Origin of the sequence: Actinomycetospora sp. NBRC 106375 (assembly GCF_030269665.1) — a bacterium.
Classification (GTDB): Bacteria; Actinomycetota; Actinomycetes; order Mycobacteriales; family Pseudonocardiaceae; genus Actinomycetospora.
In genome coordinates this window covers 340,501-396,776 of the sequence record NZ_BSTS01000002.1, presented here as the reverse complement: position 1 = coordinate 396,776, position 56,276 = coordinate 340,501, and the positions used below count along the sequence as shown (strand labels likewise).

Below are 56,276 nucleotides of genomic sequence, written 5' to 3'. Positions count from 1 at the left end.
CCGTTGGTGATGTAGAGCTTCGAGCCATGGATCACCCAGTGGTCGCCGTCGCGGACCGCGCGAGTGCGCAGCCCGGCCACGTCCGAGCCCGCGTCGGGTTCGGTGACGGCGATGGCGGTGACGTGCTCGCCCCGGATCGCGGGCGCCAGGTACCGCTCCTTGAGCTCCTCGGACCCGAAACGGGCCAGCGACGGCGTGGCCATGTCGGTCTGGACCGCGATCGCCATCCCGACGCCCGCGGCGTCCGCGCGTCCGATCTCCTCGGCGAGCACCACCGAGAACAGGTGGTCGGCCCCGCCGCCGCCGTAGGCCGGGTCGTACTCGAGGCCCAGGAAGCCCAGCTCGCCGAGCTTGGCGAACAGCTCGTGGGTGGGCATGCGTTCGTCGCGCTCCCACTGGTCGACGTACGGGTCGATCTCCCGCTCGACGAACGTCCGGACGGTCTTGCGGAACGCCTGGTGCTCCTCGGTGAAGGCGACCATCACGAGCCTTTCTGCACACGCTGTCGGAGGACGGCTTTCTGGATCTTCCCGGCCGGTGTCAGCGGCAGCTCGTCGACGAACTCGACGACGCGCGGGACCTTGTAGTTCGCCAGCCGGTCGGCGGCGAGCGCCACGAGCTCGTCGGCGGTGACGTCGCCGTCCGGGGTGCGGACGACGAAGTAGTGGCCCACCTCGCCGTGGGTGTCGTCCGGGGCGCCGACACCCGCGACCATCGCGACGCCCGAGTGGGCGCCGAGGACGTTCTCGACCTCGACGGGATAGACGTTGTAGCCCCCGGAGATGAACATCTCCTTGAGCCGGCCGCGCAGCGCGAGGTGGTCGCCCCGTACGCGGGCGACCACGTCGCCGGTCGCCAGCCAGCCGTCGGGCCGGAAGGTCGCGACGTCGGGGACGTTGCGGTAGCCCGCCGCGACCGACGGGCCGCGCAGCCACAGCTCGCCCTCGTCGGCGTCGGTCCCCTCGACGGGGTCGACGATCCGAGCCTCGACGCCGGCGAGCGGCACCCCCAGCGTCGTCGCGACGGTGGCGGCGTCGTCGTCGAGCGCCGACATCACCGCGGCGCCCGAGGTCTCGGACAGGCCGTAGAGGTTGACGACGCGCGCGTGCGGCGCCGCGGTGGTGATCGCCGCGCACAGGGCCGGCTCGACGTTCGAGCCGCCGGCGACGGCGTAGCGCACCGTCTCGAGGGTGCCGACGCCGGCACGCGCCATCTCGGCGAGCAGCAGCGTCCACATCGTCGGGACCCCGGCGAAGACCGTGACGCCGTGGGTGGTGATGTCGCGCAGCGCCCCGGCCGGGGAGAAGCCCGGCGTCAGGACGACCTCGCTGCCCGCGACCAGCGCCGTCAGCAGCGTGCACGTCAGCCCGCCGACGTGCGTGAACGGCATCGTGGCGAGGAAGCGGTCGCTCGGGGTCAGACCGAGGTGCCCCGCCTCGGCGCGGGCCGAGGCGAGCAGGCTGCCGTGGGTCAGGACGGCGCCCTTCGGCGTCCCCGTGGTGCCGGACGTGTAGAGGATGACCGCGGGGTCGTCCTCGCCGCGCTCGTGCTCCGGGACGGGCGCGTCGCCGACGAGCGTGTCGACGTCGGTGACGACGTGCTCGAGGTCGGGCAGCCGCGGACGCAGCTCGTCGTAGAGCGCGACGAGGTCGGTGCCGCCGGACTCGGGCACCGTGACGACCAGCCGGGCACCCGAGTCGGCGAGCATGTGCTCGAGCTCGCTGCCCCGGTAGCGGACGTTGAGCGTGACGAGCACGGCGCCCAGCCGCGTCGTCGCGACGAGCAGGCCGATCCAGGCGGCGCCGTTGGGCAGGGCGACGCCCACGCGATCCCCGGCACCGACCCCGTGGGCGGCGAGACCCGCGGCCAGGCGGTCGACGTGCTCGTCGAGCTCGCGGAGGGTGACCGCGCCGGGCGCCTCCCGCAGGAACACCGCGCCGGGGCGCTCGCGGGCGGCGGCGCGCAGGACGCCGGGGATGCTCACGTCGGCAGCGCCTGGAGGTGGCGCAGCGCCGGACCCCAGCGGTCGGTCTGGGAGCCGGTGGGTGCGTACAGCGGGATGCGCTGCGCGACGCCGCCGAAGCGACGCTCGAGGGCGGGGCCGACCTGGTCGGGCTCGGCGACGATCGCGATGGTGTGCAGGACCTCGTCCTCGACGGCCTCGCCCATCGCCCCCCACTCGCCTCTCTTGGAGAGCGTGTTGAGCTCGCGGGCGAGGTCGCCCCAGCCGTGCAGCTCGAGCACCGGGTGGTACGCCGGGGTCGAGCCGTAGAAGGCGACCTGGCGGCGGACGTCGCGGATCGACTCGGCGAACTCCTCCTCGGTGTTGCCGGTGGCGATCAGTGCCGTCGCCGAGAACTCGAAGTCGCTGCCGTCCTTCCCGCCGCGCTCGAAGCCCTGGCGCAGCGCCGGCAGCGTCACCTCGTGCAGGTAGCGCTCGGTGGAGAACGCGTGCGCCATGAAGCCGTCGGCGACCTCACCGGCGACCGCCGTCATCCGCGGACCGACCCCGGCGAGGTGGATCGGCGGGGTGCCGTACGGGTTCGGGTCGGGCGAGAAGAACGGCGTCATCAGCGTGTGCGTGTAGAACTCGCCGCGGAAGTCCAGCCGCTCGCCGGTGTTCCACGCGTCCCAGATCGCGCGGACGGCGCGGATGTACTCGTGCATCCGGTCGGCGGGCCGCGACCACGGCATCGAGAAGCGCTTGGTGACGTGCGGCTTGATCTGGGTGCCGAGGCCCAGGATGTAGCGCCCGCCGGTGACCTGGTGCAGGTCGTTGGCGGTCATCGCGGTCGTCATCGGGGTGCGGGCGAACGCCACGGTGATCGCGGTGCCGAGCGTGATCGTCTGGGTGCGGGTGGCGGCCAGGGTGATCTGGACGGCGGGGTCGTGCTGGGTCTCCGAGGCCCAGACGGCGTCGTAGCCGGCCTTCTCCGCCGTGACCGCGTCGTCGGCGAACGCGTCCAGCCCACCCGTGACCACGGTGGCGTCGACCTTCATCGCAGCAGCTCCTCCGGGACGATCCCGCAGCGAACGCGCTGTTCGCTGCTTCTCTGCGCACGAACTCCCCGTTCGCGCCCGGCACGGTCGCTCACTCGGCGACGTCCAGGGTCACGAGTGTCGCGTGCGCCTCGACGTACTGGCCGACCGCGACGTGCACGGTCTCGACGACGCCGTCGGTGGCCGCGAGCGCCGGGTGCTCCATCTTCATGGCCTCGAGGACCACGAGCTTCTGCCCGGCGACGACCCGGTCGCCCTCGCGGACGAGCACCTCGACGACGGTGCCCGGCACCTCGCTGACCGGGCCCGCGCCGCCGGCCGCGGCGTCGGGCGCGGGCAGGCGCGGCACCTCCCGCCAGGCGCTGTGGCCCTCGCCGTCGTCGACGTGGGCGGTGCCGTCGTGCTGGGCGACGCGGCAGCGGTACTCGACGCCGTCGAGGGTGACGCGGACGCTCCCAGGCGACAGGTCGCGCAGCCCGAGACGGCGGCCGTCGAGGTCGATGCCGTCCGCGGTGCGGTGTGCGGTGACCGCGACCTCGCCGTCGGGACCGGCCCAGGTGACGGTCGGGCGGGGGGCGCCGCGCAGGGGACGCCAGCCGGGCGGGGCCAGCGCGGCGAGGGGGTCGTGCTCCCGCCGGGTGGCGGACGTGCACGCCACGGCTGCGGCGAGGTGCACGAGTCGCGGGGTCGCGGCCTCCGGGGTGCGCAGGTCGGGGCGCCGGTCGAGGAAGTCGGTGCGGGTCCGTCCCGCCAGGAAGTCGGGGTCGCGCAGCACGGCGACGAGCAGGTCGCGGTTGGTCGTCGGGCCGTGGATCTCGGCCTGCGCCAGCCCGGCGGCGAGCCGTCGCGCCGCGGCCGCGCGGGTCGGGGCGTGCGCGATCACCTTGGCGATCATGGGGTCGTAGAAGGCGCTGACCTCGCCCGTCGCCCCGAGCGCGTCCTCCCAGCGGAGCTCGGCGCCGTGGCGGTAGCGGTGCAGCGTCCCCGGGCCCGGACGGTCGCCGGCGGCCGGGTCCTCGGCGTAGAGCCGCACCTCGACGGCGTGCCCGCGCGGCGTGACGTCGTCCTGCCGGAACGGCAGCGGCTCCCCGTCGGCGATCGCGAGCTGGAGGGCGACGAGATCGACGCCGTACACCTCTTCGGTGACCGGGTGCTCGACCTGCAGCCGGGTGTTCATCTCGAGGAAGTAGTAGCTCGCCGGTGTCAGCTTGGCGTCCACCTGCGGCACGAAGCCCTGCGGAGCTGCCGCGCCGGAGGCGTCAACACCGTCGTCGGACGTCAGGAAATCCGCATCCTCGACCAGGAACTCCACGGTGCCGACCCCGACGTAGCCGAGCTTCTCGGCCAGCGCCACGGCCGTCGCGCCCATCTCGGCCCGCAGCTCGGCCGACACCACGGGCGACGGCGCCTCCTCCACGACCTTCTGGTGCCGGCGCTGGATCGAGCACTCACGCTCCCCGAGGTGGACGACGTGCCCCTGCGCGTCGCCGACGACCTGGATCTCGACGTGCCGCGGAGCGTCGAGGAGGCGCTCGAGGAAGACGGTGTCGTCGCCGAAACTGCGCGCGGCCTCGGCGCGGGCGGAGCGGACGGCGTCGGCGAGCGCGTCGGGCGACCGGACCTCCCGCATCCCGCTGCCCCCGCCGCCCGCGCTGGCCTTGACCAGGAGCGGGAAGCCGACCTGCTCGGCGGCGCGGGTCCAGTCGCCGGGGTCGTCGGTCTCCAGCAGCGCGTCGGGCAGCGTCGGGACCCCGGCATCGCGGGCGAGAGCCTTGGCGGTGTGCTTGACGCCCATCGCCTCGATCGACGCCGGGTCCGGGCCGACCCAGACGAGGCCCGCCTCGGCGCACGCCCGGGCGAACGACGCGTTCTCCGACAGGAAGCCGTACCCCGGGTGCACCGCGTCGGCGCCGGTCGCGCGTGCGGCGGCGAGGACCTGCTCGACGTCGAGGTACGTCTCGGCGCTCGTCGAGCCGTGCAGCGCCACGGCGCGATCGGCCTCGGCGACGTGCGGGGCGTCGGCGTCGGGCTCGGAGTAGATCGCGACCGTGCGGATGCCGAGCGTGCGCGCGCCGCGGACGACCCGTCGCGCGATCTCCCCGCGGTTGGCGACGAGCAGCGTGCTGATCACCGGCGCTCCCCTGTGATCGAAGTACCGATACGGACGCTCAGTGTCTGCATCCAGCTGAGCACGCCGATAGGGGCACTTCGCTGACACACCCGAGCACCCCGCTCACATCCTGAACGGCGCGAAGCGGGTCGCGCCGGTGACGGGGGCCGAGTGGACGGCCGAGAGCGCGAGCGCCAGCACGGTCCTCGTGTCGCGCGGGTCGATGACGCCGTCGTCCCACATCCGCCCCGAGGCGTAGATCGCGTTGGACTGCGCCTCGACGCCGTCCTCGATCGCCTTCCGCGTGGCGCGGTCGGCCTCGTCCGAGTACTCGCGACCCGCCCGCTCCGCCGACCGGCGCTGCACCATCGACATCACGCCGGCGAGCTGGGTGCCGCCCATGACCGCGATGCGGTGGTTGGGCCAGGTGAAGACGAAGCGCGGGTCGTAGGCGCGCCCGGACATGCCGTAGTTCCCGGCGCCGTAGGACGCGCCGACCATGAGCGTCAGGTGCGGGACCTCGGAGTTCGACACCGCGTTGATCAGCTTGGCGCCGTCCTTGATGATCCCGCCGCGCTCGTAGGCGGAGCCGACCATGAACCCCGTGATGTTCTGGATGAACAGCAGCGGGATCGACCGCGCGTTGGCGAGCTGGACGAACTGCGCGCCCTTCTGCGACTCCTCGCTGAACAGGATGCCGTTGTTCGCGAGCACCCCGACCGGGAAGCCGCCGATCGAGCCCCAGCCGCAGACGAGCGTCGTGCCGTAGAGCGGCTTGTGCTCGTCGAAGCGCGAGCCGTCGAGCACGCGGGCGAGCACGTCGCGCACCTCGACGCTCCTCTTCGCGTCGGATGCCGCGCACGCCAGGAGCTCGTCGGCCGGGAGACACGGGGGATCGGCCGGCAGCGACGGCCCGGGCCCCGCCTTCCGCCACCCCAGGTCGGCGACGATCCGCCGCCCGATGCGCAGGGCGTCGCGCTCGTCGGCGGCGAGGTGGTCGGCGAGCCCGGACTCGCGGGCGTGCATCTCCGCCCCGCCGAGCGTCTCGTCGTCGACGTCCTCGTTGATCGCCATCTTCACCAGCGGCGGCCCGCCGAGGTACACGGTCGCCTGGCCCCGGACGAACACCGTGTACTCGCTCATCCCCGGCATGTAGGCCCCGCCGGCGGTGGACGAACCGAAGACCACCGCGATCGTCGGGATACCGGCCGCCGAGAGCCGGGTCATCTCGCGGAACGTGCGCCCGCCGGGGACGAACAGGTCGGCCTGGCGGGGCAGGTCGGCGCCGCCGGACTCGACGAGCGCGACGACGGGCAGCCGGTTGCGCTCGGCGATCTCGAGCGCCCGCAGCTGCTTGGTGACGCCGATCGGGGTGATCGAGCCGCCCTTCACTGTCGGCTCGTTGGCGATGACCATGCACTCGACGCCGCTGACCGCCCCGATCCCGACGACGAGGCCCGCGCCGGGCGTCGTGAGGTCCGGCTCGTGGGCCCCGGCCAGGGCGCCGATCTCGAGGAACGCGGCGTCGGGGTCGAGCAGCAGGTCGACGCGCTCGCGCGCGGTCAGCCGGCCGCGGTCGTGGTGGCGGTCGACGTACTTCGCCCCACCGGCGGCGAGCACCGTCGCGGCCACCTCGTCGACCCCCGCGATCGCGTCGAGCATCGCGGCGCGGTCGGCGGCGAACTCCGGGGTCGACGGGTCGAGCCGCGACCCGAGCACCGCCGGCGGCGAGACGTCGGGTGCGCTCACGACTCCAGCCCCAGCCGGCCCGCGACGACCTCGGTCATGATCTCGTTCGCCCCGCCGCCGATGCCGAGGATGCGCGCGTCGCGGTAGTGGCGCTCGACCTCCACGCCGTGCATGTAGCCCATGCCCCCGTGCAGCTGGACGGCCCGGTCGACGACGGCGTCGCACGCCGCGACCGCGGTGTTCTTGGCCATCGCGAGCTCGGTGACGACGTCGGCGCCCGCCTGCCAGCGAGCGAGGACGTCCCGGACGTAGGTCCGCGCCACCGTCGCCTCCCGCGCCATCTCGGCGATCTGGTGGCGCACGACCTGGCGCCGGGCCAGCGGCTCGCCGAACGTGCGCCGCGACCGCGCCCAGTCGATCGTCAGGTCGACGCAGCGCTGGGCCGTCGCGTAGGCCTGCACGGCCATCGACATCCGCTCGGCCCCGAAGTTGACCATGATCTGGCGGAAGCCGGTGCCCTCGGCGCCGACGAGGTTCGCGGCCGGCACGCGCACCCCGTCGAAGCGCAGCTCGGCGGTGTCGCTGCAGTGCCACCCCATCTTGCGCAGCCGCGAGCGCGACACCCCGGGCCGGTCGGTCTCGATCACCAGCAGGGAGATGCCGCGGTGCCCGGGCCCGCCGGTGCGCACGGCGGTGGTGACGATGTCGGCCCGCGTCCCGGAGGTGATGAACGTCTTCGCGCCGTCGACGACGAACTCGTCGCCCTCGCGGCGCGCGCGGGTGCTGATCGCCGCGACGTCGGAGCCCGCCTCGGGCTCGGTGATGCCCAGCGAGGTGATCACCTGCCCGGCGAGGGCGGGCTTCACGAAGCGCTCGATCTGCTCGGGGTCGCCGGCGTTGGCGATGTGCGGGACACCGATACCGTGGGTGAACAGGCCCGCGCAGACCCCGCTCGACCCGCCGGAGAGGATCAGCTGCTCGGCGACCAGACACGCGTCGAGGTGCTCGCCGACGCCGCCCGCGGTCTCGGGGAACCCCAGCTCGAGCAGCCCGAGGGACCCGGCCCGCTCGTGCAGCGTCCGTGGCAGGGCGCCCTCGTCCTCCCACGCCGCGAGGTGGGGCACGATCTCGCGCGCCGTGAAGTCGGCGACCAGCTCGCGCAGCGCCCGCCGCTCCGGCGTCGCCCACGCGTCGTGCGCCGAGCCGGTGGAGCGAGGGTGACCCTCGCTGCCTCCCACGCACCCAGGGCGTCCTTCGCTCCTCGCACTCGCCGACCCCGTCACCGGCGGACCGCCTCGGCCTGCCCGGCGAACTGCTCGCGCAGGACCCGCTTGAGCAGCTTCCCGGTCGCGTTGCGGGGCAGCTCGTCGACGATCTCGACGCGCCGCGGCGCCTTGAAGCGCGCGATGCGCTCGCGGGCGTAGGCGATCACCTCGTCCGGGTCCAGCGACCCGGAGGCGACCACCACCGCCAGCACCGTCTCGCCCCACTGCGCGTCGCCGACGCCGACGACCGCGACGTCGGTGATCCCGGGATGGCGGTGCAGCACCTGCTCGACCTCGATCGGATAGACGTTCTCACCGCCCGTGATGATCATGTCCTTCTTGCGGTCGACCAGCGTCACGAACCCCTCGGCGTCACGGACCCCGAGGTCGCCGGAGTGGAACCAGCCGTCGCGCATGACCTCGGCGGTCGCCTCCGGGCGGTTCCAGTAGCCCGCGAACACCGTCGGTCCGCGCAGCACCAGCTCCCCGACCTCGCCGACCCCGACGTCCTCCCCGCCCTCGTCCACCAGCCGCGCGTCGACGTGCATGAACGGCCGGCCCACCGACCCGGCGTGGGTGAGCACGTCGGCGGCGTCGAGGAAGAGCGCGGCGGGCGAGAGCTCGGTCATCCCGAAGCCCTCGGTGAACGTCCAGCCGAGGCCGGTGAAGTGCTCGATGACGGTGACCGGGCACGGTGCGCCGCCCGAGATCGCCCAGCGCAGCCCGGGCAGCGGCGGCAGGGACGGCAACCGGCTCAGCGCCGCCCACATCGCCGGGACGAGGAACTGCGTGGTGACGCCCTCGCGGGCCATGAGGTCGACGAACGCCGCGGGGTCGAACGACGGCACGACGACGACGGTCCCGCCGGCGTAGATCAAGGGGAGCGCGGAGAGGCCCAACGCGCCGATGTGGAACAGGGGCGCAGCCGCGATCGTCACCTCGGTGCCGCCGATGCCGGGGCCCGCGGTGACCATGTTGATCGCGTTCCACAGCATGTTGTCGTGGGTGAGCACCGCGCCCTTCGGGACGCCGGTGGTGCCCGAGGTGTACATGATCACGCACGGGTCGTCGCCGGATACCGCGGCCGGCGCGACCTCCTCGACACCCGGCTCCGATCCCAGCTCGACGACCGACGCGACCGGCTGCTCGTCGACCGCCGCCCCGGCCAGGGTCGTGAACGCCGTCGAGCGCACCAGCACCGTCGCCCCGGAGTCGGCGAGCACGTGCGCGACCTCGGCGGGCGCGAGCCGGTGGTTCACCGGCACCGTCACCGCGCCGAGCCGGGCCGCGCCGAAGAGCCATTCGAGGTACGCCGCCGAGTTCTCGCCCAGCAGCGCCACCCGCATCCCGGCCTCGACACCCAGCGCGGCGAGCGCCGCGGCGCGGGCGCCGACGCGGCGGTCGAACGCGGCGTAGGTGTGGCGGGCGCCCGTCGCGACGTCCACGAGCGCCGTCGCGTCGGGACGGCGCTGCGCGCGCCGGGCGACCCAGTCGGCGATCCCACCGTCCACGACCGCTCTCCTCCCGCCTCGGCGCGACCTCGGCTACTCTGCCCGTACGTGCGGTCAGTCCACAAGGGAGTGCCATGAGCGAGCCGGCCGTGGCCCCCGGACGCCCGCGCGGCGGGCGGCGCGACGAGATCCTCGCGACGTTCACCCGCCACGTCGCCGAGCGCGGCTACGACCGCGCCAACTTCGGCGACGTCGCCGCCGAGCTCGGGATGAGCAAGGGCACGATCGTCCACCACTTCGGGACGAAGGACCGGATGCTCGCCGAGGTGCAGGAGCGCTACATGCGCCGCCGCCTCGACGAGGCCCACGGGTTCCTGGCCCGGCTCGCGGCGCCGGCGGAGCGGATCGCGGCGTTCGTGCACGCCGGCGTGCGCTACTCGGTCGACGAGCCCGCGACCACCGTCGCGTTCCAGCGCGAGGTCGTCCGGCTCACCGACGAGCCCGGGATGGAGACCGCGCGCGCCCAGCGCGACGCGTACCGGGACCTGGTCGTCGCGGTTCTGCACGACGGGGAGGCGGCCGGGGTGTTCGTGCCCGGCGACGCACGGCTGCGCTCCCTGCAGATGTTCGGGTCGCTGCACTGGATGTGGACGTGGTTCGACCCGCGGGGCCGGCGCTCCGCCGCCGACGTGGCCGCCGAGTTCTGCCGCACGCTGCTGCGGGGTCTCGGCGTCGACGAGCCGACCCTCGCCGCGGCCGCCGACCCCGACGGCCCCGTCGCCCGCTGCGTCGCCGAGGTGTGCGCTCCGCGCTCGTGAACAGTATGGCCGGCTATCGCCGTCCGAACTGCTCACCTGCGCGTCAGCGCACCCGGCGGTACGACGCGATCAGGGTGCCGGTCGTGGCCTGCGTGACCCCCGTCAGTTCGAGCGGACGCGCGATGCCGGTGGTCGGGAAGACGCCCTTCCCGCCGCCGAGCAGGATCGGCTCGATCATCAGCCGGTACTCGTCGACGAGGTCCGCCTCGGCGAGAGCCGCCGCCAGGGACGCGCTGCCCTGCACGAGCAGCGCGCCGCCGTTGCGGTCCCGCAGCTCCCGCACGGCGCCCACGGCGTCGCCGGCCGGCAGGAGCACCGAGCCCGACCACGTCATGTCCGCGTCGGTGAGCGCGCGGGAGGCGACGTACTTCGTGATGCCGTTGATCCGGTCGGCGAACGGATCGCCGGCCTGCTGCGGCCACGCGCTCGCCGAGACCTGCCAGGTCTTGCGGCCGAACAGCATCGCCTCGGCCTCGTCGAGCGCGCCGGCCCATGCCGCGCCCATCGTCTCGGGGTCGAAGTAGGGCATCGACCAGCCGCCGTGGGCGAAGCCGCCGTCGGTGTCCTCCTCGGGGCCGCCGGGCGCCTGGGTGACGCCGTCGAGGCTCATGAACTGGGTGACGAGGACGCGCATCGTGCTCTCCTCCCGGACCGAGGGGTGGGTGATCAGTGCCGCGTGTACGCCGGGATGAGGACGGCGGCGACGGCGAGGTGGACCAGCGTCAGCCCGACGCGGGTCGGCGTGGTCGCCTCGACGAGCACGATCGGCACGAGCGACGCGGCGGTGACCACGACGGCGAGGACGGTCCAGGCGGTGCGGCCGTGGCGCGAGACCTTCTCGGCGAGGGCCAGGACGCCCCACCCGAGCAGCCCGAGGACGACCGTCGTGCCGATCGTGGCGGTGATGTCGACGCGGGCCGAGCCCATCGAGTCGGTGATCCAGTAGTCCGCGCCGATCAGGGCGCCGATCCCCCACGCGACCAGGGCCGCGGCGACGGCGCCGACGATGCCCAGCGCGCGGGTGCGGACCCGGGATCCGGTGGTGGCGGCGGTGGCGGCGGGAGCGGTGATCGTGGACATGGTGACCTCCGGTGGGGATGCCTGGCGGGCGGTGCTGCCCTCAGGTCGAACGGTGGCCACGGTCCTCGACACGGGTCCGGAGATTTCTTCAGGACTGTGTCCGCTGTAAACAGTATCTATAGGACACAGTAAGGCCGCAAGACCCCGACACACACCCGCCCGCACCGGAGGGACCGGTGCGGGCGGGGCCGGGGAGTGGAGGGGCTCAGGCGGCGGCGCGGCTCCCGCGGTGCATCAGCAGGTACACCGCGCCGCTGACGAGGAAGCCGACCTCGAAGGCGATGTCGCCGACGCCGGGCACGGCCGCGGCGACCAGACCGGTGAACGCCACCTGGTTGGCGAACAGCACGATCGACACCACGATCCCGGCGAGCATCGCGACCGGACCGGCGACGTTGCGGTGGGTCACGTCGAAGAGCAACCCCTCGGCTTCTGAACCGCGACGCAGCCACCAATCGGCGAAGACGACCGCCAGCCACGGGCCGATCCAGTAGGCGATGATCAGTAGAAAGCTCTCGTAGGCGTGCCCGGCGTCGGCGAGGCCGAACAGCGCCACGACGAACCCGAGCACCCCGAACGCCGCGACGGCGAGCGCCCGGCGCAGGTGCAGGGGCATCCGGAGCCCCATGGCGACGAACGACATCGCGCCGGAGTAGATGTTGATCGCGTTCGCGGCGACGGCGCCGACGGCGATGCACAGCAGGGTCAGCGCGGCGAGCCAGCCGGGCAGGTGCTCCGTGAAGGCCCCGGTCGGCGTCGCGTCCGGGTCGCTGACCAGCGTCGCCGACGCCGCGCCGACGGTCTCGAGGATCACGCACGGCACGAACACCCCGAGCCCGGCGGCCCAGCCGGTCGCACGCGGGCTCGTCGTCGGCGGGAGGTAGCGGGTGTAGTCGGTGGCGTACGGGTTCCAGCCGGCGGCGTAGCCGAACGTGGCGCCGACCGTGAGCAGGAACCCCGCGACCGGCCCGGCGGGCTGGCCGTCGGTGGGGACGAACGACGGGTCGACCTGGCTGAGGATCACCACCGACGTGATCGCGAAGACCACCGCGAGCACCGGCAGCACGACCTTCTCGAACCCGTGGATGAGGTTGTGCCCGAGCAGGGCGACCCCGATCTGCACCGCCGCGACGATCAGCAGGCCGAGCCAGGCCGGCATCCCGGTCAGCGTCGCGAGCGCCAGCGCGCTGGACACGCTGTTGACCGCGAACCAGCCGATGCCGCCGACGATCGCGTTCAGCCCCGAGGGCAGCGCGTTGCCGCGGAAACCGAACCCGAGCCGCGAGAGGACCATCATCGGCACACCGGTGGCCGGACCGCGCGACGAGAGCAGCCCGTGGGTCAGCGACCCCAGGGCGGTGCCGACGACGATGCCCAGCACGGCACCCCAGAACGAGAGGCTGAACGCGCTGATCGCGAGGACCCCGACGAAGATCGTCGCGAACTCGAGGTTGGGGGAGCACCACGTCCAGAACAGCTGGCGCGGGTGCCCGTGACGCTCGGCGAGCGGGATGAACTCGGCGCCGCCGGGCTCGACGGCGACGACCTTGTCGCCGTAGACGCCCTCGCGGACGACGACGTCGGACGGATCCTGGGCGATCGACATCGCGGGGTCTCCCCTCACTGCACGGTGATCGCCGCCAACTTCGCGGCGAGGTACTCGCGGGCGCGCACCGGTGCAGCGGCCACGTGTCCGACGGGCGGGCCGAGGGCCTCGACCGTCGTGTCCGGATCCAGCTCGTAGAAGTAGACGAGCGAGACCAGGTCCTCGTCGGGCGCGACGTCCTGCGGCGGGAGCACGCGGTGCCGGGTGGAGCGCCAGCGCTCCCCGGTCCACCGCGCGAGCAGGTCGCCGATGTTGATCGTGAAGGCGCCCGGGTGGTGCGGGGCGTCGACCCACCCGAGGCCGGGCACGTCGACCTGCAGCCCGCCGGCCCCGACCTCGCGGTCGAGCACCGTCACCGTCCCGAAGTCGGTGTGCGCGCCGATGCGGAACTGGCCGTCGGCGGGCTCGCCGGTCTCGGTCAGCGGCGGGTAGCGGTTGACGTTGAGCGTGTACGACGGGTGCCGCGTGCGCCGGGTGAAGAAGTCCTCCTCGAGCCCCAGCGCGCGCGCCCCGATCACCAGCAGCTCGTCGGCCAGCGTGCGCATGTGCGCGAGGTGCTCCTCCAGCGCCGGGCGCAGCGCCGGCACCTCGTGCGGCCAGACGTTCGGGGCGAACCAGACGGCGTCCACCTCGGGGTCGCCGGTGGGCGTGTCCGCGCCGCAGGACCAGCTCTCCTTGAGGTCGGGCGGCGTCGCCACCCCCTCGGCGCCGGCGTTCGCCTCGGCACCCGGCGGGAGCCAGCCCCGCCCGCCGACGCCCACCGCGTAGGCGTCCTTGACCGCGGTGGGCATGGCGAAGAACTGCCGTGCCGCCGACCGGGCCGCCGCGCGCACCGCACCCGGCACCTCGTGTCCGGTGACGAGCAGGAAGCCCGAGGTGCACAGGGCGTCGTCGACCCGGTGCGCGACCGCGGCACGGTCGTCGGCGGTGCCGTGGATCCACGGCTGGAGGTCGACCACGGGGACGGGAGTGGTCACTCCGGCCCCCCGATGTCCTCGAGCCACGCCTCGGGGTGGTCGGCGGCGAAGCGCGCCATGAGGGACGCGCACTCCGGGTCGTCGAGCACGCTCACCTCGACGCCGAGGTCGGCGAGCCACGCGTGCTGGCCGCCGAAGTTCTCCGCCTCCCCGACGACCAGGCGCGGGATGCGGAACTGGCGGATCAGGCCGGCGCAGAACCAGCACGGCGAGAGCGTCGTGACCATCGTCGTGTCCCGGTAGTGCGGCCGTCGCCCGGCGGCGCGGAAGGCGGCGGTCTCGCCGTGCGTGGCGGGGTCGCCGTCCTGGACACGGCGGTTGTGACCGCGCCCGAGGACCTTGCCGTCGGGGCCGAAGAGGGCGGCGCCGACCGGCACGCCCCCCGCCGCCGCACCGGTCCGGGCCTCCGAGAGCGCGACGGCGAGCATCGCGGTGGGGGTGAGCACGGCCGTCACGCTGCCACCCTGCGCCTGCGCACGGGCCCGGAGGTGTCGTGGCTGTTAAGTGTCGGTCGTGCACGACCGGGCATGCTGGTGCCGTGCCCGAGCTGCCCGAGGTCGAGAACGCGCGCCAGGTCGTCGAGAAGGCCCTGGACCGGGTGATCGCACACGTCGACGACACCGACTCCTACGTGTGCCGCCCGCACCACCCCGGCGAGATCGACCAGGCGCTCAAGGGCGGTCGTCTCGTCGCCGCGCACCGCCGCGGCAAGACGATGTGGTGCGACACCGTGACCGCCGACGGCGCCGAGGGCCCGCACCTCGGCATCCACCTCGGCATGGGCGGGCGCATCTTCGTGACCGGGCCGCAGGGGGACGCGTCGAGCCTCTACGCCGGCGGCGACCCCCACGTCGGCGGCATGCCGAAGAAGCCGGGGGAGCGGCCGGACAAGCCGGAGTGGGATCGCGTCACGATCACCTTCGACGACGGCGGGGCGCTGCGGCTGTTCGACAAGCGCCGCCTCGGGCGCGTGCACCTCGAGCCCGACGTCGACGCGCTCGGCCCCGACGCCGCCGAGATCACCCGCGACGACTTCCGGGCCAGGGTCGGCAAGGGGATCGTCGCGATCAAGGCGAAGCTGCTCGACCAGTCGGTGCTCGCCGGCGTCGGCAACCTGCTGGCCGACGAGACGCTCTGGGAGGCGAAGCTCTCGCCGTCACGCCCCGCGGGGGAACTGTCGGTCGACGAGCTCGACGACCTGCGCCGCGTCCTGCGCAAGGCCACTCGTGACGCGATCAAGCGCGGCGGCGTCCACACCGGCGAGATCATCCCGCACCGCGCGAAGGACGAGACGTGCCCGCGCTGCGGCGCGCCGATGGAGCGCGGGACCGTCGGCGGCCGGACGACGTGGTGGTGCTCGGCCGAGCAGGCGGACTGAGTCCGCCGACCGGCGGGTAACAAGCCCAGCGCACCGTACGGAACAACGACGTTTCGGAGGACCGCGATGGCGCGCGCCCAGGACGACGATCTCGGTCGGCTCCGGGAGGTGTGGCGCGACGTGCTGCGCCGCGACCCGGACCAGGAGCTCTTCCACGGCGTCGTGCGCGCGGTGCTGGAGAGCATCGGGCCCGTGCTCGTCGAGCACCCCGAGTACGCCGAGGTCGTCGGGCGGCTCTGCGAACCGGAGCGGGTGATCGCGTTCCGCGTGCCGTGGGTCGACGACGCCGGGACCGTGCAGGTCAACCGCGGGTTCCGCGTCGAGTTCAACTCCGCGCTCGGGCCGTACAAGGGCGGCCTGCGGTTCGCGCCGTCGGTGACGCTCGACGTCGTCAAGTTCCTCGGCTTCGAGCAGGTGTTCAAGAACGCGCTGACCGGCCAGGACATCGGCGGCGGCAAGGGCGGCGCGGACGTCGACCCGAAGCAGCTCTCGCCCGGCGAGATGATGCGCTTCTGCCAGTCGTTCGCCACCGAGCTCGCCGGCCACGTCGGCTCGTCGACCGACGTCCCGGCCGGCGACATGGGCGTCGGGCCGCGGGAGATCGGCTGGATCCTCGGGCAGTACCAGCGCGTCGTCGGCCTCCACGAGCCCGGCGCCTTCACCGGCAAGCCGGCCGCGCTCGGCGGCTCGGCACTGCGCCCCGAGGCGACGGGCTACGGCACCGTCTACTTCACGCAGCGGATGCTCGCCGAGCAGGACCGCGACCTCGACGGCGCCCGCGTCGTCGTCTCCGGCAGCGGCAACGTCGCGCTCTTCGCGATGGACAAGGTGATCGCCTCGGGCGGCACCGTCGTCGGCTGTTCGGACTCGCGCGGCGCGGTCGCCGAGCCCGACGGCGTCGACGTCGACGCGCTGCGCGAGGTGAAGGACCAGGGCGGGTCGGTCGCGGACTACGCCGAGAAGCGCTCCGGCGCCACCGCGGGCGACGGCTCGCCGTTCACCGTCGACTGCGACGTCGCGCTGCCGTGCGCCACGCAGAACGAGATCGGCCCGGACGAGGCGCGCGCGCTCGTGGCGAACGGGTGCTGGGCGGTCGCCGAGGGCGCGAACGGCCCGGTGACCCCGGAGGCCCTCGCCGTCCTGCGCAAGGGCGGGGTCGCGTTCGGGCCGGGCAAGGCCGCCAACGCCGGCGGCGTCGCCGTGTCGGCGCTGGAGATGCAGCAGGCCGCCGGCCGTGAGCGCTGGAGCGCCGAGGTCGTCGACGAGCAGCTCGCCGCGATCATGACCGACGTCCACGCCCGGGCGCGCGACGCGGGCGAGCGCTACTGCGGCGACCCGTCCGACCTGGAGAACGGGGCCAACGCAGCGGGCTTCCTGCGGGTCGCGGAGGCGATGACCAGCCTGGGCGTGGTGTAGGACTCGGACCATGTCCCACGCCGCACCCGTCACCCCGGCCGCGTTCAGCTTCGCCGAGCTGACGCCGACGGCGTTCCTGGACCGCTCGGCCCACGCGTTCGCCACCCGCGACGCGATCGTCGACGGCGACCGCCGCTTCACCTACGCCGAGTTCGGCGCCCGGTCCCGTCGGCTGGCCGGCGCCCTGCACGCGATGGGCATCGAGCCCGGCGACCGCGTCGCGGCGCTCGCGACCAACAGCCACGTCATGCTCGAGTGCCACCACGGCGTGCCCTACGCGGGTGCGGTGCTCGTCCCGCTGAACACGCGCCTGTCGGTCGACGAGATCGTCCACATCGTCGAGCACTCCGGCGCGCGCCTGCTGATCGCGACCCGGGAGCTGGTGGAGAACGCGCGGGCCGTGGCCGAGCGGACCGGGGTCCAGCTGGTCGAGGAGGGGGAGCGCTACGAGTCGCTCGTCGACGACGCCGACGAGCGCGTTGTGCCGGTGGCCGACGAGCGGAGCCTGCTCGCGATCAACTACACCTCGGGGACCACCGGGCGGCCCAAGGGCGTGATGTACCACCACCGCGGGGCCAACCTCCAGGCGCTCGCGATGGCGTTCCACCTGCGCCTGGAGCCGGCGTCGCGCTACCTGTGGACGCTGCCCATGTTCCACTGCGACGGCTGGTGCTTCCCCTGGGCGGTCACCGCGGCGGGCGGGCTGCACGTGTGCCTGCGCGCCGTCGACGCCGAGGAGATCTGGCGGCTGATCCGCGGCGAGGGCGTCACGCACTACTGCGCCGCGCCGACGGTGCTGACGATGATCGCGCACGCCGACGCCGCGAAGGACGGCCCGGCGCCCGAGCGCGTCACGGTCGCGACCGGCGGCGCCCCGCCGTCGCCGACGCTGCTCGCGCGGATGGACGAGCTGGGGATGTCGGTGACCCACCTCTACGGGCTCACCGAGACGTATGGGCCGGCCAGCGTCAACGACTGGCACCCGGAGTGGGACGACCTGCCCGCCGACGAGCAGGCCCGGCTCAAGGCGCGCCAGGGCGTGGGCAACGTCGTGGCCCAGCGGCTGCGGGTGCTCGACTCCTCGGGCGGTGACGTGCCCTCCGACGGCGAGACCCTCGGCGAGCTCGTGCTGCGCGGCAACGACGTGATGCTCGGCTACTACCGCGACCCCGAGGCCACCGCGGAGGTCGACGCCGACGGGTGGTTCCGCACGGGCGACCTCGGCGTCGTGCACCCCGACGGGTACGTCGAGATCCGCGACCGCAGCAAGGACGTGATCATCTCGGGCGGCGAGAACATCGCGTCGGTCGAGGTCGAACGCGTGCTCGACAGCCACCCCGCGGTCATCGAGTCCGCCGTCGTCGGCGTGCCGGACGAGCGGTGGGGCGAGATCCCGGTCGCGTACGTGACGGTCGCGAAGGACGTCGACCCCGACGAGCTCGTCGAGCACGTGCGCACGCACCTGGCCCGCTTCAAGGCGCCGAAGCGGATCGTCTTCGGGGACCTGCCCAAGACGTCGACCGGGAAGATCCAGAAGAACGTGCTCCGCGAGCAGACGGAGTAGTGCGTCGTGTCAGCGAAGTGCCTTCGCAGACACTCAGCGTCCGTATCGGTACTTCGATCATGGGCGCCTACGGTGGCCGCGTGACCTCGCTGCCCTTCGGCTCCTGGCCCACAGCGATCACGTCCGAGCTCGTGGTCGCCGCCGCGGTGCGGCTCGACGGCGTCCGCCCCGACGGGCGCGGCGGCGTGGTGTGGGGCGAGGCGCGCGCGACCGAGGGCGGGCGGACCCAGCTCGTCCGTCTCGGGGAAGGGGAGCACGCCGATAGGGGCACCGTCACCGACCTGCTCGCCGACGACGCCAACGCCCGCACCGCGGTCCACGAGTACGGCGGCGGCGCCTGGTGGCTGCACGGGGACGCGGTCTTCCACGTCGACTGGTCCGACCAGCGTCTGCGCCGTCGCGAGGCGGACGGGTCCGTCACGGTCCTCACCCCCGAGCCCGCGACCCCCCGCGGTGACCGCTTCGCCGACGGCGACGTCGCCCCGGACGGCTCGTGGCTGGTCTGCGTGCGCGAGCACCACCCGCGCGAGGGCGCCCCGGCGACCGAGGTGGTCAACGAGATCGTGCGCCTCGACGCCCGGGCAGCCGGCACGCCGGAGGTCGTCGTCACCGGGACCGACTTCGTCGCCGCCCCGCGCCTCTCACCCGACGGGCAGCGGCTCGCGTGGGTCTCGTGGGACCACCCGTCGATGCCGTGGGACGACACCGTCCTCACGGTCCGCGACCTCGCCACCGGCGCCGACACCGTCGTCGCCGGCGGGCCGGGCGAGTCGGTCGGCGAGCCGGTCTGGCAGGACGACGGCACGCTGCACTTCCTGTCCGACCGCACCGGCTGGTGGAACCTCTACCGCTGGGACGGAGCCACCGTCAGCCCGCTCGTGGTGGTGGACGCCGAGATCGGCCTCCCCGCGTGGGCCCTGGCGGGCTCCCGGCACACGACGCTGCCCGACGGGCGGGTGGTGTTCGCGCGGTCCTCGCAGGGCTTCGACGCCCTGGCGGTGCGCGACGTCGACGGCACCGTCACCGAACTGGACACGCCGTTCACCGCGATCCGCTCGGTGCGCGCGGACGGCCCCGACGCCGTGGTGTGCGTCGCCGGCTCCCCGACCGCGGAGCCGGGCGTCCACCGGATCACCACAGACGGGACGATCACGACCCTCCGGGCGCCCCGGGACCTCGGCCTCGACCCCGCGACGATCTCGGTGCCCGAGCCGCTGACGTTCACCTCGACCGACGCCGACGGGGCGCCGCGTGACGCCCATGCACTGTACTACCCGCCCGCCGACGACGGGCCTGCGGACGAGCTGCCGCCCCTGCTCGTCGTCATCCACGGCGGCCCGACCGGGTCCGCGCAGCCGGTGCTGGCCATCACCACCCAGTACTGGACGAGCCGGGGCTTCGGCGTCGTCGACGTCGACCACGGCGGCTCCACCGGCTACGGCCGCGCGTACCGCGAGCAGCTCCGGGGCGCCTGGGGCGTCGTCGACGTCGCCGACTGCCTCGCCGCGGCGCGGGCGCTCGCCGACGCCGGCCGCGTCGATCCCGCGCGGATGGCCATCCGCGGGGGCTCGGCGGGCGGGTTCACCACCCTCGCCGCCCTGGCCCGGGACGACACCCCGTTCGCCGCGGGTGCCGACCACTTCGGTGTCGCCGACCTCGAGGCGCTCGCGCGGGACACGCACAAGTTCGAGTCGCGCTACCTCGACGGGCTCGTCGGGCCGTACCCGCAGGCCCGCGACGTCTACGTCGAGCGCTCCCCGATCACGCACGTCGAGCGGTTCGCGACGCCGCTGATCGTGCTGCAGGGCGACGAGGACGAGATCGTGCCGCCCAACCAGTCGGAGGCGATCGTCGAGGCCCTGCGCCGCCGCGGGGTGCCCGTGGCCTACCTGCTCTTCGCGGGCGAGCAGCACGGGTTCCGGCGCGCGGAGAACATCCGGCGGGCGCTCGACGCCGAGCTCGCCTTCTACGCGCGGATGTTCGGTTTCGCGCTGCCGCCGGGCGAGGACATCGCGCCGGTGCCGATCGAGGGGTGAACGTCGGGTCCGTCCGCTTCCGTCCGGACCCCTCCGAGGTGCACAGTGGTCGATGTCACTCCGGGTGAGGAGGGGATCGCCATGGCGGCCTCGCGACTGGGTCGGCTCTTCGGACGGGGCCGTGATGACCGGGCGGCCGACACCGCGCCGCCCGAGTACACGGGGATCGGGGCACCGCGGCCGTACGACGCGCCGCGCGGCGCGCCCGGCCACGGCCTCGCGGGGTACGGCCCGCCGCCCGGCCCGCTCCCGCCCGCATCGCCCCAGGGGCGGTACGAGGAGGCCGCACGGCACCGCCGCGACGCCGACCAGCAGGTCGGCGTCCTGGAGCGCTTCGACGCCAAGCTGAGTCACCAGATCCACGAGGCGACCCAGGAGGAGCGGTTCGACTACGTGCGCGAGCTGCTCTCCCGCCAGCGCGCGGTCCGCTCGCGGCTCGAGGAGGCCACGATGCGCCGCAACCGGCTGGTCGCCCACGAGGAGGAGCTCAACGCGGACCGGGCGGGCGGGACGACCGGCTGGGGTCGCTGAGCGTCACCGCTGGGCGGCCGGCACGACGTAGACGGCGGTGCCGTAGGCCGCGATCTCGCTGGCCGACTGGGCGATCTCGTTGCAGTCGAATCGCAGGGCGAGCACCGCGTTGGCGCCGTGGGCCATGGCCTCCTGCGAGAGCCGGCCGAGCGCCTCGTGGCGCGAGTCCGAGAGCAGCTTCGACAGGCCCTTGAGCTCGCCGCCGGCCATGGCCTTGAAGCCGGCGCCGAGGTTCGAGAACATGTTGCGGCTGCGCACGGTGAGCCCGAAGACCTCGCCGAACACGCGCACGACCTGGTAGCCGGGCAGGTCGTTCATCGTCGAGAGCAGGATCGGGTACTGCTGGCCGGGCTGCTGCGCCGGCTGCTGGGGGAGGGCCTGACCCGGGGGCTGCGAGGGCGGCTGCTGAGGCTGGTTCACGATCAGGAGAGTAGCGCCGATCACACCCCGGGTCGGCCGTGTCGACGCGGCCGGTCGGGTCAGGCGTGCTGGGCGTGCAGCGCAGCGCGGGTCATCGCGACGAGCACGGGCGCGGCCACCTCGGGACGCGTGTGCCCGGCGCTGCGCGGCGTCGAGTTCATCAGGCCGAACGCGGCGTGGGCGCCGACGCGCGCCGCCTCCCCGCCCGCGGCGAGCCCGGCCCGCTGCAGCGCGTCGACCCAGATCTCGACGTAGGCCCGCTGCAGCCCGCGGACCCGGCGCCGTGCCTCGTCGGGGAGGTTGGCGAGGTCGCGGTCCTGGACGGTGATCAGCTCGGGCTGGTGCAGCGCGAAGTCGGTGTGGAACGCGATGAGGGCGTCGAGCAGGGCCACCGGCTCGGCGTGCTCGGCCGCCCGTTCCTGACCGCCGGCGAGCAGGTGCTCGCTGATGCCGACCAGCATCTCCGCGAGCAGCCCCTCCTTGGACGGGAAGTGCCGGTAGAGCGCGGGGCCGCTGACCCCGACCGCCGCGCCGATCCCGTCGATGGACACGCCGTGGAACCCGTGGGCGGCGAACAGGCGCGCGGCCTCGGTGAGGATCTGCTCGCGACGGGACACGGTGACGGGCACCCTCGGGAGCCTACGTCTTCCTTGCCGCCGACGTGAACGCTTGCTAACGTCGTGTTAGTCATCGTTAACCCGCCGGCGAGGAGGCCGCCCGTGGCCGCGCCCAGCACCGACCACGTGAGCGAAATTCCCGGCCAGAGCCGGGAAAACCACTCACATGAGGCTCTCGTCGCCGACCTGCGCGATCGCCTCGCGACCGCGCGCCTCGGCGGCCCCGAGCGGTCGCGGCAGCGGCACGTCGAGCGGGGCAAGCTCCTGCCGCGCGACCGGGTCGACGCGCTGCTCGACCCGTCGAGCCCCTTCCTCGAGCTCTCGCCGCTCGCCGCCACCGGCATGTACGGCGACGCCGCGCCGGGTGCCGGGATCATCACCGGCATCGGGCGCATCGCCGGGCGCGAGTGCGTCGTCGTCGCCAACGACGCCACCGTCAAGGGCGGCACCTACTACCCGATGACGGTGAAGAAGCACCTGCGCGCCCAGGAGGTGGCGCTGCACAACAAGCTGCCGTGCATCTACCTCGTCGACTCCGGCGGCGCCTTCCTGCCCGAGCAGGACCAGGTCTTCCCCGACCGCGAGCACTTCGGGCGCATCTTCTACAACCAGGCCACGATGTCCGGGCTCGGCATCCCGCAGATCGCCGCGGTCCTGGGCTCCTGCACCGCCGGCGGCGCCTACGTCCCGGCCATGAGCGACGAGGCGATCATCGTCCGCGACCAGGGCACGATCTTCCTCGGCGGCCCGCCGCTGGTGAAGGCGGCGACGGGCGAGGAGGTCACGGCCGAGGAGCTCGGCGGCGGCGTGCTGCACGCGCGCACGTCCGGCGTCGTCGACCACCTCGCCGAGGACGACGCCCACGCGCTGTCGATGGTGCGCGACATCGTCGACACCTTCGGTCCCCGTCCGGCCCCGCCCTGGGAGCGCCGCCCCACCGTCGAGCCCGAGCACGACCCGACCGAGCTCTACGACGTCGTCCCCGTCGACGGCCGCACCGCCTACGACGTCCACGAGGTGATCACGCGCCTGGTCGACGGGAGCGCCTTCACCCCGTTCAAGCCCGACTACGGCACGACGCTGGTCACCGGGTTCGCCCGCCTGCACGGCCACCCCGTCGGGATCGTCGCCAACAACGGCGTGCTGTTCCGCGAGTCGGCGCTCAAGGGCGCGCACTTCGTCGAGCTGTGCGACCAGCGCGGCATCCCGCTGGTGTTCCTGCAGAACATCACCGGGTTCATGGTCGGCCGCGAGTACGAGGCCGGCGGCATCGCCAAGGACGGCGCGAAGATGGTCACCGCCGTCGCCACCACCCGCGTGCCGAAGCTGACCGTCGTCATCGGCGGCTCCTACGGCGCCGGCAACTACGCGATGAGCGGACGGGCGTACTCGCCGCGCTTCCTGTGGATGTGGCCGAACGCGCGGATCAGCGTCATGGGCGCCGAGCAGGCCGCGACCGTGCTGGGCACGGTCGGGTCGAGCGACGCCGACGGCGTGCGCGAGCAGTACGAGCACCAGGGCCACCCGTACTACTCCACCGCGCGGCTGTGGGACGACGGCGTCATCGACCCCGCCGACACCCGCACCGTCCTCGGCCTGGCCCTGTCCGCCTGCGCCAATGCCCCCCTCGACGCGCCGCACTTCGGCGTCTTCCGGATGTGAGCGGGGGTGTCAGCGAAGTGCCGACACTGACACTCAGCGTCCGTATCCGTACTTCGATCACTGCGAGGACGAGGCCACTGTGTTCACCAGCGTGCTGATCGCCAACCGCGGCGAGATCGCCGTGCGGATCACGCGGACCCTGCACGCGCGGGGCCTGCGCGCCGTCGCGGTGTACACCGACCCGGACGCCGGGGCGCCGCACGTGCGCGCGGCCGACGTCGCGGTCCGCGTGCCCGACTACCTCGACGGTGCCGCGATCGTCGAGGCCGGCCGGTCGGTCGGCGCCGACGCGGTGCACCCGGGCTACGGGTTCCTCGCCGAGAACGCCGCGTTCGCCCGGCAGGTCGCCGACGCCGGGATGACGTGGATCGGGCCGCCGCCCGAGGCCATCGAGGCCATGGGTGACAAGATCCGCGCGAAGGCGACGGTCGGCCCGGCCGGCGTGCCGCTGGTGCCCGGCTCGGACGGCTCCGGGCTCGACGACGAGCAGGTCGCCGCGGCTGCACGCGAGATCGGGTTCCCGGTGCTGCTCAAGCCGAGCGCCGGGGGTGGCGGCAAGGGCATGCACGTCGTCGAGCACGACGCCGACCTCGCCGACGCCATCACCGCGGCGCGCCGCGAGGCGCGCGGCAGCTTCGGCGACGACACCCTGCTCGTCGAGCGCTACGTCACCGATCCCCGCCACGTGGAGATCCAGGTTCTCGCCGACCGCCACGGCGGCGTCGTGCACCTCGGCGAGCGCGAGTGCTCGCTGCAGCGCCGGCACCAGAAGGTCGTCGAGGAGGCGCCGTCGGCGGTGCTCGACGCGACGCAGCGCCGGGCGATGGGGGAGGCGGCGGTCGAGGCCGCGCGCGCCTGCGGCTACGTCGGCGCCGGGACCGTCGAGTTCGTGACGAACGCCGACGCGAGCGAGTTCTTCTTCCTCGAGATGAACACCCGGCTGCAGGTCGAGCACCCGGTGACCGAGGAGGTCGTGCGGGTCCGCGGGCAGCGCCTCGACCTCGTCGCCGAGCAGCTACGCGTCGCCGCGGGTGCGGAGCTGGGCTACGACCAGGGCGACGTGACCATCGAGGGCCACGCCGTCGAGGTCCGCCTCTACGCCGAGGACCCGGCGCGCGGCTTCCTGCCGACCGGCGGGCGGATCCTGGACGTCGAGTGGCCGCGGAACGCCCGCGTCGACGCCGGCGTCGCGGCCGGGACCGAGGTCGGGTCCCGCTACGACCCGATGCTCGCCAAGATCATCGCGAGCGGGCCGGACCGCGCCACCGCACTCGACCGCCTCGACGCCGCGCTCGCCGCCACGGCCGTGCTCGGCGTGCGGACCAACCTCGCCTGGCTGCGGATGCTGATCACGGAGCCCGACGTCCGCGCCGGGCGCCTCGACACGGGGCTCATCGGGCGCCTGCCGGCGTTCGAGGACCCCGTCCCCGAGGACGTGCTCGCGGCCGCGGCCCTGGCCGGCCTGCTCGACCTCCCGGCCGGGGACGCCCCGTTCGACCGCCTCGGCGGCTGGCGTCTGGGCGCCGACCCCGCCCCCGCGCGCTGGCGCCTCGTCCCCGCCGCCGGCGCGACCGGCGACCCCGTGGACGTCGCCGTGGCCGGCCCGCCCGCCGGCGCCGTCGTCACCGTCGGCGAGGAGGGCACGCCGCGCCCGGCGTCCGCGCGGCAGGACGCGGGCACGCTCGTCGTCACCCTCGACGGCGCGACCCGCCACTACCGCGGGGCGGTCGCCGACGGCGTGCGCTGGCTCGCCCGCGACGGGGGCGCCTGGGCCCTGCGCGAGCAGGAGCGGCTGCGCGCCGCCCGGACCGCCGGCGGCCACGGCGACGGTCCGCTGACCGCGCCGATGCCCGGCACCGTCACGTCCGTCGAGGTCGCCGAGGGCGACCACGTCACCGCAGGCCAGCGCCTCGTCGTCGTCGAGGCCATGAAGATGGAGCACGTCGTCTCCGCGCCGACCGACGGCGTCGTCAAGGACCTGGCCGCGAAGGCCGGGGCCGCCGTCGCCCTGGACGCGCCGCTGGTCACCGTCGTGCCCGAACCAGGAGAATGATCATGCAGCTGTCGGAGGAGCACGAGGCCCTGCGCGCGACGGTCGAGGACTTCGCGCAGAAGGAGATCGCGCCGGTCATCGGCGAGTACTACATCAAGGAGAAGTTCCCCTACGACATCGTCGCCGCGATGGGCGAGATGGGCCTGTTCGGCCTGCCCGTGCCCGAGCAGTACGGCGGGATGGGCGGCGACTACGTCGCGCTGTGCGTCGCGCTCGAGGAGCTGGGCCGGGTCGACCAGTCGGTCGCGATCACGCTCGAGGCCGGGGTGTCGCTGGGGATCATGCCGATCCTGCGGTTCGGGTCGGACGCCCAGAAGGACCGGTGGCTTCCCGACCTCGCCGTCGCCCGCACCCTGGGCGCCTTCGGGCTCACCGAGGCCGGCGGCGGCTCCGACGCGGGCGCCACGCGGACCACCGGCAAGCTCGACGGCGACGGCTGGGTGATCAACGGGTCGAAGGCGTTCATCACCAACTCCGGCACCGACATCACGTCGCTGGTGACGGTGACCGCGGTGACGGACCGCGCCGACGACCGGAAGAAGGAGATCTCGGCGATCCTCGTCCCCACCGGCACGGCGGGGTTCACCGTGGCGCCGAGCTACTCGAAGGTCGGGTGGAACGCCTCTGACACCCACGAGCTCGCGTTCGACGACTGCCGCGTGCCGGAGGAGAACCTCGTCGGGCAGCGCGGGCGGGGCTACGCCCAGTTCCTGTCGATCCTCGACGAGGGACGTGTCGCGATCGCGGCGCTGTCCACCGGCGCCGCCCAGGGCTGCGTGGACGAGTCGCTGCGCTACGCCCGCGAGCGCGAGGCGTTCGGCGCCGCGATCGGGTCCTACCAGGGCATCCAGTTCAAGATCGCCGAGATGGAGGCGCGCACGGTCTGCGCCCGTCTGGCCTGGCACGACGCGGCCGCGAAGATGGCCGCCGGGCAGCCGTTCAAGAAGGAGGCGGCCGTCGCGAAGCTCGTGAGCTCCAACGCGGCGATGGACAACGCCCGCGACGCCACCCAGATCTTCGGCGGCTACGGCTTCATGAACGAGTACCCGGTGGCCCGGCACTACCGCGACTCGAAGATCCTCGAGATCGGCGAGGGCACCAGCGAGGTCCAGAAGATCCTGATCGCGCGCCATCTCGGGCTGTAGGGCCCCCTCAGCGGCGCGTGAACCCGTGGGGCAGGGCGTCGACGGCGGCGAGGAGCGCCTTGTAGCGCGTCCCCCGGCACGGAGCGGGTCCGGCCGCGGTCGCGGTCGGCCAGCGCCTGTTCGACGACCTGGTCCGCGTCGAGCCACCAGGACGACGACGCCTCGGGTGAGTCGCTGCCCGAGCGCGCGTGCAGCTCCGTCCGCGTCCAGCCGGGGCAGACGGCGAGCACGCGGACGCCGGTGATGCCCTCGGCGGCGAGGTCGGCGGCGACCTCCGAGGTCAGGGACACCGTGTAGGCCTTCGCCGCCGTGTACGCCGCGCCGTTGCGACCGGGCAGGAGCGCGGCGAAGCTCGCGACGTTGAGCACGGTGCCCTGCCCGCGCTCGACCATGCCCTCCAGGCCCGCTCGCATGAGGCGCTGCACGACCGTCACGCCGAGCACCGTCTGGGCCTCGATCCCGTCCGGGTCCGCGTCCCAGAAGCGGCCCGGCAGGCCGACGCCGGCGTTGCTGACCAGCGTGTCGACGGGGTCCGCGCGGTCGCGCAGCCGGTCCTCGACGGCCTTGCGCTCGGCGTCGACGGTGAGGTCGGCCGCGAGCACCTCGTGCGGGCCGTCGTCGGGGACGCCGTGGCGGTCGGTCAGCTCGGCCGCGACGCCGGCGAGGCGCTTCTCGTCGCGGGCGACGAGCACGAGCCGTGCCCCGTCCCCGGCGAGGCGGCGGGCGAAGGCCGCGCCGATCCCGGCGGTCGCCCCCGTGATCAGTGCTGTCGTCATGGCTCACTCTCCTTACTGGCGTTCGCAAAGTTATCACGTGTAACTTCTGCGAACAACGGACGCGAAAGCGCTGCGGAGGGAACCCTCATGCCACTGGACACGGGTTACGGTGTCCCGATTCCGAGGTCATCGGGGCCGTCGGCCGCACGGACGTCGGGATCAGGGAGGCGTGATGACCAGCGCAGCGAGGACGTCGGCGGGCTCGGACGAGACCCCGAGCCGTCGCGAGCGCCTGCGCGCGCTGACCGTCCGGGAGATCCTCACGATCGCGCGGGCGCTCGTCGTCGAGCTCGGGCACACCGGGCTGACGACGCGTGCCGTCGCCCGCCGGATGCAGATGAGCTCCCCGGCGCTGTACCGCTACTTCGCGAGCCACGAGGAGCTCAAGGACGTCCTGCTCGCGGAGCTCTTCGACGAGCTGAGCGCGCACCTGCGGGAAGCGGCGGCGCACGCCGGCTCCGCGGACCCGCTCGACCCGCTCGTCGCGGCCAGCCGGGCGATGCGCGGCTGGGCGCTGGCGCACCCCCACGAGTTCGAGTTCATGCTCGTGCACCCCATGGGCGACCCGAGCGTGGAGTCCGACCAGCTGCGGGCCCGGCGGGAGTTCGGCGGCGTGATGCTCTCGCTGCTCGCCGACGCGGCCCGGCCGGAGACCATGCCCGCGCCCACGCCCGTCCCGCCGCCGGACTCGGTCGACGCGATGGTGCGCTACTGCGCGAACACCGGGGTGGACCTCGAGCCGGCGGTCGCGCCGATCGCCGTGCAGTGCTGGGTGCGCCTCTACGGCTCGGTGTCCATGGCGACGATGGGCCAGCTGGAGCCGCTCGGCGAGCACTCCGCGGCGGTCTTCGAGCAGGAGCTGGACGCCATGGCACGCCTGCTCGGCCACCAGGGCGGCCTCCCGGAGGACACCGCGCCCGCACCCGACCGGCGGACCTGAGCACGCCCGGGTCCCCGGCCATCGTCTCCGACGTCACGGCCCCCGGGGGGACCCGATGAGCACGACCAGCACCCCCGCCACGCCCGCCACGCCCGCCGCGCCCCAGCACCGTTCCTTCGGTCTGGCCCCGCCGGCGAGCCCCTGTCGTTCGGGCAGTCCGACGTGCGGCTGCAGGGCCACGCGATCGAGTGCCGGCTCAACGCCGAGGACCCGGAGCGGGGCTTCGCGCCGACCCCCGGCCGCCTCGAGGTGTGCACGCCGCCCGGCGGGCCGTGGGTGCGCTTCGACTCGCACTGCGAGGTCGGCAGCGTCGTCCCCCCGCACTACGACTCGATGATCGCCAAGGTGATCGCCTGGGCGCCCGACCGGACGGCGGCGCTCGCACGCATGGCCCGGGCCCTCGACGAGACCCGGATCGGCGGGCGGGGGATGGCCGTGCTCACGGCGTTCCAGCGGGAGCTGCTCGACGACCCGCGGTTCCGGGCCGGCGCGCACGACACCGGCCTGCTGGCGTCGCGGGGGTAGGTCAGCCCGCCGGGACGGGGGCGGTGTCGTGCTCGCGGTCCCCGATGCGGCTCGCCGAGGTGCTCGTCGCGTCGAGCGTCCGCCCGGCCGTCGCGGCCCGCAGCCCGATCGCGGGCATGTGGCTGTAGACCGTCTCCCAGGTGCCGTCGGCGACCCGGTAGGTCTCGTGGAACACCCCGACCGCGTCGGTGCGGCGCGCGGCCCGGTTGAACGCGCGCCACGCCGGGACGTGCAGCGCCTCGGCGCTGCGGGCGTAGGCGACGAGCTGGTCGTAGGAGCGCCAGTACTGGACGACGGCGGGTCCGCCGAACATCCAGCCCATCTCGGCGCGCAGGAGGCCGAGCTCCGGCTGGCGCTGCAGCTCCTTGATCATCGGGCGCATGGCGCCGACGACGGGCAGCCAGTCGCGCACGCGGGTCGGGCGGTTGATGTGCATCCCGAGCACGAAGACGACGAACTCGCCCTCGATCTCGGCGCTGACACGATGGTTCACGGCGTCCTCCCGGACGGTCGGTGTGCTGTTATAGATAGTCTCACTATCCGATAGTGTCAAACGTCGTTCCCGGAGGTGTGCCGTGCGCGTGGGTGAGCTCAGCCGGCGGTCGGGCGTGAGCGTCCCGTCGATCAAGTACTACCTGCGCGAGGGCATGCTCCCCGCGGGCGAGCGCACCGGGCCCAACCAGGCCGACTACGGCGAGGACCACGTCCGCCGGCTGCGCCTGGTCCGCGCGCTGCTCGACGTCGGCGGCCTCTCGGTGGCCGCCGCCAAGGAGGTGCTCGCGGCCGTCGACGGCGACGTGCCGCTCTACGAGGCGCTCGGCGCGGCCCAGGACGCCGTCGTGACCGTCCCCGGAGGTGTGAGCGACGAGGCCGCCGCCGAGGCCAGGGCGAAGGTCGACGGGCTCGTGGCGCGCCGGGGCTGGCGGGTCACCGAGGCCAACCCGGGGCGCCGCGCCGCCGCCGACGTCCTGGCCACCTACGCCCGGCTGGGATGGCCGCAGTTCGGCGAGGCCATCGACGACTACGCCGCGGCGATGGAACAGCTCGCGGCGCGGGAGGTCGAGTCCGTGCTGTCGGGCACCGACGGCGGCGGGCGCGAGCGGGCGGTCGAGGGGGCCGTCACGGGCACGGTGCTCGGCGGGTCGCTGCTGCTGGCGCTGCGGGTGATGGCCCAGGCCGACGCCTCCGCCCGGCTCCTCGGGGCGGATCCGTCGGATAAATTCACTACGGATAGTTAAAGTATCGGACGAAGCGGGCGAGGGTGGAGGTACCCGTCGAAGGAGCCCTCATGAGCACCCCCGGCACCGCGGTCTCGCCCGAGACCCCCGAGGTGGGCACGCCGTCCGACACCCCCGAGCCGCGGGGCGGGCTCGGCGCCCTCACCGGGTTGCTGTGGGACATCGGCATCCCCGTGGCCGGCTACTACGTCCTGCACCTGCTCGGCGCGACCGACTGGGTCGCCCTGCTCGTCGCGACCGTCGCCGCCGGCCTGCGGCTGGTGTGGGTGGCGGTGCGCGACCGCCGCGTCACCTGGTTCGGCGCGGTCATGCTGATGATGTTCGGGCTGGGCCTCGCGCTCGCGTTCGCCAGCGACGACCCGCGGTTCATCCTGCTCAGCGACTCCTTCACGACGTCGGTCGTCGCGCTCGGGTTCCTCGGCAGCCTGCTCGTGGGCGAGCCGCTCACCCTCTCGGCGTAGGAGATGTGGAAGCCCCGCGAGGCGGCGACGATGGACGAGTACTACCGGACCGACCCGGTGGTGCGCCGCCTCTTCCGCGTCAGCGCGCTCGTGTGGGGCCTCGGCCTGGGCATCGAGTCCGTCGCCCGGATCCCGCTCGTCTACGCCCTGCCGGTCGAGGTCATGGTCGGGGTCTCGGCGGCGCTGCTCATCGCCACCAACGCCGGGCTCGCGGTGTGGAACGTCGGGTACGGCATCCGTCAGGCCGCCGCGCGACGGCGTATGCCGCCGAGCACGCGCCCGCGCCCGCCGCGGGTTAACCTCCCGGCCGTGGCCGCACCGATCGACTTCCCGTCCCGCATCGGCGTCTGGTGGAGCAGCGACAGCTGGTCGATGCCCGACGCGGCGCAGGCCGCCCGCGACATCGAGGCGATGGGCTACGGCTCGCTGTTCTACGGCGAGGCCTACGGCAAGGAGACGCTGACCCAAGCCGGCGCCTTCCTCGCCGCCACCGACCGCCTCGTCGTGGGCACCGGCATCGCGAATATCCACGCCCGCGACCCGATCGCGGCCGAGAGCGGCGGGCGGACCCTCACCGCGCTGCACCCGGGCCGGTTCGTCCTGGGCCTGGGCGTGAGCCACGGGCCGCTCGTCGAGCGCGGGCGGGGCGGGACGTACCAGAAGCCGCTGGCCACGATGCGCGACTACCTCGAGCGGATGGCCGCCGTGCCCGAGCAGATCGAGCCCGGCGTCGGCCGCCCCGCCCGGCTCGTCGCCGCCCTCGGGCCGAAGATGATCGAGCTCGCCGGTGCCGAGACCGACGGCGTGCACCCCTACCTCGTCACCCCGGGCCAGACGCGGGTCACCCGCGACGCGCTCGGGCCGGACAAGTGGGTGGTCTCCGAGCAGGCGGTCGCCGTCGGCGACGACCCCGACGACGCCCTGCAGCGCGCCCACGACCACCTCGAGATCTACTCGGGCCTGCCGAACTACCGGAACTCCTGGCTGCGCCAGGGCTTCGAGGAGTCGGACCTCGTGCGCGGCGGCTCCGACCGGCTGGCGAAGGCCCTGGTCGGCATGGGCGACCTCGACACGATCGCGGCCTCGGTGACCGCGCACCTCGACGCGGGCGCCGACCACGTCCTCGTCCAGGCCCTCGGCCGTCGCGACGCCGGCGGCCCCATGGCCGACCCCCGCCCCGCCCTCCGCGACCTGGCCTCGGCCCTCGGTATGTGAGCAGTTGGCGCCCCTATCGGGGCGCCAACTGCTCACATGGGGTCAGCGGGTGTCGGTGCGGATGGGGTGGCCCGGGGGGATCTCGACGAGGACGATCGCGCGGCCGTCGGGATCGGCGATCCAGCACTCGTCGAGGCCCCAGGGCTCCCGGACGGGCTCGCGGGTGATCGTGACGCCCTTGTCCCGGAGCTCCGCCACGGCGGACGGCAGCGAGCGCACCTGCAGCCACAGCGCGTCGTCGCCGATCGCCACCGCCCCGGCCTTCGACAGCTCCAGATAGCCCGTGCCCAGGAAGAACACGACCCCGCCGGGGAACTCGCGGGCGACCGCGAGCCCCAGGGTGTCGGCGTAGAACGCCCGCGAGGACTCCCAGTCCCGCGGCCGGACGAGGATGCGGCTCGAGAGGATCTCCACGGTCGTTCCCTCCGTCGCGTGTCACGATTGGCCAGGTGGCGGCAGGGAAACTCACGGGCGTGAGTTCTCCCGAGCCCGACCCACGACGCTGGCATGCCCTCGCGGTGTGCCTCATCGCGGGCTTCATGACGCTGCTCGACGTCAGCATCGTCAACGTCGCGCTCCCCGCCATGCAGCGGGGGATCGGCGCGTCGTCGGCCGAGCTGTCGTGGGTCGTCTCCGGCTACGCCCTGACCTTCGGTCTCGTCCTCGTCGCGTCGGGCCGTCTCGGCGACGACCGCGGCCGCAAGAAGATGTTCATCATCTCGCTGGCGCTGTTCACGCTGACCAGCGCCGCCGCCGGGTTCGCGCCGAACGCCGCGTCCCTCGTGGTCTTCCGGCTCCTGCAGGGCGCCGCAGGCGGCATGCTGAACCCGCAGGTCATCGGCTTCATCCAGCAGCTGTTCCAGGGTCGCGAACGTGGCCGTGCGTTCGGGCTGTTCGGCGCGGCGATCGGCATCTCGACGGCCATCGGCCCGCTGCTGGGCGGCCTGCTGCTGCAGTGGGGCGGCGACACCGACGGCTGGCGCTGGGTCTTCTACGTCAACGTGCCGATCGGGATCGTCGCGCTCGCCCTGGGCGCACGCCTGCTACCGCGGGACACGGCCGGGGACGGCGAGCGGCGCCCCCTCGACGTCGTCGGCGCGATCCTGCTCGGCGGCGCCGTCGTGGCGCTCATGGTGCCGCTGGTGCTCTCCGAGCAGGACCGCTCGGGCGCGCCCTGGTGGCTCATCGCCGTCGCCGTGGTGCTGCTCGCCGTGTTCATCGCCTGGGAGCGCCGGGCGCGCCGGACCCACGGGCACCCGCTGGTGAACTTCGCCCTCCTGCGCACCCGCAGCTACGCCCTCGGGTCCTCGCTCGGCCTGCTGTACTTCGCCGGCTTCACGGCGATCTTCTTCGTCGTCACGCTCTTCCTGCAGAACGGCCGCGGCTACACCCCGCTCGAGGCCGGGCTGGCGCTCACCCCGTTCGCGCTCGGCTCCGCGGTGACGTCCGCCGTCGGTGGCCGGCTCGTCTCGCGCCTGGGCAAGTCCCTCGTCGTGATGGGGCTCGTGGCCGTCGGGGTCGGGCTCGTCGCCGTCGACCTCGTGCTGCGCCTCGACCCCGCCCAGGTCGGCTGGGCGATCGCCGGACCGCTGCTCCTCGCCGGCATCGGCAGCGGCTTCGTCATCGCGCCCAACCAGACCCTCGCGCTCGAGGAGGTCCCCGCCCGCGAGGGCGGCACGGCCGCGGGCGTGCTGCAGACCGGCCAGCGCGTCGGCTCCGCGATCGGCATCTCGGCGGTCGGCGCCGTGTTCTTCGGCCAGCTCACCAGCACCGGCGGCGACTGGGCGCTCGCGATCAGCCGCGGCCTGGTGGGTGCGGTCGCGTTCGTCGTGCTGGCGCTCGTCCTGGGCGTCACCGATCTCGTGCTGGGACGCCGGCGCCGCTCCCGGGAGGCCCGCGAGGTGGCGCCGCCCGCCGTCGCCCACGCCCCGGCCCACGCCGCCGGCGACGACCCCGATCGTGCCGACGAGACCGTCCACGAGACCCCCGACGGGACGGGCCTGCGCGGCCACGTCACCGACGAGGCGGGAGCCGGGGTGGGCGGGGCGCGGCTCACCCTCGTCGACCCCGACGGGCGCGAGGCAGCGACCACGGCCACCGACGCCGCGGGCGCGTTCGCCCTCGTCCCGCGGGGCGCGGGACGCTTCCAGCTCCTCGCGCGCGCCGACGGGCACCGGCCCGCGGTGTCGTGGGTCGACGTCCCCCGCGCGGGACGGGCCGTGCGCGACGTCGTCCTCCCGGGCGCGAACGGGACGAACGGAGCAGCACGGGCCGCCGAACCGGCACGCGGATTGCCCTCCTCGGACGCGGGGTAATGGTCCTGCTACCGGAGGACGCCCGTCGGGTGCGTCGGAGAGGAGCCCACATGTCGGCCGAGGACAAGTTCGACCACAAGGCCCAGGAGCTCAAGGGCAAGGCCAAGGAGGCGCTCGGCGACGCCACCGACAACAAGGAGTGGCAGGCCGAGGGCAAGAAGGACCAGACCGCCGGCAGCCTCAAGCAGGCCGGCGAGAAGATCAAGGACGCCTTCAAGAGCTGACGTGAGCGCGCCGCCGTCCCTCACAGCCGTTTGAGGGGCGGCGGCGCGGCGCCGTCGTCACCGGACAGCGAGGCCTGGGCGGGCGACCGGGCCAGCACGACGACCCCGCCCAGCGCGAGCACCAGCCCCAGCAGGAACCACGGCACCCATCCCGGCCGCACGCCGTCGCCGAGCGCGACGAGCCCGAGCAGGCCCGGCGCGAGGGTCTCCGTCACCGCCAGCACCGCGACGACCGGCCCGACCGCGCCCCGTCCCAGCGCCACCGTGTAGAGCCCGAGGCCCAGGGCGGCGAACCCGAGCAGGCACCACACCACGGGGTCGGCGGCCGCGTCGCCGGCCATCTCGGCCAGGGACCCCCGCAGGTCGACCATGCGCACCGCGACGGCCGTGCCGCCGAACGCCAGCCCGGCCAGGAACGCGACGAGGATCGCCCGGCGGCTGCGGATCGCCACCGGCACCGACACGGCCGCGAGCACGACGAAGACGGCCACGAGCGCGACCACGCCCGCCGTCGACGGCGTGATCAGCGACGTGTCGGTCCGCGCGCTGGCCACGAGCAGGGCGAGCCCCACGATGTTGGCGCCGGCCGCCACGAGGTCCAGCCGTCGCAGCGGGGTGTCGAACACCCAGTGCGACGCGATCACCGTGATGCCCACCTGGCCCGCGACGATCGCCTGCACCGCGACGATCGGCATGTAGCGCAGCGCGAGCACCGTCAGCACCCAGCCGCCGATGTCGAGGAGGAGCCCGCCGAGGTACATCGGGTGCAGCACCACCGTCGCCGCGCGGGTGGCGCGCCGTGTCGCGCTCGCCTCGAGGAGCGCGGCACCGGCGTTGGCGCCCGCCGACGCGAGCGCCGCGAGCAGCCCCAGGAGGAGCACGCGCCCAGTCTGCCCCGGGATGATCGGCACAGCGCGGCGCCGACCCGGCGTTTCGCCCGCCGTCCCGACGGACATCACCGGGGCACCGAGTCCGAGGAGGTCTGCGTGGCCCTCGACGCCACCGCCGTGTCGCTGCTGGTGCTCGGGGTCGGGCTCGGCGTCGCCGCCCTGGCCGACCGCCTCGCCGGCGGGGCCCTCGCCGCCGTGCCCGGGGCGCTGCGGGACACCACGATCGTGGCCGGACTCGTCCTGGCGGCCGGGCTCGTGTTCACCCTCGTCGCCACCGACGAGGCCCTCGCGGACGCCGACGCCCCGGTGCTCGCCGTCGCGGTCGCCCACCGCACGCCGGGCCTCACCGCCGCCGCCGAGACCGTCTCGCTGATCGGCGGCACCGCGGGCACCGGCGGGCTGGCGGTGGTCGCCGCCGTGGTGCTCTTCGCCCGCGGTCACCGGCGCACGGCGGTGATCTGGGTGGCCGGGGTCGCGACCGGGGCGCTGACGATCCGCCTCGTGAAGCTCGCCGTCGAACGCCCGCGCCCCCCGGCGGCCACCCGCCTCGCCGTGGAGACCACGGCCTCGCTGCCGTCCGGGCACGCACTGATGGCCGCGCTCGGCCTGGGGCTCACCGCCGCCGCCGTGGCGGCGCTCGCCGCCGGCTCCCCGCGGGCGCGGACCGTCCGGGCGGTCGCGCTGCCGCTCGCGGTCCTCGGCGCCTTCGTCATCGGTGCGAGCCGCATCTACCTGGGCGTGCACTGGACCACCGACGTCCTCGCCGGGTGGCTGCTCGGCGCCGCGCTGGCGATCACCTGTGTCACCCTCGCCCGGGTGCTCGACGCGCGGTCACGCCTCGGCGACGCCCCGGATCCGGCGCTCTCGCTGCCCGGTGACGGCTCGGACGGTTCTCATGCGTCGGAGTGACCCCTGTCCGAGTGGTGGTGACACGGCTCGCACACAGATCGACCTCGGATTGCTCCGTCCGAGATGCTTTGCCTACGCTTGTCTCGTCCGCGCGGGTGAACGAGGTGAGCTGTGGTTGCCGTACCGCTGCTCGTGCTCGGCTCGCGCTTCGCCGGCCTGACCACGGCGCTCTTCCTCGCCCACCAGGGTTTCCCCGTGCACGTCCTGGAGCGCGACCGGGCCGACGACGTCGACACCGGGCTCGCCGTGCTCACCCCGGCCGCCCTGCGCGAGCTGTCGGTGCTCGGCCTGGCCGACCCGGTGGCCGCGGCCTCGTGGGAGCCGCGGCGCCTGACCCACGGCGACGCCGGGTCCGGCGCGGTCCTGCGCGTCGCCGAGCTCGGGCCGGTCGTGCGGGCCCGCTTCGGGCGCCCGTACGTCCTCGCGCCCTACGCCGCGCTGCGCCGCCGGCTGGTCGCGGCCTGCGACGCCGACGAGATGATCACCGTCGAGTACGGCCGGAGCGCGACGGCCGTGGAGGACCTCGGCGACGCCGTGCTCGTCACCGACGACACCGGGGCGACCTATCGCGCGGAGGCGCTCGTCGGCGCCGACGGCCCCGGCAGCCGGGTGCGCCCGTTCCTGGGGGGCGGCCACGCTATCTCGAGCCCGTACCTCGTGCACCGGGCGCACGGCCCGGCTCCGCCGGACGACGTGCTGCGGCTCTGGTCCTCGCCGTCGCTGCACGTCACCCAGTCCGCGACGCCGGGCGGTGGGGGCGAGATCTCGGTGACCGTGCGGGTCGACGCGCTCGACGACATGCACCGCGACGGCGTCGCGGCCGTGGTGAGCCGGCTGCTCGCGGGCACCGCGGCCGAGGTCCGGGCCGCGGCGGGCGACGCCGTCGCGTGGGCGCCCTCGCGGGTGCACCGCCACCATGCCCCGCTCGAGCGGGGCGCCCGGCACCGCATGACCGTGATCGGGGGCGCCGCCCAGCCGATGCTGCCCCACTCGGCGCAGGCCGCCGCGGTGGAGATCGTCGACGCCGCGACGCTCGGACGCGCCTTCGACCACGCCGACGGGCGCATCGTCCCGGCGCTCGAGGAGTACGCGTACGTCCGCGAGACGCCCCGGGCGGTGACGGCCGCCCGCGCGCAGGACTTCGCGGCCCTCTGCCACGCCGAGGGGCTCGTCCGCCGCATGCGCGACCGGTTGTGGCGCACCGGGACGGTGGACGCCACCTCGGCGATCGTCGACGCGGGCCGGGGACCGGTCGCCGGGCAGGGCACGCTCCGCTCGGGCGCGGACGGGGACGGGCACCGGCCCGGCGTCCCCGTGGTCCACCCGCACCCCGGAGCGACTGCGGACCCGCCGGGACCCGGGCCCGGCGGCCCCACAGGTCCACCCGCCGGTCCGATGGCGGGCTGAGCCCGGCTCGGCTCGCGTGGCCCGGCGACCGCCGCGCGGGGCAGGATGCGGCCGCGTGACGATCCCCGGACCCCTCACCCCCGACACCGCCGTCGTGAACGGCGTCCGGCTGCACTACCGCGCCGGCGGCAGCGGCCCGCCGGTCGTGCTGCTGCACGGCTGGCCGCAGACGGGCTACTGCTGGCGCCACGTGGCCGGCCCGCTCGCCGCCGACCACACCGTCGTCGTCCCCGACCTGCGCGGCTACGGCGCCAGCGACAAGCCGACCGGCGGCTTCGACAAGCGCACGATGGCCTCCGACGTCTCCGCGCTCGTGCGCGGTCTGGGGTTCGACCGTGTCGCGGTCGTCGGCCACGACCGGGGCGGGCGGGTCGCCCACCGGTGGGCCCTCGACCGTCCCGACGAGGTGACCCGTCTCGCGGTCCTCGACATCGCCCCCAGCCGGGCCACGTGGCAGCGCATGGACGCCGACCTGGGCGCCAAGTACTGGCACTGGCTCTTCCACCTCCAGCCCGACCTGCCCGAGCGCCTCGCGGGCGCCGACGTCGAGGGCTACCTGCGCTACTTCCTGGAGAAGTGGACCTACGCCCGCGAGGGGCTCGAGCCCGCCGCGGTCGCCGAGTACGTCCGCGCCTTCTCCCAGCCGGGCGCGCTGCGGTGCGGGTTCGACGACTACCGCGCCCACCCCGTCGACTCCCGGCACGACGAGGAGGACTTCGCGGCCGGGAAGCGGCTGGCCCAGCCCCTGCTGGCGCTGTGGGGCGCCGAGGGCGTCATGGGCACGACGCTGCCGCTGCTCGAGATGTGGCGCGAGTACGCCGACGACGTGCGCGGGCGGGCGATCGAGCGCTGCGCCCACTTCGTGCCCGAGGAACGGCCCGACGAGGTGCTCGACGAGTTGCGGGCGTTCCTCACGGCGGCATAGTGGCGGGAGTGACGAGCGCCCTGAAGGTCGAGGCCGACCCCGAGGAGCTGGGCTTCGACCCGGCTCGCCTGTCCCGCATCGACGACCACTTCGCCCGCTACGTCGACGACGGCCGCCTCGCGGGGTGGCACGCGGTCGTGGCCCGTGACGGGCGCGTCGTGCACTCGTCGACCGCCGGGAACCGTGATCTCGAGGCCGGGCTGCCGGTCACCGACGACACCCGCTGGCGCATCTACTCGATGTCCAAGCCGATCACGTCGGTGGCCGTGCTCATGCTCTGGGAGCGCGGCGCGCTCGAGCTCACCGACCCGATCAGCCGGTGGCTCCCGGAGTTCGCCGAGCCGAGGGTCTACGTCAAGGGCTCGGCCGCCAAGCCGCTGCTCGAGCCCGCCACCGAGCCGATCAGGGTCTGGCACCTGCTGACCCACACCTCGGGGCTGACCTACGGGTTCCACCACGCGCACCCCGTGGACGCGCTCTACCGGGCCGCGGGGTTCGAGTGGGGCGTGCCGGAGGGTCTCGACCTCGCCGGCTGCGTGCAGGCCTGGGCCCGCCTGCCGCTGGTGTTCCAGCCGGGCACGGAGTGGAACTACAGCCACGCCACCGACGTCCTCGGCCGGCTGATCGAGGTCGTGTCCGGGCAGGCGCTGGACGTCTTCCTCGCCGAGAACGTGCTCGGGCCCCTCGGCATGGACGCCACCGGCTTCGTCGTCGACGACCCCGAGCGGCTCGCGGCCCTCTACGTCAACAACCCGGCCACCGGTCGCGCCGTGCTCGCCGAGTCGGCGGGGATGGGCGGCATGGGCCGCGAGGTGCACGGGCCCTCGTGGCTCTCCGGGGGCGGCGGGCTGGTGTCGACGGCCGCGGACTACCACCGCTTCACCCGCCTGCTGCTCGGGCGCGGCGAGGTCGACGGCGTCCGCCTGCTCGGCAGCCGCACCGTCGACTACATGGGACGCAACCACCTGCCGGGCGGCCTCGACCTCGAGCAGGTCGGCCGCCCGCTGTTCGCCGAGATGCCGTTCAACGGCGTCGGCTTCGGCCTGGGGGTCTCCGTGGTCACCGATCCAGTGGCCTACCGGACCCTCGCCAGCGCCGGCGAGATGGCGTGGGGCGGAGCGGCCAGCACCGCGTTCTGGGTCGACCCCGCCGAGCGCGTCACCGCGATGTTCTTCACCCAGCTGCTGCCCTCGAGCGCCCACCCGATCCGGACGCAGCTGCGCGGTCTCGTCTACCAGGCACTCGTCGACTGATCACTCTCCCGCCGCAGCCCGCGTCGCCCCGCGGGGGAGCGCGGACACCGCACGGCGGCAGTTCGTCGCACTCCGTAGCGGATCGGGGACGAAGCGGTCACGCGAGAATCTTCGGGACCGTCACTCGGGAAGGGGGCTGCATCCCGACGGGCGGCTGGGTAGCGTCGTCGCGACTCGGACGAGGGACGGCACCGGGCACGCGCAGTGACCGACGCCGTCCCCCGTTACGGGTGTCCCGCCGCGTGACGTGATGCTGCGGGTCGGGACCAGGCGGCCACCGGGAGCCAGCATGAACGCCACGTCAGGACCGCGTCGACGACCGAACGGACCCCACCCCGAGCGCACCGCGCCCGAGGAACCGTCGGTGCCCGCGCAGCGCACGGCGGCCGACGTCTACGGGGTGAGCGACGAGCAGGTGCACCGCGCGCGCATCGCCGTCGCCCGCAACTCGCTCGACTCCGACGACTGCCGCGAGCTGCTCGACATGCTCGGGCTGATCGGCGAGGGCGGCGACCCGCCGCCCGTCCGGCGCTGACCGGGAGCTGAGCCGGGGCCGATCGGCGAGGTCGTCCGAGCCGCGACGACCTCCCGCGTGGGCGGCCCTACCGGCGGCACCGGGCCGCTACCGTATGCGCCGATATGGTCGAGCTCGCGGATGACCCGTCGCACGCGTCCTCTGGGGCACGTGCCGAGGGGCCGCGCGCCGAGGCGCCGCGCCAGGCACGGGCCCTGGCGACCCGCGGCGCGATCCTGGCCGCGGCCGCCGAGGAGTTCGCCGCGGGGTCGTACCACGAGGCGTCGCTGTCACGGATCCTCGAGCGCAGCAACGTCACCAAGGGCGCCCTGTACTTCCACTTCGTGTCCAAGGAGAGCATCGCGCTCGCCGTGGTCGACGAGATGGAGCTCGTCTGCCGCGCGATGGTCGAGCGGTGCCGCGCCCTCGATCTCGACCCGTTGCGCACCGCCGCCCAGCTCGCCCGCGCGATGCAGGACGAGCTCGACGGCCCGGTGCTGCGGGCCGGCCAGCGGCTGTGCTCGGAGGGCTTCACCGGCCCGCACCGCCCCGGCTGGCCGTACCGGTTCTGGCAGGACGTCTTCGTCGACCTCTTCGGCCGCGCCGCGACCGCCGGCCTGCTCCGGCCGTGGGCGGACCCGACGTCCCTCGCACGCACCGTCGTCGACCTCTCGGGCGGCGCGTTCGTCGCCTCCCTCGCGATCAGCGGGCTCGACGACCTCGCCCAGCGCGTCTGCGAGAACTGGGAGCTCCTGCTCGGCGCCGCCGCCGACCCCGCCTGGCTCGACACCTGGCGCCACGACGGGGGCATGGGCGCCGTCCTCGGGCCGCACCTGGCCCGGCGGCGGGACGCGCCGGCGGTCGAGCCGATCACCGGCGACGGGGGGTGGGTGCCGGAGTCCTGAGACCGGTCACCTATGCTTGCGGTGCTCCCAACGGGTCCGCCGTTGCGGGGTAAGGTCCTCAGCCAGAGGGTCGCGCCCCCATCGTTCAGCGGCCTAGGACTCCGCCCTTTCAAGGCGGCAACGCGGGTTCGAATCCCGTTGGGGGTACGGTGGTGCAGCAACATCAAGGCCCAGTGGCGCAGTTGGTTAGCGCGTCGCCCTGTCACGGCGAAGGTCGCGGGTTCGAGTCCCGTCTGGGTCGCTCTCCGGTCGAGGTGGTTCCTCGGCCGTCCGGCCAGGTAGCTCAGTTGGTACGAGCGATCGCCTGAAAAGCGATAGGTCGGCGGTTCGACCCCGCCCCTGGCCACCCCGCTCACCCGCCTGTCCGTCGGTGAGACTCGTGCTGGCAAGGTCATTCCGGCCACGACGTGAGCCGAGGAGGACGCATGGTCGGCGCCTACTGGATCAGCGTGTACCGCGAGATCCGCGACCAGGCGAAGCTGGACGCCTACGTGGAGCTGGCCGTGCCCGCGATCGAAGCCGGTGGTGGCCGGTTCGTCGCGCGCGGCAAGGCCGTCGCGGCGTACGAGAGCGGCATGACCGAGCGCACGACCCTCATCGCGTTCGACAGCGTCGAACAGGCCGTCGCCACCCACGACGGCCCGGCGTACCAGGAGGCCCTGCGCGCCCTCGGCGACGGCGTCGACCGGGACATCAGGATCGTTGAGGCGCAGGGCGGCTGACCCTCCCCGCTCCGGCGAGCGCGATCACGGCTCCGGCGTGGTGGACGCCCCCCGCACCGCCACGGCGAGGCCGAGGGTCGCGAGGGCCAGCGCACAGGGCAGCGCCAGGGCGATCTCCACCCCGTACTGCTGCGTGGCCGTCCCCGCGAGGTAGCTGCCGAGCGCGGTGCCCCCGAGGGCGGCGGAGAAGAGCCAGGTGAACGCCTCGGTGAGCGTGCCCGTCGGGGCGAGCTCGCCGACGAGGGTGAACTGGCTGGTGCTCACCGGACCGATGGCGAGCCCCGCGGCGACGAGCAGGACGCCGAGGACGGGCGTCGTCGTGGCCACGACCAGTGGCGCGGTGCCCATCGCGAGGACCACCAGCCACCGCCGGTACTGGGCGGCCATCGAGACCGCGGGGCTGCGGGCGCCGTAGAAGAGGCCGCCCGCGATGCTGCCGACGCCGATCAGCGCCAGCAGCAGCCCGCTCGCGCCCGTCGCGCCGCGCGAGACCGCCGCGGACGCGACGGCGACCTCGAGGGCCGCGAAGGCCGCGGCGGCGACCGTGGAGGTCAGCAGGACCACGATCAGCCGAGGCTCGGTGAGGGGGCCGAGGAGGTGTACCGACCCGCGGCGGCGCGGCACCGATCGCACGGCGGGCGAGGCGGCGACCGCCACGTTGCCGATCACCGTGAGGACGGCGATCGCGATCACCGCGACGGCCGGGTCCGCCGACGTCGCGAGCACCGCGACCACCGGCGGGGCGACGACGTAGAAGATGAGCTGGAGCAGCAGGGAGTCCAGCGCGAAGGCGGCGCGGGCGAGGTCGGGAGCGGTCACCAGCCGCTGCCAGACGGCGCGCGACACGGGGCCCACCGGCGGCACCAGGAGGCCGGCGAGCGCGACCGCGAGCAGGACCGGAGCCGGATGCGGGCGGGCGGATGCCGTGGCGACGACGACGCCGACCAGCGCGACCGGCTGGGCGACGCCGGTGACGAGCAGGACCGGCACCGGCGCGAACCGGTCCGCGAGCCGGCCGCGGGCGGGGCTGCCGGCGGCGCTGGCCAGGGCGAAGCACCCGACCGCCGCCCCGGCCTGCTGGTAGGAGCCGGTGCGGACCTGGACGAGCAGCAGGAGCGCCAGCCCGGTCATACCGAGGGGCAGCCGCGCCACCGCCGACGCCGCGCCCAGGGACAGGACCCCCGGCACCCGCGCCAGGCGCACGTAGCGGGCGGGACCCTCGGTGGCGGTCATCGGCACCGAGGATGGCGGTCATCGCCTTGACACGCCGGGAAGGCTCGACGCCGTGCGTCACGACCGCGGGCCCACGCCCTGAGCTCGACGATGCCCGAGCACGCCACCCACACCGCGGTGCTCGTGCTCGTCCCGGAGGCGGAGCCCGTCGTCGGCGCGCTGCGCGACGCGCTGGACCCGTCGGCGCGCCAGGGCGTCCCCGCCCACGTCACGGTGCTGTTCCCCTTCGTGCCGGCGCACCTCGTCGACGCGGCCACGGTCGCGGCGCTGCGCGAGGCGGTCCGCGGCGTCGGGACGTTCTCGTGCCGCTTCGACGCGATGCGGTGGTTCGGGGACGACTACGTGTGGCTGGCCCCGAACCCGACCGGGCCGTTCGACGAGCTCACCCGGCGTGTGGTCCGGGCCTTCCCGGAGCACCCGCCCTACGCGGGCGAGCACGAGCCGGTGCCGCACCTGACCGTGGGCTACCGTCGCCACTCCTCGTTCGCGGCCCTGCAGGACGCGGCCGACCGCTTGTCGCACCGCCTACCGATCGGCGCAGAGGTCGACCGCGTGTCGTTGCTCGCCGGTTCGTTCGACGCGGGAGGGTGGCAGGTCGTCGCGGAGGCCACGCTGACCTGACCGGCCCGCGTTAGCGTCAGGGGCCGTGACCAGTCGCGCGGACATCGGACACGTCGGCCCGCTCGAGGCCGGCGTCTTCCTCGCCGAGATGGCGATGCTCGCTGCGCTGCTGTACGTCGGGATCGCCCTCCCCGAGACCATCGGTCTCAAGGTCTTCGCGGCCGTGGCGCTGCCGACCGCGGTCGCCGTCGGTTGGGGACGCTGGCTCGCGCCCCACGCGCCGTGGCCGCTGCCGCCGCGGGCGGCGCTCGGGGTCAAGATCGGGCTCTTCGCGATGGTCGCGCTGCTGCTCGCGCTCGCCGGGCCGGTCTGGGTCGGGGTCGTGTTCCTCGTCGTCACCGAGGCCCTGGTCGTCGCGGCCGAGCAGCACCGCTGGTCGGGCCGCTGAGCCCTGGCCGTCCGGCCGCCACGGTCGTCCCGGCGACCAGCCGGGCCGGCTGACCGTCGGCGCCCCACCGACCGCCCGGCTCGGGAGCCGGGCCGACCGTCGAGCGGCGCCGGGCTCGTCCCGGTCCAACCGTAACGCCGTCACCCGATCGAGCGACGTCCCCGCGACACCGGCGAACGGTCTGGGGGCGGCAGCGTGGAGTGGATCGTGGCGATCGTGGCGTTCCTGCTGGTCTCGGGGCTGATGATCGGCGTGCCGCTCTACCTGGCGATGACGCGGTGGTCATCGCGGGCCGACCGGCGCGCCGCCGAGACGCGGCGCCGCGCGGCTGCGTCGTACCGCACCGAGGGCGTCCCCGCCGAGCCCGCGCCCCGGCGGCGCAAGGTGATGAGCGGCTAGCTCAGCCCGTCACGAGCCGCAGCCCGCCCATGCCGTGGCCGCGGGCGTAGCCGAGCATCTTCGCCAGGTCGCTGACGCCGTTGCTGGCCGGCACGGGGGCGAACTGGATCGTCGAGAGCACGCCGAGCGCGGAGCCGTCGGGGGAGAGGAACGCGCTGCCGGAGTCGCCCGGGATGCCCGGGGTCACGGTGACGACGTCGTGGCTCCAGCCGTGGCCGCGGTCGCCGGCGCTGGTGCCGATCTTCGGGCTCAGGAGGGTGACGCCGCCGCGCAGCTCGGAGTTGCCGTAGCTGCGTACGACGTCGCCGGGCCGGGTGCCGTCGGTGTCGATCCCGCGGGGGCCGCCGAAGATCGGCACGACGCCGGACGCGGTGGCGGCGTCGGCGGGGTCGAGGCGCACGAGGGCGAGGTCGTTGTAGGCGCAGGCGTCGGGGTCGGTCTCGCCGGCGTCCTGCATCGCGAGCCAGGAGTTGTAGACGAGGGTGCCGGGACGGGAGGCGCCGCCGACCTCGACCTGCGTGCCGAGGGGCAGCGAGGCCGAGGTGCAGCCGTCGGTCTCGGTCGAGGCACCGGTGCCGGAGCAGTGGGCCGCCTGGCCGAGGTAGGTGGCGTCGCCGTCGGTGAAGAGGAAGTTCGCGGTGCACTGCGCGCCGTCGGTGCGGGTCTGGACGCCGGGGTGCACGCCCGGGGCGGTCGCGACCGGCCCGTCCCCGGGTGCCGCGACGGCCGTGGCGCCGCCCAGCCAGGCGGCCGCGGCGACCGCCGCGCCGGCGGCGAGCGCCGTCATCGTCCGGCGGGCCGAGCGTCGTGCAGGCATGCGTCATCTCCCCGGGCGGGCGGTGCGTCCGACCGGTCCAACGCACAGGTCACGATCGGGTGACGGTCGTTCGGCGGGGTGTCGTCAGCGCGACTGCAGTGCGGCCCAGGTGGTGGCCGCCGCGACGCCGCCGTCGGCGGCGAGCGTCTGCCCGTTCACCCAGCGGCTCTCGTTCGACATGAGGAACGCGACCACCGACGCGATCTCGGACGCCTCGGCGTCCCGCCCGGCCGCGGTGCGGACCCGGGCGAGCCGGCGGGGGTCGGTGGAGCGCTCGATCTCGGGCAGCGACGGCGTCCGCACGGTGCCGGGGGCGACGGCGTTCATCCGGACGCCGTCGCTCCAGGTCAGCGTCGACGAGGCCGTGGTGTAGGCGAGCACGGCCTCCTTCGACACGTCGTAGACCGAGCGGTCGGAACGCTGCTCGCGGCACCACCGCAGCCCTTCGGCGAACGTGCGCGTGGCCAGCAGGGGACGCAGCTCGGCGAGGTGGGCGACCCAGTGCCGGCCCTCCGCCGACGACACGTTGACCACCGACCCGCCGCGGCGGATGCGCCCGAGCAGGCGCTCGGTGAGGTGGCGCATCCCGAGGAAGTTGACCGACAGCACGGTCTCGGCCGACGCGGTGCCGGGGACGCCCGCCACGTTGGCCAGCGCGTCCACCTGGCCGTCGAGCCGCTCGACCGCGGCGTCGATGGACGTCGGGTCGGCGAGGTCGCACAGGAGGTGGGAGATCTCGCGGTCCGGCGGCTCGCGACGGTCGAGCCCGATGACCGAGACGCCGTGGCGGGCGAGGAACTGCGCGAGTGCGCGCCCGACCCCCGAGGAGGCGCCCGTGACCAGGAAGACCGTGCTCATGACGGAGTCAGAGTAGCGGGGCCGGACGAACGGCCGTCGGCGGCCGCGATCGGTGACCCGGCGGTCGCGGTCGGTCGCACGGTTGGGCCGTCAGGGTGGAGATCCTTGGTATACGGCATGCATTGATGTGACCGTCGGTGTCCGAGGCCGATCACCGAACGGAGCGCCCTCGTGATCTCTCGGCGGACCCGCCGGAACCCGTTCCCGGGGCGTGGTGGCGTGGCCCACGCCCCGGGACGGCCCACCCGGGCGCCCGGATCGCCGCCACCGGCGGCATCCGGCTGCCCCCACGGGCTCCGAGACGGCACCATGGGGTCCGTGCAGCTCCACCTCGTCGACGCGTTCACGTCCTCGCCCTTCACCGGCAACCCGGCCGGGGTGTGCCTCACCGACGCCGACGACGCGGCCTGGATGCAGGCCGTCGCGGCCGAGGTGAACGTCTCCGAGACGGCCTTCGTCGACCTCTCGACGCTCGAGGCCACCGGGGAGGTGGGCCTGCGGTGGTTCACGCCGACCGTCGAGGTCGAGATCTGCGGCCACGCGACCCTGGCGAGCGCGCACGTGCTGTTCGAGCAGGGCCTCGCCACGTCGCCGATCGCCTTCCGGACGGCCGCCGGCGTCCTGCGGGCCGAGGCCCTGGCCGGCGGGGGCATCCAGCTGGACTTCCCGGTCGACGAACCGGTCTCCGCCCTGCCCGACGGCCACCTCGCCGACGAGTTCGCCGACGCCCTCGGCGCCGCGGTCGTCGAGCTGGCCCGCTGCCGCTACGACGTCCTCGTCGAGATCCCCTCCGCCGCGGAGGTGCGCGACCTCGAGCCCGACCTGTCGGTCCTGCGGGCCGCGAGCGGGCGGGGCGTCATCGTCACGGCCCGGGCGGGCGACGACCCCGCCCCGGGCGCACCGGACTTCGTGTCGCGCTTCTTCGCCCCGGCGGTCGGGATCGACGAGGACCCGGTCACGGGCTCGGCGCACTGCTGCCTCGCGCCGTACTGGGCCAAGCGCCTGGGCCGCGAGCGCCTGGTCGGCGCGCAACTTTCGCCGCGGGGCGGCGAGGTCGGCGTCGAGCTGCGGGGCGACCGCGTCCACCTCCGCGGCGACGCCGTGACGGTCAGCCGCGGCGAGCTGTTGGCCGAGGCGACGAAAATCTAGACCATGCGCTCACCGAGGGTGAGCAACAACTCCCCGTTCGGCCCCATGACTGGCGTCGCGCCCGGGTCTTGATTACCGTGCGTGAGAGACGCCGGGTCGACCAGGGGAGCAGCAGTGACGTGGATGTGGATCGTCGGCCTGGTGCTGGTCGCCGTCGGGGTGGCGGGCTTCCTGGCCGCACAGCGGGTCCGCGCGCGGCGTCACGCCATGATCGCGGCCGAGACGCTCCCGATCGCGGAGCTCGAGGAGCACCAGCGCACGCTCGCCGACCTCGGCACCGCCGGCGGCTTCCGCAAGGTCTGTGAGGTGGTCGGCGCCGCGCACCCGCACCCCGAGGGCCCGCTGCGCGCGCCCCAGAGCGGCACGGAGTGCGTCTGGTACCGCCAGACCGTGGTCCACCGCTACAGCGAGTCCTACCGCGACTCCGACGGCGACTGGCAGCGCCGGGAGCGCAGCGAGACCGTCCTCGACGAGACCTCGCGGCAGGGCTACGCGCTCGTCGACAGCTCCGGGATCATCGGCGTCGACCCGAACGGCGTCGCGCCCGACCGCCCCGAGAAGATCCACGAGCGCTTCGTGCCGGGGGCGCCCGGGCCGGGCGGCTTCGTCAACGCGCTGCAGGGGTTCACGGGCCAGGGGAGCAGCGACTCGCTGGGCATGACCTACACGGAGTGGGTCATCCGGCCGGGCCGGCCGCTCTACGTCCTCGGCGAGGTGCACGACCGCATCGGCCCGCTCGTGATCGGCAAGCCGGAGTCGTCCTCGGACCACTTCATCGTGTCGACGCGCAGCGAGGAGGAGCTGCGCAACGACGCGGTGGGCCACCAGCGCTGGTTCGCCTGGGGCGGCGCGGCCCTCGCCGTCGTCGGCCTCGTGCTGACCGTGGTCGGGCTGGTGAGCTAGGAGCCGGGCCGATCTAGAGGTCGCCGCCCTCGTCGAGGAGGCGGTCGATCTCGCGGCGCAGCAGGCCCAGCCGGGCCTCGCGGACCAGCGGGATGTCCCGGCGCCGCCGGCGGACGTCGGCGAGGTCGATGTCGACCGTGCAGGTCTCCTCGGCCTCGGGGCCCTCGCCGCACTCGCCGACGACCTCGCCCCACGGGTCGACGATGTGGCTGCCGCCCCAGAAGGTCAGCCCGCCCTCGACGCCGACGCGGTTCACGAACACCACGAACAGCTGGTAGATGCGGCCGTAGAACGTGGTGATGTTGCGCCAGTACTCCTTGGAGTCGTAGCGCTCGGGCGACATCGACTGGGCCGAGTTCGCGGGCACGAGCAGCAGGTGCGCGCCGTCCTGGGTGGACAGGAAGGCGACCTGGGGCTGCCAGGCGTCGTTGCAGATCAGCGTGGCCGCGCGGTGGCGCCCGCCGCGCACGCCGTAGGCGCGCGAGTGCTGCCCGGGCAGGAAGTGCTTGCGCTCCTCGAACGTCGAGTACGTCGGCAGGTAGAGCTTGCGGTGGGTGTGGACCAGGCGCCCGCCCTCGTAGTAGCCCGCGCTGTTGTAAGTGTGCAGGCCGTGGCCGCCCGCTTCGGGGAAGCCGAGCAGGACCCCGGCGTCGCCCGCCCGCTCCGAGATCTTCAGCAGGCGTGGGTCGTCCGGGGACAGCGAGAGGTCCTGGGGCACCTCGCCGATCTGGTAGCCGGACAGGGACAGCTCCGGGAACACGACGAGGTCGGACTCGTTCTCGACGGCCTCGGCGACGACCCGCTCGGCGCGCTTGAGGTTGCCGTCGAGGTCGCCGAGGGCGGCGTCGGTCTGGGCGAGGGTGATGCGCACGCGGGCTCCTCGGGGTCGGGCGCCGCGGGCGGCGGGAGGGACTACGACGACGCCGGGCCACCCCGGCCGCCTCAGCGCGACCGGCGTGCCCGTCGCGCGACGAGGACGATCAGGCCGGCTCCGCCCACCAGCGCCATCGCTGCTGCCGACCCGACCAGCGCCACGGTGCGCGATCCGGAGTGTGCATCCCGGCCGTCGCTCAGGTCGACCCGACCCGCCCCGGCGGGCGACACGGCGGCCGGGCCGGAGCCCGTGAACTCGTCCGGGCGCACGGCGGCGACGGCCGAGACGGGGTCGACGGTGCCCGCCCCGACCGCGTCGTCGTGGGCGCCGACGGCGGTGGACGCGCCGCCCGGGCGGTCCGCCGACGCGGTCACGCGTGCCATCACCTGGCGGGCGTCGAGGCCGGGGTAGCGCGCGCGGACCAGCGCGACGACGCCGCTGACGTAGGGCGCCGCGAAGCTCGTGCCCTCGATCGGGATCGTGCGCCCCACGCCGACGGGGGCGATCCGGTCGATCACCCCGGGCCCGGTGGGGTCCAGCGAGACGATCTCCGAACCGGGCGCCGACAGCGACACCCACGGCCCGCGCAGGCTCTGCGGGGCGGGGAACCCGTCGCGGCGGGTGTAGCCCACCGACAGCACGTCGTCGCCGAACCAGGCCGGCGCCACGACCTGCCCGGCGCTCTGCCCGTCGGCGCCCTGCGCGCAGGCGCCCGACCCGGCGTTGCCGGCCGCGGCCACGACCACGACGTCCGCGTCGACCGCCGCCCGCACGGCCGCGCGCAGCGGGGCGAGCGCGACCCCGGCGTCCGCCGCCCCGACGCAGGCGGCCTCCGAGATGTTGATCACCGAGGCGCCGAGCCGCGTCGCGCGCAGCACCGCCTCGGCGAGGCTGTCGACGTTGCCGCCGCCGGTGATCGTCGACCCGTCGGGTGCGGTGGTGGTCACGGTCGCGCTCGACTGCCGGATCGCGAGGACCCGCGCGTCGGGGGCGACGCCGACGAACCCGGTGGCCGGGTCGGGAGCGGCGGCGATGATGCCGGCGACGAGGGTCCCGTGGCCGTCGCAGTCCCGGAGCCCGCCCTCGGAGGCCACGAAGTCGCCGCCGTCGACCAGGCGGCCGGCGAGCCGCGGGTGGCGGGACACGCCGGTGTCGATCACGGCGACCGTCTGGCCCGCGCCGCGGGTGAAGCGCCACGCGTCGGTGAACCGCAGGCGCTGCTGCGCCCACGGCGCCCCGGCGATCACCGCGCCGCCGGGACCGGCCGACGTCACGCAGGGGACGCGGGACCGGACCCCGGGGAGCGGGCGCGGTTCGGGATCGAGGCGCGCCAGCGCCGCGGGGTCCGGCGCGGGCGGCGCCGGGGCGTCGGCGGGGAGCGTGGGCGACGGCGCGGCGGCCGCGACCCCGGGGCCCAGCGCGAGCGCGAGGGCGGCGGCGAGGCCGGCGAGGCCGGCGAGCACGGCGCGACCGGTCCGTCGCCCGCGGATCGCCCCCACGCGCGGATGGTAGGGCGCCGGCACCGGTCGGGGGGACGGTTCGGGACAACGTGGCGCCGGGTGACCGGGGTCGGGGCGAGCGTGTGGCGCTACGGACACGAAGTGGCAGCGGTGGGCCACCGCTGACAACGACGCCTGTCACCTCGATGGGCTAGTCGTCCGGGTTGTCGTTTCTCTCCGTAACTATCAAGCTGGAGCCGTGACCGCCACCCTCGACGCGACGCGACCCGCCCACGGCGGCCCCGCGCCCGCGTGGTCGCCCCGCCGGCTGGGGCATCACCGCTACCTCTGGTGGGCGGGTGCCCTCGCCCTCGCAGGGGCCGCCGGGGCGATCGCGGTCGGCCTGGACCGGTCGCCCGGACCCGGCATCGCCGACGACGGCGCGGTCACCGTGCTCACGGTGGTGGTCCTCGCGGTCCCGTTCCTGCTCTGGGGCCTGGTCCACCAGGTCGTCTCGGCCGTGCGCCGCCGGGTGCGCGACGACGTCCGGGTCTACGGCGTGGGCCAGTCGGTGGTCGCCCGTGCCGTCGTCGACGAAGGCGTCCGCTACGTCGTCGACGTCGACCACGCCCCCGCCGCGGTGTCGATCCGGCACCGCCAGGACCCCGGCGGCCCGTCGTCCTGGCTCGACGACGGGGAGCGCCGCCTGCGCCTGCGCGCCCGCGCCAGGCAGATGACGGCGAGCACCGCGGACGGGCCGGTGTTCGTGGCACGCCGGTCGGGTCCGGCCGGGCGTCGGCAGTGGGAGATCGCGGTCGAGGGGATCCGGCTGCGCTGCGAGGTCCGCGGGACGATGCCGGTGCCGCGACGGACGCTGGTCGACGACGACGGGGAGGCCTGGCTCGTCACGGTCGGCCGGGCCCGCCGGGGTCGCGTCCTCCCGCGCGCCCGGGTGCCCGAGCGGCTCTCGCCCGCGGCCGCCGCGTTCGTCGTCTGGGTGGTCGCCGAGCTCGACGCGAAGATCCGTGCCGCGCGCGAGACACCGCTGACGAGCGGCGGCGACGGGAGCTCCGGCGACTCCTCCTGGTGGGACACCGGTGACTCCGCGAGCACGGGCGACGACACTGGGTCGAGCACGGGGTCGAGCGACTAGTTCGCCGTCGGCGGAGTGACCTTCTCGATCGATCGAGAAGCGGCCGCGAGGGCCTACGCTCGTCACCGTGACCCGACCGGTGATCCTGACCGTGGACGACGACCCCGGGGTGTCCCGCGCCGTCGCCCGCGACCTGCGCCGCGAGTACGGCGAGAACCACCGCATCGTCCGGGCGGAGTCCGGGCCCGCCGCCCTCGACGCCCTCCGCGAGATCGCCCTGCGCGGCGAGCAGGTGGCGGTGATCCTCGCCGACCAGCGCATGCCGCGGATGACCGGCGTGGAGTTCCTCGAGCAGGCCATGGACCTGTTCCCGCGGGCGCGCCGCGTGCTGCTGACCGCCTACGCCGACACCGACGCCGCGATCACCGCGATCAACGTCGTCGACCTCGACCACTACCTGCTCAAGCCGTGGGATCCCCCCGAGGAGAAGCTCTACCCGGTCGTCGACAGCCTGCTCGCCGCCTGGCGCGAGACCCCCGACCGGCCGTCGGCGCCGATCCGCATCGTGGGGCACCGCTGGTCGGCGCGGTCCTACGAGCTGCGCGACCTCGCGGCGCGCAACCAGCTCTCCTACGACTTCTACCGCGCCGACGAGCCGGAGGGCGCGCGGCTGCTCGAGGCCGCGGGCGCCGATCCCGAGAAGCTCCCGGTGGTGATCACCGAGGACGGCGGCGCGCTCGTGGAGCCCACCGACGCCGAGGTGGTCGAGGCCGCGGGGCTGGCCACCACGGCGTCGGAGGCGGTGTACGACCTCGTCGTGGTCGGCGGCGGTCCCGGCGGCCTGGGCGCGAGCGTCTACGGCGGCTCCGAGGGCCTGCGCACCGTGCTGGTCGAGTCGCGCGCGACCGGCGGGCAGGCGGGGACGTCCAGCCGGATCGAGAACTACCTTGGCTTCCCGAACGGCGTCTCCGGCGACCAGCTCACCACCCGCGCGCGGCTGCAGGCCGAGAAGTTCGGCACCGAGGTCATCACCACCCGCACCGTGACGGCGCTCGAGCCGAAGGGGCGGGCGCGGGTCGTCCGCTTCGACGACGGGTCGGAGATCACGGCGCACGCCGTCGTCCTGGCCACCGGGGTCTCCTACCGGATGCTCGACTCGCCCGGGCTCGAGCAGCACACGGGCCAAGGCGTCTTCTACGGCGCCGCGGCCACCGAGGCCGCCTCGTGCGCGTCCCAGGACGTCTACGTCGTCGGCGGGGCGAACTCCGCCGGGCAGGCGGCGATGAACTTCTCCCGGCACGCCCGCCGGGTCGTGATGCTCGTGCGCGGCCCGTCGCTGCAGGCGTCGATGTCGCACTACCTGATCGAGCAGATCGAGGCGAACCCGCGCATCGAGGTCCGCACCTGTACCGAGGTCGTCGGCGCCGACGGCACGGACCACCTCGAGAAGCTGACGCTGCGTGACAGGAACAGCGGCGCCGAGGAGACGGTCGAGGCCTCCTGGCTCTTCGTCTTCATCGGCGCCGCCCCGCGCACCGACTGGCTCGAGGGCGTCGTGGCCCGCGACGGCCGCGGCTTCGTCCTCACGGGCCCCGATCTGCCCGCCGGTCAGGAATCCCGCCGTCCCGCGGGATGGGAACCGGACCGGGATCCGTTCCACCTGGAGACCTCCGTGCCCGGGGTGTTCGCCGTCGGCGACGTCCGGGCCGATTCGGTCAAGCGCGTCGCGTCCGCCGTCGGTGAGGGCGCGATGGCGGTGAGTCTGGTGCACCGATGGCTGGAGAACCGATGACCACCACAGAGCAGACGTCCGACAAGCTCTCCCGCGAGGAGCTGCGGGGCTTGTTCCTGTTCGAGAAGCTCGACGACGGCCAGCTGGACTGGCTCGCCGAGCACGGCGACAGGGTCGCGTTCTCCGCCGGCGAGACCGTGTGCCGCGAGGGCGACCCGGCGAGCTGCTTCTGGGTGCTGCTCACCGGCGAGGTCGCGATGGCGCAGACGATGCGCGGCGACGAGGTGGAGACCACCCGCACGTCCCAGCGCGGGGCCTACGGCGGCTCGATGCAGGCCTACATCCCGGGCGTCGACCAGACCTACATGCACACGCTGCGCGCCACGAAGGACGCGACGTTCCTCGCGCTGCCGGCCACCGAGTGGGCCGACGCCCTGCGCACCTGGTTCCCGCTGCCGATCCACCTGCTCGAGGGCCTCGTCGTCGGCATGCGCCGCACGTCGACCATCCAGAGCGAGCGCGAGCGCCTGCTCGCCCTCGGGTCGCTGTCCGCGGGCCTGACCCACGAGCTGAACAACCCGGCGGCGGCCGCCCAGCGCGCCACCGAGTCGCTGCGCAGCCGCGTCGCCGGGATGCGGCACAAGCTCGGCCTGCTCGCCTGCGGCAAGCTCGACGGCCCGACCGTCGCGCAGCTCGTGGAGCTGCAGGAGGACGCGGTCAACCGGGCGGAGACCGCGCCGGACCTCTCGGCCCTCGAGGCGTCCGACGCCGAGGACGAGCTCGGCGACTGGCTCGACGACCGCGGCGTCGGCGGCGCCTGGGACCTCGCGCCGGTGCTGGTGGCCGGGGGCCTCGACGCCGAGTGGCTGGACAAGGTCGAGCGCGCGGTGCCCGAGGGCTCGATCGAGGCGGCGGTGCGCTGGATCGCGTACGCCGTCGAGACCGAGACGCTCATGGGCGAGATCACCGACGCGACGAACCGGATCTCGAACCTCGTCGGCGCCGCGCGCCAGTACTCCCAGCTCGACCGTGCGCCGTTCCAGGAGGTCGACCTGCGGGACCTGCTGAAGTCGACGCTGGTGATGATGAACCGCAAGCTCGAGGGCATCCAGCTGGTCAAGGAGCTCGACCCGGACCTGCCGAAGATCCCGGCGTACGCCGCGGAGCTCAACCAGGTGTGGACCAACATCATCGACAACGCGGTCGGCGCCATGCACGGCCACGGCGACGGCACCGGCACGCTGACGATCCGCACACGCCGCGACGGTCCGCACGCGATCGTCGAGATCGGCGACACGGGTCCCGGCATCCCCGACGACGTGCGCCCGCGCATCTTCGAGCCGTTCTTCACGACGAAGGACGTCGGCGAGGGCACGGGTCTGGGCCTGGACATCTCCTGGCGCATCGTCGTCAAGAAGCACCACGGCGACATCCGGGTGCACACCGGTCCGGGCGGCACGACGTTCGAGATCTGCCTGCCGCTCGAGGGCCCGGCGCGCGAGGAGGAGCCCGTCGACGAGACGGCCGACGAGCCGCTGTGACGTACGGGTTAGTTACATAAGCTAAATACCGGGGCAGTCCTCCTCCGTCACCGACGACAAGGAGGTCGTGCCGATGTGTGGCATCGCGGGAGCCGTGGACCTGGCGCGTGGCGTGGACCGCGCCGAGGTCGGCCCGATGGTCGAGACGATGGCCTGCCGGGGGCCCGACGACGAGGGCCTGTGGCTGTCGGGGGACAGCGGGCGCGCCCACGCCGCACTGGGTCACCGGCGCCTGGCCGTCGTCGACGTCCCGGGTGGGCACCAGCCGATGACGCTCGAGCGCCACGGCGAGACCGTGCTGACCCTGGTGTTCTCCGGGGAGGTCTACAACTTCCAGGAGCTGCGCCGCGAGCTCGAGGGCCGCGGCCACGCCTTCCGGACGGCCTCGGACACCGAGGTCGTGCTCGTGGGCTGGCTCGAGTGGGGCTCCGACGTCGTCGAGCGCCTCAACGGGATGTTCGCCTTCGCGATCTGGGACGACCGCAGCGAGGAGCTGTTCCTCGTCCGCGACCGCATGGGCGTCAAGCCGCTCTACTGGTACCCGACGCCCGACGGGGCGCTGTTCGGGTCCGAGCCGAAGGCGATCCTCGCCCACCCCCGCGCCGAGGCCGTGCTGGACCTCGACGGCCTGCGGGAGCTGCTCGCGCACGTCAAGACGCCGGGGCACGGCATCTACCGGGGGATGCACGAGGTGCGGCCCGGCTCGTTCGTCCGCGTGCGGCGCGAGGGCGCCGACGTGCACCGCTACTGGCAGCTCGAGGCGCTCGAGCACACCGACGACCGGGACACCACGGTCGGCCACGTGCGGGAGCTGCTCGACGACATCGTCTCCCGGCAGCTCATCTCGGACGTGCCGCTGTGCTCCCTGCTGTCGGGCGGCCTGGACTCGTCGGCGATCACCGCGCTGGCCGCCGAGAAGCTGCGGGCGCAGGACGCCGGCGCGGTGCGGTCGTTCTCGGTCGACTTCGTCGGCTACGAGGACGCGTTCACCGCCGACCCGATGCGGGACACCCCGGACGGGCCCTACGTCCGTGAGCTCGCCGAGTACGTGGCCGCCGACCATACGGCGATCACGCTCTCCAACGAGGACCTCACCGACCCGGACGCGCGAGCCGCGGTGCTCGCGGCCCGCGACGTGCCCGTGTCGATCGGGGACATGGACACCTCGCTCTACTTGCTGTTCAAGGCGATC

At 74.3% G+C, this 56,276-nt stretch carries 55 protein-coding genes and 3 tRNA genes (2 of these 58 only partly in view); 35 read left to right on the top strand and 23 right to left on the bottom strand.

The features are described 5' to 3' along the window. The 7 genes from QSK03_RS05440 to QSK03_RS05410 all read right to left on the bottom strand — a co-directional run. On the bottom strand, window positions 1-482 hold the 5' portion of the coding sequence (locus QSK03_RS05440) for an acyl-CoA dehydrogenase family protein (protein WP_285649067.1). 661 nt of this gene lie to the left of the window's left edge; the window shows 482 of its 1,143 coding nt (coding positions 1-482); its start codon is at window positions 480-482; its stop codon lies off the left edge, out of view. Beyond that, complete coding sequence (locus QSK03_RS05435; RefSeq protein ID WP_285649065.1) at window positions 482-1,984, bottom strand: class I adenylate-forming enzyme family protein; 1,503 nt, start codon at window positions 1,982-1,984, stop codon at window positions 482-484. The genes QSK03_RS05440 and QSK03_RS05435 overlap by 1 nt, the downstream gene beginning before the upstream one ends. After that, entirely contained in the window at window positions 1,981-3,000 is a 1,020-nt protein-coding gene (locus tag QSK03_RS05430; RefSeq protein ID WP_285649062.1) for a TIGR03617 family F420-dependent LLM class oxidoreductase, read from the bottom strand. Before QSK03_RS05430 ends, QSK03_RS05435 begins: the two co-directional genes overlap by 4 nt. A 91-nt stretch (window positions 3,001-3,091) precedes the next feature. Then, window positions 3,092-5,131, bottom strand: a complete 2,040-nt coding sequence (locus QSK03_RS05425; protein ID WP_285649060.1) for an acetyl/propionyl/methylcrotonyl-CoA carboxylase subunit alpha — start codon at window positions 5,129-5,131, stop codon at window positions 3,092-3,094. A 102-nt stretch (window positions 5,132-5,233) separates the two neighbouring features. Then, window positions 5,234-6,772 (bottom strand): acyl-CoA carboxylase subunit beta, encoded by a 1,539-nt coding sequence (locus QSK03_RS05420; protein ID WP_285649273.1) that lies wholly within the window; start codon window positions 6,770-6,772, stop codon window positions 5,234-5,236. A gap of 83 nt (window positions 6,773-6,855) precedes the next feature. Next, window positions 6,856-8,037, bottom strand: a complete 1,182-nt coding sequence (locus tag QSK03_RS05415) for an acyl-CoA dehydrogenase family protein (RefSeq protein ID WP_285649055.1) — start codon at window positions 8,035-8,037, stop codon at window positions 6,856-6,858. Between the two features lie 41 nt (window positions 8,038-8,078). Further along, complete coding sequence (locus QSK03_RS05410) at window positions 8,079-9,575, bottom strand: acyl-CoA synthetase (protein ID WP_285649052.1); 1,497 nt, start codon at window positions 9,573-9,575, stop codon at window positions 8,079-8,081. A 74-nt stretch (window positions 9,576-9,649) separates the two neighbouring features. Between QSK03_RS05410 and QSK03_RS05405 the strand changes: the two genes are divergently transcribed. Next, complete coding sequence (locus QSK03_RS05405; RefSeq protein WP_285649049.1) at window positions 9,650-10,333, top strand: TetR/AcrR family transcriptional regulator; 684 nt, start codon at window positions 9,650-9,652, stop codon at window positions 10,331-10,333. A 43-nt stretch (window positions 10,334-10,376) separates the two neighbouring features. Here the strand turns inward: QSK03_RS05405 and QSK03_RS05400 are convergent, their stop codons facing one another. The 5 genes from QSK03_RS05400 to QSK03_RS05380 all read right to left on the bottom strand — a co-directional run bounded on the left by QSK03_RS05400 (window position 10,377) and on the right by QSK03_RS05380 (window position 14,424). Continuing rightward, window positions 10,377-10,967: a dihydrofolate reductase family protein gene (locus tag QSK03_RS05400; RefSeq protein ID WP_285649048.1), complete on the bottom strand. Its 591-nt coding sequence runs from the start codon at window positions 10,965-10,967 to the stop codon at window positions 10,377-10,379. A 32-nt stretch (window positions 10,968-10,999) separates the two neighbouring features. Beyond that, window positions 11,000-11,413: a DUF6069 family protein gene (locus QSK03_RS05395; protein WP_285649047.1), complete on the bottom strand. Its 414-nt coding sequence runs from the start codon at window positions 11,411-11,413 to the stop codon at window positions 11,000-11,002. A 205-nt stretch (window positions 11,414-11,618) separates the two neighbouring features. Continuing rightward, the gene (locus tag QSK03_RS05390) at window positions 11,619-13,019 is read right to left on the bottom strand and encodes a purine-cytosine permease family protein (protein ID WP_285649045.1); all 1,401 of its coding nucleotides are present in this window, start codon (window positions 13,017-13,019) and stop codon (window positions 11,619-11,621) included. 14 nt (window positions 13,020-13,033) lie between these two features. Then, window positions 13,034-13,996 (bottom strand): isopenicillin N synthase family dioxygenase, encoded by a 963-nt coding sequence (locus tag QSK03_RS05385; protein ID WP_285649042.1) that lies wholly within the window; start codon window positions 13,994-13,996, stop codon window positions 13,034-13,036. Further along, window positions 13,993-14,424, bottom strand: coding sequence for a nucleoside deaminase (locus tag QSK03_RS05380; protein ID WP_285649271.1), 432 nt, complete (start codon window positions 14,422-14,424; stop codon window positions 13,993-13,995). Before QSK03_RS05380 ends, QSK03_RS05385 begins: the two co-directional genes overlap by 4 nt. Window positions 14,425-14,534: 110 nt before the next feature. Here QSK03_RS05380 and QSK03_RS05375 point away from each other — a divergent pair, with 110 nt between their 5' ends. The 5 genes from QSK03_RS05375 to QSK03_RS05355 all read left to right on the top strand — a co-directional run bounded on the left by QSK03_RS05375 (window position 14,535) and on the right by QSK03_RS05355 (window position 20,921). Then, complete coding sequence (locus QSK03_RS05375) at window positions 14,535-15,374, top strand: Fpg/Nei family DNA glycosylase (RefSeq protein WP_285649039.1); 840 nt, start codon at window positions 14,535-14,537, stop codon at window positions 15,372-15,374. Window positions 15,375-15,440: 66 nt separating this feature from the next. Beyond that, a complete protein-coding gene (gdhA, locus tag QSK03_RS05370) occupies window positions 15,441-16,790 on the top strand; it encodes an NADP-specific glutamate dehydrogenase (protein WP_285649036.1) in 1,350 nt (449 codons plus the stop codon). Window positions 16,791-16,800: 10 nt separating this feature from the next. Beyond that, window positions 16,801-18,354, top strand: coding sequence for an acyl--CoA ligase family protein (locus QSK03_RS05365; protein ID WP_285649034.1), 1,554 nt, complete (start codon window positions 16,801-16,803; stop codon window positions 18,352-18,354). Between the two features lie 80 nt (window positions 18,355-18,434). Further along, window positions 18,435-20,390: a S9 family peptidase gene (locus tag QSK03_RS05360; protein ID WP_285649032.1), complete on the top strand. Its 1,956-nt coding sequence runs from the start codon at window positions 18,435-18,437 to the stop codon at window positions 20,388-20,390. Between the two features lie 81 nt (window positions 20,391-20,471). Beyond that, entirely contained in the window at window positions 20,472-20,921 is a 450-nt protein-coding gene (locus QSK03_RS05355; RefSeq protein ID WP_285649030.1) for a hypothetical protein, read from the top strand. A 3-nt stretch (window positions 20,922-20,924) separates the two neighbouring features. Here QSK03_RS05355 and QSK03_RS05350 read toward each other — a convergent pair whose 3' ends face one another. Then, on the bottom strand, window positions 20,925-21,341 hold the full coding sequence (locus QSK03_RS05350) for a YbjQ family protein (protein WP_285649028.1): 417 nt from the start codon (window positions 21,339-21,341) through the stop codon (window positions 20,925-20,927). Window positions 21,342-21,400: 59 nt separating this feature from the next. Further along, entirely contained in the window at window positions 21,401-21,970 is a 570-nt protein-coding gene (locus tag QSK03_RS05345; RefSeq protein ID WP_285649026.1) for an SACE_7040 family transcriptional regulator, read from the bottom strand. 90 nt (window positions 21,971-22,060) lie between these two features. On the opposite strand from QSK03_RS05345, the gene QSK03_RS05340 reads away from it, so the two are divergent. The 3 genes from QSK03_RS05340 to QSK03_RS05330 all read left to right on the top strand — a co-directional run bounded on the left by QSK03_RS05340 (window position 22,061) and on the right by QSK03_RS05330 (window position 26,818). Continuing rightward, entirely contained in the window at window positions 22,061-23,620 is a 1,560-nt protein-coding gene (locus QSK03_RS05340; RefSeq protein ID WP_502872132.1) for a carboxyl transferase domain-containing protein, read from the top strand. A 79-nt stretch (window positions 23,621-23,699) separates the two neighbouring features. Next, a complete protein-coding gene (locus QSK03_RS05335; protein ID WP_285649024.1) occupies window positions 23,700-25,673 on the top strand; it encodes an ATP-binding protein in 1,974 nt (657 codons plus the stop codon). Continuing rightward, window positions 25,670-26,818, top strand: coding sequence for an acyl-CoA dehydrogenase family protein (locus QSK03_RS05330; protein WP_285649022.1), 1,149 nt, complete (start codon window positions 25,670-25,672; stop codon window positions 26,816-26,818). Before QSK03_RS05335 ends, QSK03_RS05330 begins: the two co-directional genes overlap by 4 nt. Here QSK03_RS05330 and QSK03_RS05325 read toward each other — a convergent pair. Beyond that, window positions 26,734-27,594 carry an SDR family NAD(P)-dependent oxidoreductase gene (locus QSK03_RS05325; RefSeq protein ID WP_285649020.1) on the bottom strand — a complete coding sequence of 287 codons (861 nt, stop codon included), beginning with the start codon at window positions 27,592-27,594 and terminating at the stop codon, window positions 26,734-26,736. The genes QSK03_RS05330 and QSK03_RS05325 overlap by 85 nt on opposite strands. A 172-nt stretch (window positions 27,595-27,766) precedes the next feature. Here QSK03_RS05325 and QSK03_RS05320 point away from each other — a divergent pair, with 172 nt between their 5' ends. Together QSK03_RS05320 and QSK03_RS05315 are read left to right on the top strand one after the other, a co-directional pair. Then, a complete protein-coding gene (locus tag QSK03_RS05320) occupies window positions 27,767-28,534 on the top strand; it encodes a TetR/AcrR family transcriptional regulator (RefSeq protein WP_285649018.1) in 768 nt (255 codons plus the stop codon). A 162-nt stretch (window positions 28,535-28,696) separates the two neighbouring features. Next, entirely contained in the window at window positions 28,697-29,059 is a 363-nt protein-coding gene (locus tag QSK03_RS05315) for a biotin carboxylase domain-containing protein (protein ID WP_285649016.1), read from the top strand. A 1-nt stretch (window position 29,060) separates the two neighbouring features. On the opposite strand, the gene QSK03_RS05310 is transcribed toward QSK03_RS05315, so the two are convergent. Continuing rightward, window positions 29,061-29,552: a DUF4188 domain-containing protein gene (locus QSK03_RS05310; RefSeq protein ID WP_285649014.1), complete on the bottom strand. Its 492-nt coding sequence runs from the start codon at window positions 29,550-29,552 to the stop codon at window positions 29,061-29,063. A gap of 88 nt (window positions 29,553-29,640) precedes the next feature. Here QSK03_RS05310 and QSK03_RS05305 point away from each other — a divergent pair, with 88 nt between their 5' ends. The 3 genes from QSK03_RS05305 to QSK03_RS05295 are packed head-to-tail and all read left to right on the top strand — an operon-like array spanning window position 29,641 to window position 31,973. Next, entirely contained in the window at window positions 29,641-30,297 is a 657-nt protein-coding gene (locus QSK03_RS05305; protein WP_285649012.1) for a MerR family transcriptional regulator, read from the top strand. A 50-nt stretch (window positions 30,298-30,347) separates the two neighbouring features. Next, on the top strand, window positions 30,348-30,758 hold the full coding sequence (locus tag QSK03_RS05300; RefSeq protein ID WP_285649010.1) for a VC0807 family protein: 411 nt from the start codon (window positions 30,348-30,350) through the stop codon (window positions 30,756-30,758). Between the two features lie 3 nt (window positions 30,759-30,761). Further along, complete coding sequence (locus QSK03_RS05295; protein ID WP_285649008.1) at window positions 30,762-31,973, top strand: TIGR03620 family F420-dependent LLM class oxidoreductase; 1,212 nt, start codon at window positions 30,762-30,764, stop codon at window positions 31,971-31,973. Between the two features lie 42 nt (window positions 31,974-32,015). On the opposite strand, the gene QSK03_RS05290 is transcribed toward QSK03_RS05295, so the two are convergent. Further along, a complete protein-coding gene (locus QSK03_RS05290; RefSeq protein ID WP_285649006.1) occupies window positions 32,016-32,387 on the bottom strand; it encodes a VOC family protein in 372 nt (123 codons plus the stop codon). A gap of 59 nt (window positions 32,388-32,446) precedes the next feature. Here QSK03_RS05290 and QSK03_RS05285 point away from each other — a divergent pair, with 59 nt between their 5' ends. Both QSK03_RS05285 and QSK03_RS05280 read left to right on the top strand, forming a co-directional pair. Then, window positions 32,447-34,288: an MFS transporter gene (locus tag QSK03_RS05285; RefSeq protein WP_285649004.1), complete on the top strand. Its 1,842-nt coding sequence runs from the start codon at window positions 32,447-32,449 to the stop codon at window positions 34,286-34,288. 50 nt (window positions 34,289-34,338) lie between these two features. Beyond that, on the top strand, window positions 34,339-34,512 hold the full coding sequence (locus tag QSK03_RS05280) for a CsbD family protein (protein ID WP_285649001.1): 174 nt from the start codon (window positions 34,339-34,341) through the stop codon (window positions 34,510-34,512). Between the two features lie 20 nt (window positions 34,513-34,532). Here QSK03_RS05280 and QSK03_RS05275 read toward each other — a convergent pair whose 3' ends face one another. Beyond that, window positions 34,533-35,393: a hypothetical protein gene (locus QSK03_RS05275; protein WP_285648999.1), complete on the bottom strand. Its 861-nt coding sequence runs from the start codon at window positions 35,391-35,393 to the stop codon at window positions 34,533-34,535. Window positions 35,394-35,498: 105 nt separating this feature from the next. On the opposite strand from QSK03_RS05275, the gene QSK03_RS05270 reads away from it, so the two are divergent. The 10 genes from QSK03_RS05270 to QSK03_RS05225 all read left to right on the top strand — a co-directional run bounded on the left by QSK03_RS05270 (window position 35,499) and on the right by QSK03_RS05225 (window position 42,037). Further along, window positions 35,499-36,311 carry a phosphatase PAP2 family protein gene (locus QSK03_RS05270; protein WP_285648997.1) on the top strand — a complete coding sequence of 271 codons (813 nt, stop codon included), beginning with the start codon at window positions 35,499-35,501 and terminating at the stop codon, window positions 36,309-36,311. Window positions 36,312-36,422: 111 nt separating this feature from the next. Next, the gene (locus tag QSK03_RS05265; protein ID WP_285648994.1) at window positions 36,423-37,718 is read left to right on the top strand and encodes an FAD-dependent monooxygenase; all 1,296 of its coding nucleotides are present in this window, start codon (window positions 36,423-36,425) and stop codon (window positions 37,716-37,718) included. Window positions 37,719-37,773: 55 nt separating this feature from the next. Then, complete coding sequence (locus QSK03_RS05260) at window positions 37,774-38,643, top strand: alpha/beta fold hydrolase (protein ID WP_285648992.1); 870 nt, start codon at window positions 37,774-37,776, stop codon at window positions 38,641-38,643. An 8-nt stretch (window positions 38,644-38,651) separates the two neighbouring features. Then, window positions 38,652-39,896 (top strand): serine hydrolase domain-containing protein, encoded by a 1,245-nt coding sequence (locus QSK03_RS05255; RefSeq protein ID WP_285648990.1) that lies wholly within the window; start codon window positions 38,652-38,654, stop codon window positions 39,894-39,896. 364 nt (window positions 39,897-40,260) lie between these two features. Then, window positions 40,261-40,431: a hypothetical protein gene (locus tag QSK03_RS05250; RefSeq protein WP_285648988.1), complete on the top strand. Its 171-nt coding sequence runs from the start codon at window positions 40,261-40,263 to the stop codon at window positions 40,429-40,431. Window positions 40,432-40,535: 104 nt separating this feature from the next. Continuing rightward, window positions 40,536-41,315, top strand: coding sequence for a TetR family transcriptional regulator (locus QSK03_RS05245; RefSeq protein ID WP_285648986.1), 780 nt, complete (start codon window positions 40,536-40,538; stop codon window positions 41,313-41,315). Window positions 41,316-41,389: 74 nt separating this feature from the next. After that, a tRNA-Glu gene (locus QSK03_RS05240) sits at window positions 41,390-41,462 on the top strand. Window positions 41,463-41,482: 20 nt separating this feature from the next. Then, window positions 41,483-41,556, top strand: a tRNA-Asp gene (locus tag QSK03_RS05235). A 31-nt stretch (window positions 41,557-41,587) separates the two neighbouring features. Beyond that, window positions 41,588-41,661 (top strand) — tRNA-Phe (locus QSK03_RS05230). A gap of 79 nt (window positions 41,662-41,740) precedes the next feature. Next, window positions 41,741-42,037: a DUF1330 domain-containing protein gene (locus QSK03_RS05225; RefSeq protein ID WP_285648984.1), complete on the top strand. Its 297-nt coding sequence runs from the start codon at window positions 41,741-41,743 to the stop codon at window positions 42,035-42,037. Between the two features lie 24 nt (window positions 42,038-42,061). Here the strand turns inward: QSK03_RS05225 and QSK03_RS05220 are convergent, their stop codons facing one another. Continuing rightward, complete coding sequence (locus QSK03_RS05220) at window positions 42,062-43,270, bottom strand: MFS transporter (RefSeq protein WP_285648982.1); 1,209 nt, start codon at window positions 43,268-43,270, stop codon at window positions 42,062-42,064. A 90-nt stretch (window positions 43,271-43,360) separates the two neighbouring features. Here QSK03_RS05220 and QSK03_RS05215 point away from each other — a divergent pair, with 90 nt between their 5' ends. From QSK03_RS05215 to QSK03_RS05205, 3 genes are all read left to right on the top strand, one after another. Further along, window positions 43,361-43,891 carry a 2'-5' RNA ligase family protein gene (locus tag QSK03_RS05215; protein ID WP_285648980.1) on the top strand — a complete coding sequence of 177 codons (531 nt, stop codon included), beginning with the start codon at window positions 43,361-43,363 and terminating at the stop codon, window positions 43,889-43,891. Between the two features lie 25 nt (window positions 43,892-43,916). Beyond that, window positions 43,917-44,279, top strand: a complete 363-nt coding sequence (locus QSK03_RS05210) for a DUF2568 domain-containing protein (RefSeq protein ID WP_285648978.1) — start codon at window positions 43,917-43,919, stop codon at window positions 44,277-44,279. 207 nt (window positions 44,280-44,486) lie between these two features. Beyond that, window positions 44,487-44,678, top strand: coding sequence for a hypothetical protein (locus tag QSK03_RS05205; RefSeq protein WP_285648976.1), 192 nt, complete (start codon window positions 44,487-44,489; stop codon window positions 44,676-44,678). A 1-nt stretch (window position 44,679) separates the two neighbouring features. Here QSK03_RS05205 and QSK03_RS05200 read toward each other — a convergent pair whose 3' ends face one another. Together QSK03_RS05200 and QSK03_RS05195 are read right to left on the bottom strand one after the other, a co-directional pair. Beyond that, entirely contained in the window at window positions 44,680-45,495 is an 816-nt protein-coding gene (locus QSK03_RS05200) for a serine protease (RefSeq protein WP_285648974.1), read from the bottom strand. Window positions 45,496-45,579: 84 nt separating this feature from the next. Further along, a complete protein-coding gene (locus QSK03_RS05195; RefSeq protein WP_285648972.1) occupies window positions 45,580-46,353 on the bottom strand; it encodes a coniferyl-alcohol dehydrogenase in 774 nt (257 codons plus the stop codon). Window positions 46,354-46,662: 309 nt separating this feature from the next. Between QSK03_RS05195 and QSK03_RS05190 the strand changes: the two genes are divergently transcribed. Then, on the top strand, window positions 46,663-47,502 hold the full coding sequence (locus tag QSK03_RS05190) for a PhzF family phenazine biosynthesis protein (protein ID WP_352231945.1): 840 nt from the start codon (window positions 46,663-46,665) through the stop codon (window positions 47,500-47,502). A gap of 123 nt (window positions 47,503-47,625) precedes the next feature. Beyond that, on the top strand, window positions 47,626-48,405 hold the full coding sequence (locus QSK03_RS05185; RefSeq protein WP_285649267.1) for an E3 ubiquitin ligase family protein: 780 nt from the start codon (window positions 47,626-47,628) through the stop codon (window positions 48,403-48,405). A gap of 13 nt (window positions 48,406-48,418) precedes the next feature. Here the strand turns inward: QSK03_RS05185 and QSK03_RS05180 are convergent, their stop codons facing one another. Continuing rightward, a complete protein-coding gene (locus QSK03_RS05180; RefSeq protein WP_285648967.1) occupies window positions 48,419-49,276 on the bottom strand; it encodes a nitrilase-related carbon-nitrogen hydrolase in 858 nt (285 codons plus the stop codon). A gap of 71 nt (window positions 49,277-49,347) precedes the next feature. Then, on the bottom strand, window positions 49,348-50,778 hold the full coding sequence (mycP, locus tag QSK03_RS05175) for a type VII secretion-associated serine protease mycosin (RefSeq protein WP_285648964.1): 1,431 nt from the start codon (window positions 50,776-50,778) through the stop codon (window positions 49,348-49,350). Between the two features lie 199 nt (window positions 50,779-50,977). Here mycP and QSK03_RS05170 point away from each other — a divergent pair, with 199 nt between their 5' ends. The 4 genes from QSK03_RS05170 to asnB all read left to right on the top strand — a co-directional run. Further along, window positions 50,978-51,871 carry a hypothetical protein gene (locus QSK03_RS05170; RefSeq protein WP_285648961.1) on the top strand — a complete coding sequence of 298 codons (894 nt, stop codon included), beginning with the start codon at window positions 50,978-50,980 and terminating at the stop codon, window positions 51,869-51,871. A gap of 67 nt (window positions 51,872-51,938) precedes the next feature. Beyond that, window positions 51,939-53,603, top strand: coding sequence for an NAD(P)/FAD-dependent oxidoreductase (locus tag QSK03_RS05165; RefSeq protein WP_285648959.1), 1,665 nt, complete (start codon window positions 51,939-51,941; stop codon window positions 53,601-53,603). Next, entirely contained in the window at window positions 53,600-55,084 is a 1,485-nt protein-coding gene (locus tag QSK03_RS05160) for an ATP-binding protein (protein WP_285648956.1), read from the top strand. The genes QSK03_RS05165 and QSK03_RS05160 overlap by 4 nt, the downstream gene beginning before the upstream one ends. A gap of 73 nt (window positions 55,085-55,157) precedes the next feature. Beyond that, a protein-coding gene (asnB, locus tag QSK03_RS05155) for an asparagine synthase (glutamine-hydrolyzing) (protein ID WP_285648954.1) crosses the window boundary here: on the top strand, window positions 55,158-56,276 show its 5' portion. 741 nt of this gene lie beyond the right edge of the window; 1,119 of the gene's 1,860 nt are visible here — the first part of the coding sequence; its start codon is at window positions 55,158-55,160; its stop codon lies beyond the right edge, outside the window.

Coding starts and splice junctions, on each gene's coding strand:
- gdhA (WP_285649036.1), top strand. CDS start 15,441: ATGGCGCGCGCCCAGGACGACGATCTCGGTCGGCTCCGGGAGGTGTGG.
- QSK03_RS05195 (WP_285648972.1), bottom strand. CDS start 46,353: ATGAGCACGGTCTTCCTGGTCACGGGCGCCTCCTCGGGGGTCGGGCGC.
- QSK03_RS05430 (WP_285649062.1), bottom strand. CDS start 3,000: ATGAAGGTCGACGCCACCGTGGTCACGGGTGGGCTGGACGCGTTCGCC.
- QSK03_RS05245 (WP_285648986.1), top strand. CDS start 40,536: ATGGTCGAGCTCGCGGATGACCCGTCGCACGCGTCCTCTGGGGCACGT.
- QSK03_RS05295 (WP_285649008.1), top strand. CDS start 30,762: ATGTGGAAGCCCCGCGAGGCGGCGACGATGGACGAGTACTACCGGACC.
- QSK03_RS05200 (WP_285648974.1), bottom strand. CDS start 45,495: ATGCCTGCACGACGCTCGGCCCGCCGGACGATGACGGCGCTCGCCGCC.
- QSK03_RS05405 (WP_285649049.1), top strand. CDS start 9,650: ATGAGCGAGCCGGCCGTGGCCCCCGGACGCCCGCGCGGCGGGCGGCGC.
- QSK03_RS05300 (WP_285649010.1), top strand. CDS start 30,348: ATGAGCACCCCCGGCACCGCGGTCTCGCCCGAGACCCCCGAGGTGGGC.
- QSK03_RS05330 (WP_285649022.1), top strand. CDS start 25,670: ATGATCATGCAGCTGTCGGAGGAGCACGAGGCCCTGCGCGCGACGGTC.
- QSK03_RS05280 (WP_285649001.1), top strand. CDS start 34,339: ATGTCGGCCGAGGACAAGTTCGACCACAAGGCCCAGGAGCTCAAGGGC.
- QSK03_RS05215 (WP_285648980.1), top strand. CDS start 43,361: ATGCCCGAGCACGCCACCCACACCGCGGTGCTCGTGCTCGTCCCGGAG.
- QSK03_RS05400 (WP_285649048.1), bottom strand. CDS start 10,967: ATGCGCGTCCTCGTCACCCAGTTCATGAGCCTCGACGGCGTCACCCAG.
- QSK03_RS05320 (WP_285649018.1), top strand. CDS start 27,767: ATGACCAGCGCAGCGAGGACGTCGGCGGGCTCGGACGAGACCCCGAGC.
- QSK03_RS05355 (WP_285649030.1), top strand. CDS start 20,472: ATGGCGGCCTCGCGACTGGGTCGGCTCTTCGGACGGGGCCGTGATGAC.
- QSK03_RS05190 (WP_352231945.1), top strand. CDS start 46,663: ATGGGGTCCGTGCAGCTCCACCTCGTCGACGCGTTCACGTCCTCGCCC.
- QSK03_RS05420 (WP_285649273.1), bottom strand. CDS start 6,772: ATGCTCGACGCGATCGCGGGGGTCGACGAGGTGGCCGCGACGGTGCTC.
- QSK03_RS05220 (WP_285648982.1), bottom strand. CDS start 43,270: ATGACCGCCACCGAGGGTCCCGCCCGCTACGTGCGCCTGGCGCGGGTG.
- QSK03_RS05395 (WP_285649047.1), bottom strand. CDS start 11,413: ATGTCCACGATCACCGCTCCCGCCGCCACCGCCGCCACCACCGGATCC.
- QSK03_RS05325 (WP_285649020.1), bottom strand. CDS start 27,594: ATGACGACAGCACTGATCACGGGGGCGACCGCCGGGATCGGCGCGGCC.
- QSK03_RS05185 (WP_285649267.1), top strand. CDS start 47,626: ATGTGGATCGTCGGCCTGGTGCTGGTCGCCGTCGGGGTGGCGGGCTTC.
- QSK03_RS05225 (WP_285648984.1), top strand. CDS start 41,741: ATGGTCGGCGCCTACTGGATCAGCGTGTACCGCGAGATCCGCGACCAG.
- QSK03_RS05390 (WP_285649045.1), bottom strand. CDS start 13,019: ATGTCGATCGCCCAGGATCCGTCCGACGTCGTCGTCCGCGAGGGCGTC.
- QSK03_RS05160 (WP_285648956.1), top strand. CDS start 53,600: ATGACCACCACAGAGCAGACGTCCGACAAGCTCTCCCGCGAGGAGCTG.
- QSK03_RS05380 (WP_285649271.1), bottom strand. CDS start 14,424: ATGCTCGCCGTCGCGCTCTCGGAGGCCCGGACCGGTGCGGCGGCGGGG.
- QSK03_RS05365 (WP_285649034.1), top strand. CDS start 16,801: ATGTCCCACGCCGCACCCGTCACCCCGGCCGCGTTCAGCTTCGCCGAG.